At 72.4% G+C, this 55,550-nt stretch carries 53 protein-coding genes, 1 tRNA gene and 1 pseudogene (1 of these 55 running past the window's edge); 28 read left to right on the top strand and 27 right to left on the bottom strand.

Annotation, left to right across the window (positions count from 1 at the left end):
- On the bottom strand, positions 1–8 hold the 5' portion of the coding sequence (locus tag AC5WRT_RS16140) for a hypothetical protein (RefSeq protein WP_496100342.1). The gene continues 682 nt to the left of window position 1, outside the view; the window shows 8 of its 690 coding nt (coding positions 1–8); the start codon lies at positions 6–8; its stop codon lies off the left edge, out of view.
- A gap of 47 nt (positions 9–55) precedes the next feature.
- Here AC5WRT_RS16140 and AC5WRT_RS16135 point away from each other — a divergent pair, with 47 nt between their 5' ends.
- Positions 56–244 carry a DUF5703 family protein gene (locus tag AC5WRT_RS16135; protein WP_043407302.1) on the top strand — a complete coding sequence of 63 codons (189 nt, stop codon included), beginning with the start codon at positions 56–58 and terminating at the stop codon, positions 242–244.
- Positions 245–315: 71 nt separating this feature from the next.
- On the opposite strand, the gene AC5WRT_RS16130 is transcribed toward AC5WRT_RS16135, so the two are convergent.
- The 3 genes from AC5WRT_RS16130 to AC5WRT_RS16120 all read right to left on the bottom strand — a co-directional run bounded on the left by AC5WRT_RS16130 (position 316) and on the right by AC5WRT_RS16120 (position 2,966).
- Positions 316–1,056, bottom strand: coding sequence for a chaplin (locus AC5WRT_RS16130; RefSeq protein ID WP_496100341.1), 741 nt, complete (start codon positions 1,054–1,056; stop codon positions 316–318).
- Positions 1,057–1,229: 173 nt separating this feature from the next.
- Positions 1,230–1,463: a chaplin ChpH gene (gene chpH, locus AC5WRT_RS16125; protein WP_351804149.1), complete on the bottom strand. Its 234-nt coding sequence runs from the start codon at positions 1,461–1,463 to the stop codon at positions 1,230–1,232.
- Positions 1,464–1,640: 177 nt separating this feature from the next.
- Complete coding sequence (locus AC5WRT_RS16120) at positions 1,641–2,966, bottom strand: M20/M25/M40 family metallo-hydrolase (protein WP_496094699.1); 1,326 nt, start codon at positions 2,964–2,966, stop codon at positions 1,641–1,643.
- Between the two features lie 213 nt (positions 2,967–3,179).
- Here AC5WRT_RS16120 and AC5WRT_RS16115 point away from each other — a divergent pair.
- The 4 genes from AC5WRT_RS16115 (at position 3,180) to polX (ending at position 10,582) form a co-directional block, all read left to right on the top strand.
- Positions 3,180–3,267 (top strand) — tRNA-Leu (locus AC5WRT_RS16115).
- A gap of 266 nt (positions 3,268–3,533) precedes the next feature.
- Positions 3,534–7,394, top strand: coding sequence for a Pls/PosA family non-ribosomal peptide synthetase (locus AC5WRT_RS16110; RefSeq protein ID WP_496094698.1), 3,861 nt, complete (start codon positions 3,534–3,536; stop codon positions 7,392–7,394).
- Between the two features lie 74 nt (positions 7,395–7,468).
- Positions 7,469–8,806 (top strand): M1 family metallopeptidase, encoded by a 1,338-nt coding sequence (locus AC5WRT_RS16105; RefSeq protein WP_496094697.1) that lies wholly within the window; start codon positions 7,469–7,471, stop codon positions 8,804–8,806.
- A gap of 54 nt (positions 8,807–8,860) precedes the next feature.
- On the top strand, positions 8,861–10,582 hold the full coding sequence (gene polX, locus AC5WRT_RS16100) for a DNA polymerase/3'-5' exonuclease PolX (RefSeq protein ID WP_496100340.1): 1,722 nt from the start codon (positions 8,861–8,863) through the stop codon (positions 10,580–10,582).
- 6 nt (positions 10,583–10,588) lie between these two features.
- Here polX and AC5WRT_RS16095 read toward each other — a convergent pair whose 3' ends face one another.
- Entirely contained in the window at positions 10,589–10,903 is a 315-nt protein-coding gene (locus AC5WRT_RS16095) for a dsRBD fold-containing protein (RefSeq protein WP_496100339.1), read from the bottom strand.
- 89 nt (positions 10,904–10,992) lie between these two features.
- Here AC5WRT_RS16095 and AC5WRT_RS16090 point away from each other — a divergent pair, with 89 nt between their 5' ends.
- Positions 10,993–11,367, top strand: a complete 375-nt coding sequence (locus tag AC5WRT_RS16090) for a YchJ family protein (RefSeq protein WP_496094694.1) — start codon at positions 10,993–10,995, stop codon at positions 11,365–11,367.
- 14 nt (positions 11,368–11,381) lie between these two features.
- Here AC5WRT_RS16090 and AC5WRT_RS16085 read toward each other — a convergent pair whose 3' ends face one another.
- Positions 11,382–12,083 (bottom strand): FadR/GntR family transcriptional regulator, encoded by a 702-nt coding sequence (locus AC5WRT_RS16085; RefSeq protein ID WP_496094693.1) that lies wholly within the window; start codon positions 12,081–12,083, stop codon positions 11,382–11,384.
- 141 nt (positions 12,084–12,224) lie between these two features.
- Between AC5WRT_RS16085 and AC5WRT_RS16080 the strand changes: the two genes are divergently transcribed.
- Genes AC5WRT_RS16080 through AC5WRT_RS16065 form a run of 4 tightly spaced genes read left to right on the top strand, consistent with a single transcriptional unit; the run spans position 12,225 to position 15,999 of the window.
- Entirely contained in the window at positions 12,225–12,743 is a 519-nt protein-coding gene (locus AC5WRT_RS16080; protein WP_496094692.1) for a gluconokinase, read from the top strand.
- A gap of 46 nt (positions 12,744–12,789) precedes the next feature.
- Positions 12,790–14,187, top strand: a complete 1,398-nt coding sequence (locus AC5WRT_RS16075) for a GntT/GntP/DsdX family permease (protein ID WP_496094691.1) — start codon at positions 12,790–12,792, stop codon at positions 14,185–14,187.
- Between the two features lie 10 nt (positions 14,188–14,197).
- Positions 14,198–14,959: an SDR family oxidoreductase gene (locus AC5WRT_RS16070; RefSeq protein WP_496094690.1), complete on the top strand. Its 762-nt coding sequence runs from the start codon at positions 14,198–14,200 to the stop codon at positions 14,957–14,959.
- A 14-nt stretch (positions 14,960–14,973) separates the two neighbouring features.
- A complete protein-coding gene (locus AC5WRT_RS16065) occupies positions 14,974–15,999 on the top strand; it encodes an L-idonate 5-dehydrogenase (protein WP_496094689.1) in 1,026 nt (341 codons plus the stop codon).
- Here AC5WRT_RS16065 and AC5WRT_RS16060 read toward each other — a convergent pair.
- From AC5WRT_RS16060 to AC5WRT_RS16050, 3 genes are all read right to left on the bottom strand, one after another.
- Positions 15,996–16,622 (bottom strand): cytochrome b/b6 domain-containing protein, encoded by a 627-nt coding sequence (locus AC5WRT_RS16060; protein WP_496094688.1) that lies wholly within the window; start codon positions 16,620–16,622, stop codon positions 15,996–15,998. The genes AC5WRT_RS16065 and AC5WRT_RS16060 overlap by 4 nt on opposite strands.
- Positions 16,606–17,334 (bottom strand): molybdopterin-dependent oxidoreductase, encoded by a 729-nt coding sequence (locus AC5WRT_RS16055; RefSeq protein WP_496094687.1) that lies wholly within the window; start codon positions 17,332–17,334, stop codon positions 16,606–16,608. Before AC5WRT_RS16055 ends, AC5WRT_RS16060 begins: the two co-directional genes overlap by 17 nt.
- Before the next feature lie 101 nt (positions 17,335–17,435).
- A complete protein-coding gene (locus tag AC5WRT_RS16050) occupies positions 17,436–18,413 on the bottom strand; it encodes a hypothetical protein (protein WP_496094686.1) in 978 nt (325 codons plus the stop codon).
- Between the two features lie 328 nt (positions 18,414–18,741).
- Here AC5WRT_RS16050 and AC5WRT_RS16045 point away from each other — a divergent pair, with 328 nt between their 5' ends.
- On the top strand, positions 18,742–19,638 hold the full coding sequence (locus AC5WRT_RS16045) for a DMT family transporter (protein ID WP_496094685.1): 897 nt from the start codon (positions 18,742–18,744) through the stop codon (positions 19,636–19,638).
- 22 nt (positions 19,639–19,660) lie between these two features.
- Positions 19,661–20,176, top strand: coding sequence for an NUDIX hydrolase (locus AC5WRT_RS16040; protein ID WP_496094684.1), 516 nt, complete (start codon positions 19,661–19,663; stop codon positions 20,174–20,176).
- Between the two features lie 410 nt (positions 20,177–20,586).
- On the opposite strand, the gene AC5WRT_RS16035 is transcribed toward AC5WRT_RS16040, so the two are convergent.
- The gene (locus tag AC5WRT_RS16035; RefSeq protein ID WP_496100338.1) at positions 20,587–21,591 is read right to left on the bottom strand and encodes an NADP-dependent oxidoreductase; all 1,005 of its coding nucleotides are present in this window, start codon (positions 21,589–21,591) and stop codon (positions 20,587–20,589) included.
- 118 nt (positions 21,592–21,709) lie between these two features.
- Here AC5WRT_RS16035 and AC5WRT_RS16030 point away from each other — a divergent pair, with 118 nt between their 5' ends.
- From AC5WRT_RS16030 to AC5WRT_RS16015, 4 genes and pseudogenes are all read left to right on the top strand, one after another.
- On the top strand, positions 21,710–22,009 hold the full coding sequence (locus tag AC5WRT_RS16030) for a hypothetical protein (RefSeq protein WP_496094682.1): 300 nt from the start codon (positions 21,710–21,712) through the stop codon (positions 22,007–22,009).
- 175 nt (positions 22,010–22,184) lie between these two features.
- Positions 22,185–23,207: a phosphotransferase family protein gene (locus AC5WRT_RS16025; RefSeq protein WP_496094681.1), complete on the top strand. Its 1,023-nt coding sequence runs from the start codon at positions 22,185–22,187 to the stop codon at positions 23,205–23,207.
- Between the two features lie 6 nt (positions 23,208–23,213).
- Positions 23,214–24,428, top strand: a complete 1,215-nt coding sequence (locus AC5WRT_RS16020; protein WP_496094680.1) for an acyl-CoA dehydrogenase family protein — start codon at positions 23,214–23,216, stop codon at positions 24,426–24,428.
- Between the two features lie 268 nt (positions 24,429–24,696).
- A pseudogene (locus AC5WRT_RS16015) lies at positions 24,697–24,990 on the top strand (LysR substrate-binding domain-containing protein); the annotation flags it as partial.
- Here AC5WRT_RS16015 and AC5WRT_RS16010 read toward each other — a convergent pair.
- From AC5WRT_RS16010 to AC5WRT_RS16000, 3 genes are read right to left on the bottom strand one after another with little or no spacing between them, the layout of a single operon-like run.
- Positions 24,929–25,522 carry a TetR/AcrR family transcriptional regulator gene (locus AC5WRT_RS16010; RefSeq protein WP_496094679.1) on the bottom strand — a complete coding sequence of 198 codons (594 nt, stop codon included), beginning with the start codon at positions 25,520–25,522 and terminating at the stop codon, positions 24,929–24,931. The pseudogene AC5WRT_RS16015 and the gene AC5WRT_RS16010 overlap by 62 nt on opposite strands.
- 25 nt (positions 25,523–25,547) lie before the next feature.
- Entirely contained in the window at positions 25,548–27,227 is a 1,680-nt protein-coding gene (locus AC5WRT_RS16005; protein WP_496100337.1) for a class I adenylate-forming enzyme family protein, read from the bottom strand.
- A complete protein-coding gene (locus AC5WRT_RS16000) occupies positions 27,224–27,997 on the bottom strand; it encodes an SDR family oxidoreductase (RefSeq protein WP_496094677.1) in 774 nt (257 codons plus the stop codon). The genes AC5WRT_RS16005 and AC5WRT_RS16000 overlap by 4 nt, the downstream gene beginning before the upstream one ends.
- Before the next feature lie 104 nt (positions 27,998–28,101).
- Between AC5WRT_RS16000 and AC5WRT_RS15995 the strand changes: the two genes are divergently transcribed.
- Together AC5WRT_RS15995 and AC5WRT_RS15990 are read left to right on the top strand one after the other, a co-directional pair.
- Positions 28,102–29,322: an exo-beta-N-acetylmuramidase NamZ family protein gene (locus AC5WRT_RS15995; RefSeq protein ID WP_496094676.1), complete on the top strand. Its 1,221-nt coding sequence runs from the start codon at positions 28,102–28,104 to the stop codon at positions 29,320–29,322.
- An 83-nt stretch (positions 29,323–29,405) separates the two neighbouring features.
- Positions 29,406–30,710: a serine-threonine protein kinase gene (locus AC5WRT_RS15990; RefSeq protein ID WP_496094675.1), complete on the top strand. Its 1,305-nt coding sequence runs from the start codon at positions 29,406–29,408 to the stop codon at positions 30,708–30,710.
- A 402-nt stretch (positions 30,711–31,112) separates the two neighbouring features.
- On the opposite strand, the gene AC5WRT_RS15985 is transcribed toward AC5WRT_RS15990, so the two are convergent.
- Positions 31,113–33,899, bottom strand: coding sequence for a penicillin acylase family protein (locus AC5WRT_RS15985; protein WP_496094674.1), 2,787 nt, complete (start codon positions 33,897–33,899; stop codon positions 31,113–31,115).
- A 220-nt stretch (positions 33,900–34,119) separates the two neighbouring features.
- Here AC5WRT_RS15985 and AC5WRT_RS15980 point away from each other — a divergent pair, with 220 nt between their 5' ends.
- On the top strand, positions 34,120–34,722 hold the full coding sequence (locus AC5WRT_RS15980) for a hypothetical protein (RefSeq protein WP_496094673.1): 603 nt from the start codon (positions 34,120–34,122) through the stop codon (positions 34,720–34,722).
- Positions 34,723–34,836: 114 nt separating this feature from the next.
- Positions 34,837–35,565: a 3-keto-5-aminohexanoate cleavage protein gene (locus AC5WRT_RS15975; RefSeq protein WP_496094672.1), complete on the top strand. Its 729-nt coding sequence runs from the start codon at positions 34,837–34,839 to the stop codon at positions 35,563–35,565.
- On the opposite strand, the gene AC5WRT_RS15970 is transcribed toward AC5WRT_RS15975, so the two are convergent.
- Entirely contained in the window at positions 35,511–35,729 is a 219-nt protein-coding gene (locus tag AC5WRT_RS15970; RefSeq protein ID WP_496094671.1) for a hypothetical protein, read from the bottom strand. The two genes, AC5WRT_RS15975 and AC5WRT_RS15970, sit on opposite strands and share 55 nt — an antisense overlap.
- Before the next feature lie 59 nt (positions 35,730–35,788).
- Between AC5WRT_RS15970 and AC5WRT_RS15965 the strand changes: the two genes are divergently transcribed.
- The gene (locus tag AC5WRT_RS15965) at positions 35,789–36,856 is read left to right on the top strand and encodes an RNA ligase (ATP) (protein ID WP_496094670.1); all 1,068 of its coding nucleotides are present in this window, start codon (positions 35,789–35,791) and stop codon (positions 36,854–36,856) included.
- Between the two features lie 62 nt (positions 36,857–36,918).
- Here AC5WRT_RS15965 and soxR read toward each other — a convergent pair whose 3' ends face one another.
- Complete coding sequence (gene soxR, locus AC5WRT_RS15960; protein ID WP_496094669.1) at positions 36,919–37,377, bottom strand: redox-sensitive transcriptional activator SoxR; 459 nt, start codon at positions 37,375–37,377, stop codon at positions 36,919–36,921.
- 121 nt (positions 37,378–37,498) lie between these two features.
- Between soxR and AC5WRT_RS15955 the strand changes: the two genes are divergently transcribed.
- Positions 37,499–37,960, top strand: coding sequence for a MaoC family dehydratase (locus AC5WRT_RS15955; protein ID WP_496094668.1), 462 nt, complete (start codon positions 37,499–37,501; stop codon positions 37,958–37,960).
- Positions 37,961–37,969: 9 nt separating this feature from the next.
- Here the strand turns inward: AC5WRT_RS15955 and AC5WRT_RS15950 are convergent, their stop codons facing one another.
- From AC5WRT_RS15950 to AC5WRT_RS15940, 3 genes are all read right to left on the bottom strand, one after another.
- Positions 37,970–38,593, bottom strand: a complete 624-nt coding sequence (locus AC5WRT_RS15950; RefSeq protein ID WP_496094667.1) for a TetR/AcrR family transcriptional regulator — start codon at positions 38,591–38,593, stop codon at positions 37,970–37,972.
- 91 nt (positions 38,594–38,684) lie between these two features.
- Entirely contained in the window at positions 38,685–38,972 is a 288-nt protein-coding gene (locus AC5WRT_RS15945) for a YiaA/YiaB family inner membrane protein (protein WP_496094666.1), read from the bottom strand.
- A gap of 60 nt (positions 38,973–39,032) precedes the next feature.
- Complete coding sequence (locus tag AC5WRT_RS15940; protein WP_496094771.1) at positions 39,033–40,184, bottom strand: acyl-CoA dehydrogenase family protein; 1,152 nt, start codon at positions 40,182–40,184, stop codon at positions 39,033–39,035.
- 101 nt (positions 40,185–40,285) lie between these two features.
- On the opposite strand from AC5WRT_RS15940, the gene AC5WRT_RS15935 reads away from it, so the two are divergent.
- From AC5WRT_RS15935 to AC5WRT_RS15925, 3 genes are all read left to right on the top strand, one after another.
- Positions 40,286–40,933, top strand: a complete 648-nt coding sequence (locus AC5WRT_RS15935; RefSeq protein WP_496094665.1) for a TetR/AcrR family transcriptional regulator — start codon at positions 40,286–40,288, stop codon at positions 40,931–40,933.
- 40 nt (positions 40,934–40,973) lie between these two features.
- Positions 40,974–41,687 carry an ArsR/SmtB family transcription factor gene (locus AC5WRT_RS15930; RefSeq protein WP_496094664.1) on the top strand — a complete coding sequence of 238 codons (714 nt, stop codon included), beginning with the start codon at positions 40,974–40,976 and terminating at the stop codon, positions 41,685–41,687.
- A gap of 217 nt (positions 41,688–41,904) precedes the next feature.
- Positions 41,905–42,852 carry a DMT family transporter gene (locus tag AC5WRT_RS15925; protein ID WP_496094663.1) on the top strand — a complete coding sequence of 316 codons (948 nt, stop codon included), beginning with the start codon at positions 41,905–41,907 and terminating at the stop codon, positions 42,850–42,852.
- A gap of 4 nt (positions 42,853–42,856) precedes the next feature.
- Here AC5WRT_RS15925 and AC5WRT_RS15920 read toward each other — a convergent pair whose 3' ends face one another.
- The 8 genes from AC5WRT_RS15920 to AC5WRT_RS15885 all read right to left on the bottom strand — a co-directional run bounded on the left by AC5WRT_RS15920 (position 42,857) and on the right by AC5WRT_RS15885 (position 52,034).
- Positions 42,857–43,939 (bottom strand): Zn-dependent alcohol dehydrogenase, encoded by a 1,083-nt coding sequence (locus AC5WRT_RS15920; RefSeq protein WP_496094662.1) that lies wholly within the window; start codon positions 43,937–43,939, stop codon positions 42,857–42,859.
- Between the two features lie 15 nt (positions 43,940–43,954).
- Positions 43,955–45,343: an aldehyde dehydrogenase family protein gene (locus tag AC5WRT_RS15915; protein ID WP_496094661.1), complete on the bottom strand. Its 1,389-nt coding sequence runs from the start codon at positions 45,341–45,343 to the stop codon at positions 43,955–43,957.
- A 126-nt stretch (positions 45,344–45,469) separates the two neighbouring features.
- Complete coding sequence (locus tag AC5WRT_RS15910) at positions 45,470–46,810, bottom strand: ABC transporter ATP-binding protein (RefSeq protein WP_496094660.1); 1,341 nt, start codon at positions 46,808–46,810, stop codon at positions 45,470–45,472.
- 138 nt (positions 46,811–46,948) lie between these two features.
- Complete coding sequence (locus AC5WRT_RS15905; protein WP_496094659.1) at positions 46,949–47,620, bottom strand: class F sortase; 672 nt, start codon at positions 47,618–47,620, stop codon at positions 46,949–46,951.
- Positions 47,607–48,272 carry a hypothetical protein gene (locus AC5WRT_RS15900; RefSeq protein ID WP_496094658.1) on the bottom strand — a complete coding sequence of 222 codons (666 nt, stop codon included), beginning with the start codon at positions 48,270–48,272 and terminating at the stop codon, positions 47,607–47,609. Before AC5WRT_RS15900 ends, AC5WRT_RS15905 begins: the two co-directional genes overlap by 14 nt.
- Positions 48,273–48,443: 171 nt before the next feature.
- Positions 48,444–50,675: a molybdopterin oxidoreductase family protein gene (locus AC5WRT_RS15895; RefSeq protein ID WP_496094657.1), complete on the bottom strand. Its 2,232-nt coding sequence runs from the start codon at positions 50,673–50,675 to the stop codon at positions 48,444–48,446.
- 125 nt (positions 50,676–50,800) lie between these two features.
- Positions 50,801–51,418, bottom strand: a complete 618-nt coding sequence (locus AC5WRT_RS15890) for a TetR/AcrR family transcriptional regulator (protein ID WP_496094656.1) — start codon at positions 51,416–51,418, stop codon at positions 50,801–50,803.
- 64 nt (positions 51,419–51,482) lie between these two features.
- The gene (locus AC5WRT_RS15885) at positions 51,483–52,034 is read right to left on the bottom strand and encodes a hypothetical protein (RefSeq protein ID WP_496094655.1); all 552 of its coding nucleotides are present in this window, start codon (positions 52,032–52,034) and stop codon (positions 51,483–51,485) included.
- 232 nt (positions 52,035–52,266) lie between these two features.
- Here AC5WRT_RS15885 and hmgA point away from each other — a divergent pair, with 232 nt between their 5' ends.
- From hmgA to AC5WRT_RS15870, 3 genes are read left to right on the top strand one after another with little or no spacing between them, the layout of a single operon-like run.
- Complete coding sequence (hmgA, locus tag AC5WRT_RS15880) at positions 52,267–53,577, top strand: homogentisate 1,2-dioxygenase (protein ID WP_496094654.1); 1,311 nt, start codon at positions 52,267–52,269, stop codon at positions 53,575–53,577.
- Between the two features lie 45 nt (positions 53,578–53,622).
- Positions 53,623–54,372, top strand: coding sequence for a GntR family transcriptional regulator (locus tag AC5WRT_RS15875; RefSeq protein WP_496094653.1), 750 nt, complete (start codon positions 53,623–53,625; stop codon positions 54,370–54,372).
- 25 nt (positions 54,373–54,397) lie between these two features.
- Entirely contained in the window at positions 54,398–55,549 is a 1,152-nt protein-coding gene (locus AC5WRT_RS15870) for a type ISP restriction/modification enzyme (RefSeq protein ID WP_496100336.1), read from the top strand.
- Position 55,550: the final 1 nt, after the last annotated feature.

The following is a 55,550-nucleotide window of genomic DNA, read 5'->3' as shown; positions in this document are numbered from 1 at the left end:
TCAGACATAGTGCAGACGCTATCCGTACCGGGCCCCAGCCCGCACAATAGATGCGATGCCGGAATACGAATTTGTCGACGTGTACGTGCCTCGCGGGGTGTCCCGCAAGGAGGCCACGCGTCTGCTGACGGACCATGCCGAGTACGGACACTGGGAGTTGGACCGACTGAGCCTGCTGCGGGACGGCAGCCGCAAGGTGCGGTTGCGTCGGCGGATCATCCGCCAGGTGCGGGCCACGTGGTGAGGTCGGCCATGTGAACGGAAGCGGGGCCCCACCGTGCCGGCGGGGCCCCGCTTCCGTTTTCGGCGTGCCCGCTACGCCATGGCCCGGGCCTTGCGGTAGAGCATCGCGCCCGCGAGGAGCGCGCCCGCGCCGACGGGCAGCGCGAGGCCCAGCGGCACATCGCTGCCGGTGTGTGCGAGCTGGGCGCCGGTCATGGACTGGGCGGAGCGCCCGCCCGCCTGGCTGACCTGGGTCGACCCGTGGGGTCCGCCGGGCGGGGTCGCCGGGCTTCCCGGATGGATCGGTCGGCCCGGCTGGTGCGGGGTGTGGGGATGGCCCGGATGACCGGGGTGCCCCGGATGGCCGGGCTGTCCGGGCTGGCCGGGCTGGCCGGGCTGTCCGGGCGGGTTGCCGCCGCCGCGGCTTCCGTTGCCGCAGTCGTCGCCCGTGGCGGCGTTGCCGGCTCCGACGACGTTCACGGTGTTGCCGCAGACGTTCACCGGGGCGTCGATCGGCACCTGCACGGTGTTGCCGGAGCCCACACCGGGCGAGCCCGAGGCCCGGCCGCCCGCGTGCGAGCCGCCGGACCCGCCGTGATCGGCGCAGGTGTTGCCCACGGACGGGTTGAGCAGCCCGACGACGTTCACGGTGTTGCCGCAGACGTTCACCGGCACATGCACCGGCGCCTGCACCGTGTTGCCGGACAGTACGCCGGGTGAGCCGGCGGCGATGCCGGACGCGCCCGCGTCGGCGTGGGCGTAGCCGCTCGCGGCGGCGATCACACCGGTCGCGGCGGCCATGGTCATCAGGCCCTTTCGGGTGGCCTGTCGCATGCTGAGTTCCCCCTGCCTTCGTTTCCTGATGAGCGACCGGTCCGGAAGGAATCCGGAAGAAAGGGACCGGTCGAAAAGGCCGGTCGGCCTCGGGGCGCATGGCGCGCGCTCCGAGGCCGACGGCTCGTCAAGGACGCTCCCTCGGGCCGGACGGCCCCCTCAGGGAGCCGGCGTCAGTGGTTGACGCAGGTGTTGCCGAAGGCGGGGTTCAGGAGCCCGATCACGTTGACCGTGTTGCCGCAGACGTTCACCGGCACGTGCACGGGCACCTGGATGACGTTGCCGGACACGACGCCCGGGGAGTGCACGGCGGCACCCTGGGCACCGGAGTCGGCGACGGCGAGGCCCGCGCCCGCGAGAACCAGCCCACCGGTGGCAGCCGCAGCAGCGACGACCTTCTTGATCATTGTTCCTCCTTGTTGGCAATGCGATCCCAAGGTGCGGGATCGCATCACCTGTAACGAAGAAGGAGTAATGGAGCTACGAGCGTATGGTCGCATTCACCCTTCTCAGTCGCTCTCGTACGGCTGGCCGAATTCCGCCAGGTCGCAGCCTCACGAGAGTCCCGGCTCGGCGCAGTGGTCTCACGACGCGTCGATGAACCGGTCGAGGACTCGCACGCCGAACCGCAGCCCGTCCACCGGCACCCGCTCGTCGACCCCGTGGAACATGCCGGCGAAGTCCAGCTCCGGCGGCAGCTTCAGAGGGGCGAAGCCGAAGCCGCGGATGCCGAGGTCGTCGAAGGACTTGGCGTCGGTGCCGCCGGAGAGCATGTAGGGGATCGCCTTGGCGGTGGGGTCCTCGGCGAGCAGCGCGGACTGCATGGCCTCCACCAGCGCCCCGTCGAAGCCCGTCTCGACGGCCTTGTCGGCGTGCACGTCCTCGCGGCGGACGTTCGGCCCGAGCAACCGGTCGAGGTCGGCGAGGAACTCCTCCTCGTGGCCGGGCAGGAAGCGGCCGTCGATGTGGGCGGTGGCCTCGCCGGGGATGACGTTGACCTTGTAACCGGCGTTCAGCTGGGTCGGGTTGGCGGTGTTGCTCAGGGTGGCGCCGATCAGCTTGGCGATGCCGCCGAGCTTGGCCAGGGTGGACTCCATGTTCTCCGGGTCCAGCTCGGTGCCGAGCGCGTCGCCCAGCTCGTCGAGGAACGCCCGGGTGGTCTTGGTGACCCGCACCGGGAACGTGTGACGGCCGACCCGGGCGACGGCCTCGGACAGCTCGGTGATGGCGTTGTCCCGGTGGATCATCGAGCCGTGCCCGGCGGTGCCGGCCACGGTCAGCTTCATCCAGTGCATGCCCTTCTCGGCCGTCTGGATCAGATAGAGCCGGCGCTGCTCGTTCACGGTGAACGAGAAGCCACCGACCTCGCTGATCGCCTCGGTGACGCCCTCGAACAGCTCGGGGTGGTGGTCGACCAGGTGGCGGGCGCCGTAGGTGCCGCCGGCCTCCTCGTCCGCGAGGAAGGCGACGACGACGTCCCGCGGGGGCCGCCGCCCGCTGCGCAGCCGGTCACGTACGACCGCGAGCGTCATGGCGTCCATGTCCTTCATGTCGACGGCCCCGCGCCCCCACACGCAGCCGTCGGCGATCTCCCCGGAGAACGGGTCGTGGGTCCAGTCGACGGCGTTGGCCGGTACCACGTCCAGGTGTCCGTGGATGAGCAGCGCGGGCCGGGACGGGTCCTCCCCCTCGATGCGGGCCACCGTCGAGGCGCGTCCCGGGTGGGACTCGAAGATCTCCGGTTCCAGACCGACCTCGGCGAGCTTCTCGGCGACCCACTCGGCGGCCTGCCGCTCGCCGGGGCCCGAGTGGTCCCCGTAGTTGCTCGTGTCGAACCGGATCAGCTCGCGGCAGAGGTCCACGACCTCGTCCTCGCCGGTGACGTTCCTGGTCGTGTCCGTCTCGCTCACGTGCTTCCTCCCGCGCTGTCGCTGCTGGTGGTCGTCCACATCCTCCCTCCGTCCCGCCCGCGGCCCAAGACCGGTGTCCGCCCGTCACACGCCGTTCACGCACGGACGGCTCCGGAGGCGGGGTGATCAGCCACCTGCGAAAGCCTGGTAATGTTTCCTCCGTCGCCGCGAGGGAAACCCCGCCGAAAGGGTCCCGAGCACGACAGACACCTTGTCCGGGTGGCGGAATGGCAGACGCGCTAGCTTGAGGTGCTAGTGCCCTTTATCGGGCGTGGGGGTTCAAGTCCCCCCTCGGACACCAGACCAGTGAGGGCCCCTGCTCGGCAGGGGCCCTTCGCTTTGTCCGCGCACCGGCCGGTACGAGGCCCAACGGCCCCCATGTGTCCGGCCCTTGACGGTGTGTGGGGCATGTCTCGTCCGTCGCGAAGGTCGGCAGGTCAGCGGTCCGGCTCAGGCTCCGGGCGGTCACCCGGACGGCCCTCCCGGGCGGCTGCGCAAGGGAGCGGAGCCTAGCGTCGTACTAATATTTCCGGCTTGTCACCCGGCCGGACCCGACGTGAGGACCCGATGGCAGCCATAGACGAGAGCAGCGCTCTCGGCCTGCTCGACGAAGAGATCCACACGGAGTTCGGCGACCGGGCGCGCTTCTCCGCGGGCCCCGCCGCGCGGCCGCGCACGCTGGTCGACGTCTTCGAGGCGACCGTGCGCTCCCATCCGGAGGAGCCGGCGCTGGACGACGGCACGACGTGCCTGACCTACCGCGCGCTTGCCGGCGAGGTGGAGCGGCTGCGGCGGCAACTGGCCGGGGCGGGGGTCGGGCTCGGGGACCGGGTCGGGGTGCGCGTTCCGTCGGGGACGAACGAGCTGTACGTCGCGATCCTCGCTGTGCTCGCCGCCGGTGCCGCCTATGTGCCCGTGGACGCCGAGGACCCGGACGAGCGGGCCGAGCTGGTGTTCGGGGAGGCGGAGGTGCGGGCCGTCGTCGGGGCCGGGCACGCCATCGCCGTCCGGGGTGCCTCCGGTTCCCCCGCGGCGCGGCCCGGCGCCGGGCACGACGCATGGATCATCTTCACCTCCGGATCCACCGGCAGGCCCAAGGGGGTCGCCGTCACGCACCGCAGCGCCGCCGCGTTCGTGGACGCCGAGGCGGCGCTCTTCCTCACGGAGGAGCCGATCGGGCCCGGCGACCGGGTCATGGCAGGGCTCTCCGTGGCCTTCGACGCGTCCTGCGAGGAGATGTGGCTGGCCTGGCGGTACGGGGCCTGTCTGGTGCCGGTGCCCCGCTCGCAGGTCAGGAGCGGTGCCGATCTGGGGCCCTGGCTGGTGGAGCAGGAGATCACGGTGGTGTCCACCGTGCCGACGCTGGCCGCGCTGTGGGAGCCCGAGGCCCTCGACGACGTGCGTCTGCTGATCTTCGGCGGCGAGGCGTGCCCGCCGGAGCTGGCGCGGCGGCTGGTCACCGAGGGGCGCGAGGTGTGGAACACCTACGGGCCGACCGAGACGACCGTCGTGGCCTGCGCGGCGCTGCTGACCGGGGAGGAGCCGGTCCGGATCGGGCGGCCCCTCGCCGGGTGGGAGCTGGCGGTCGTCGACGAGGCCGGTGACCCGGTGCCCATGGGCGGCAGTGGGCAGCTCGTGATCGGTGGCGTCGGCCTCGCGCGGTATCTCGACGCCGAGAAGGACGCGGAGAAGTACGCGGCGCTACGGTCGCTGGACTGGGAGCGCGCGTACCGCAGCGGTGACCTGGTCAGAGCCGAGCCGGAGGGGCTGGTCTTCCTGGGCCGGGCCGACGAGCAGATCAAACTCGGCGGGCGGCGGATCGAGCTGGGCGAGGTGGACGCGGCGCTGCAGGCGCTGCCCGACGTGGCGGGGGCCGCGGCCGCCGTGCGTACCGCCCGCGGCGGCAACCAGCTCCTCGTCGGATACGTGGTCACCCAGGACGGCTGGAACCGTACGGCGGCCCTCGAGAGGCTGCGGGCCGCACTGCCGGCCGCGCTGGTTCCGCTGCTCGCGCCCGTCGCCGAGCTGCCGACCCGCACGTCCGGCAAGGTGGACCGGAACGCCCTGCCCTGGCCGCTGGAGGGCGTCGAGACCCCGAAGGCGGACCTGTACGGCACCGAGGCGTGGCTCGCCGAGCAGTGGACGCAGGTGCTGGGCGTCCCGGTGGCCGACGCCCACGACGACTTCTTCGCGATCGGCGGTGGCAGCCTGGCCGCCGCCCAGCTCACCACCCGGCTGCGCACCCGCTACCCGGGAGCCGCCGTCCTCGACGTCTACCAGCGGCCCACCCTGCGCAAACTGGCCCGGCGGCTGGAGGCCTCGGCCCAGGACGACGGCGGGGCGCGCGCGATCGCGCCGGTCCCGGTCCGCGCCCAGGCCGTCCAGCTCCTGCTGCTGGTCCCGCTGGTCACCCTGCTCGGACTGCGCTGGACGCTGGTCCTGGCCGCGGCGGGGAACCTGCTGCCGGACTACCGCTGGCTGCCGACCGCCCCCTGGTGGCTCCTCGCGGCCGGCGCGCTGCTGTTCTTCACCCCGCCCGGCCGGATCGCGCTCGCGGCGGGCGGAGCCCGGCTGCTGCTGCGGGGAGTGACGCCCGGGCGGTATCCGCGCGGCGGGGGTGTGCATCTGCGGCTGTGGACCGCCGAGCGGCTCGCCGAGTTCATCGGGGCCACGGCGCTCACCGGGTCCTGGCTGGAGCGGTACGCGCGGGCGCTGGGCGCCAAGGTCGCGCCCGAGGTGGATCTGCACTCGCTGCCGCCGGTCACCGGCATGCTCAAGCTGGGCCGGGGTGCGGCGGTGGAGTCCGAGGTCGATCTGTCCGGGTACTGGCTGGACGGCGACCGGCTGGTGATCGGTCCGGTCAAGGTGGGGGCGCACGCCGTCGTCGGGACGCGCAGCGTGCTGTTCCCGGGCGCCCGCGTCGGCAAGCGGGCCGAGGTGGCGCCCGGTTCGGCGGTGAGCGGGCAGATCCCGACCGGTCAGCGGTGGGCGGGGGCGCCCGCGGTCAAACTCGGCAAGGCCAAGCGCCACTGGCCGAAGGAGCGGCCGCGGCGGGGCAGGTGCTGGCGGGTGCTGTACGGCGTCACCGGGCTGGCGTTGAGCTGCCTGCCGCTGCTCGCGGGCGCGGCGGCACTGGTGGTCGCCCGGGTCTTCGTGGAGCCGGGCGGCTCGCTCGGCGGAGCCCTGCGCGGGGCCACGCTCGGACTGGTCCCGGCCACGCTCGCCTACGGGCTGGCGTACGCGCTGGTGATCCTGGCCGCCGTGCGCCTGCTCGGCCTGGGGCTGCGCGAGGGGACGTATCCGACGCACGGCCGGGTCGGCTGGCAGGCGTGGACCGTGACGCAGCTGATGGACCGCTCGCGCGAGACGCTGTTCCCGCTGTACGCGGGGCTGGTCACGCCGGTGTGGCTGCGGCTGCTCGGGATGCGGGTCGGACGCCGTGCCGAGGTGTCGACCGTGCTGGCGCTGCCGAGCCTGACCACGGTCGGCGACGGGGCGTTCCTGGCCGACGACACGCTGACAGCGCCGTACGAACTGGGCGGCGGCTGGATGCGGATCGGGCGCGCGGAGATCGGGCGGCGGGCCTTCCTCGGGAACTCCGGGATGACCGCGCCGGGCCGCAGCGTGCCGGACGGCGGTCTGGTGGGCGTGCTGTCGGCGGCTCCGAAGAAGGCGAAGAAGGGCACCTCGTATCTGGGGCTGCCGCCGGTGAAGCTGCCGCGCAGCGCGGCCGGCGGGGATCGCAGCCGTACGTACGAGCCGCCCGTGCGGCTGCTGTGGGCGCGAGGCCTGGTGGAGCTGTGCCGGATCGTGCCGGTGCTGTGCTCGGCGGCGCTGGCCGCGGCGACGGTGGCGGCGGTGTGTGCGCTGGGCGTGTGGGCGTGGGCACTGTCGGGCGCGGTGCTGCTCGGGGCGGGGACGGTCGCGGCGGTCGTCTCCGTCGTGGCGAAGTGGCTGCTGGTGGGGCGGCACCGGGCCGGGGAGCATCCGCTGTGGAGCGCGTTCGTGTGGCGCAACGAACTGGCGGACACGTTCGTCGAGGTGCTGGCGGTGCCGTGGCTGGCCGGGGCCGTGCCGGGGACGCCGGTGCTGACCGCGTGGTTGCGCGCACTCGGCGCGCGCGTCGGCCGGGGCGTGTGGGTGGAGAGCTACTGGCTGCCGGAGACGGACCTGGTGACCCTGGAGGACGGCGCCACGGTCAATCGCGGCTGTGTGCTGCAGACGCACCTCTTCCACGACCGGATCTTGCGGACGGATACTGTGGTCCTCCGTGAGGGCGCCACGCTGGGCCCTGGCGGGATCGTGCTGCCCGGCAGCACGGTCGGGGCCCGTACGACCCTGGGGCCCGCGTCGCTCGTCATGGCCGCGGAGTCCGTTCCGGACGACACCCGCTGGCTCGGCAATCCGATCGAGGCATGGCGTCCCTGAGCGCGGGCCGCGCGGGGCCGGCCGGCGAGGCACCGGCACCCAGGGGTGGCACAGCGCAGGGAGCGGACACAGCAGTGGCAGTTCAGCAGTCGGCCGGTCCGGACCCGTACTTCCCGGACAACGGTGATCCCCGGTACCGGGTGCACCGCTACGAGCTCGCGCTGGACTACCGTCCGGGCCCGAACCGGCTGTCCGGAACGGCGCGGATCAACGCCATCGCCGGCCCGGCGCCGCTCGGCGAATTCGTGCTCGACCTGGCCGACTTCAGGATCGGCAGGGTGCGGGTGGACGGCCGGCAGCCGCGCTTCACGCATCGCGGCGGACGACTGCGGATCCGCCCGGCCAAGCCCGTCCGGGCCGGCGCCGCGTTCACCGTGGAGGTCCAGTGGTCCGGCAACCCCGAGCCGGTGATCAGCCCGTGGGGCGGGCTCGGCTGGGAGGAGCTGGCGGACGGGGCGCTGGTGGCGAGCCAGCCGGTCGGGGCGCCGTCCTGGTACCCGTGCAACGACCGGCCCGCCGACAAGGCGTCCTATCTGATCTCGGTCACGACGCCGTCGGCGTACGCCGTGGTCTCGGGCGGACGCCTGCTGACCCGTACGGCGAAGGCCTCCACGACGACCTGGGTGTACGAGCAGTCCGCGCCCACGTCCAGCTATCTGGTCGGCCTGGTGATCGGCAGGTTGCAGACGGTGCTGCTGGGTGACCCGGGACCGGGCGGTGTGCCGCAGCACGGGCACATCCCGGCGCGGCTGCTGCCCGCCTTCTCCCGGGACTTCGCGCGGCAGCCGGCGATGATGGAGCTGTTCCAGGAGCTGTTCGGGCCGTACCCGTTCGACAGTTACGCGGTCGCGGTCACCGAGGAGGAGCTCGATGTGCCGGTCGAGGCACAGGGGCTGTCGCTGTTCGGCTCCAACCACGTGGACGGCGCCCGGGGTTCGGAGCGGTTGGTGGCGCACGAGCTGGCGCACCAGTGGTTCGGCAACTGCGTGACCATCGCCGACTGGCGGCACATCTGGCTGAACGAGGGCTTCGCCAAGTACGCGGAATGGCTGTGGTCCGAGCGCTCCGGCGGACGCACCTCCCAGCAACTGGCCGCCGCCGCCCACCGGTTGCTGGCCACGCTGCCTCAGGACCTGAGGCTGGCCGACCCGGGCCGCAAGGCGATGTTCGACGACCGCCTCTACGAGCGCGGCGGCCTGACCCTGCACGCGGTGCGCTGCGCGCTGGGTGACGAGGCGTTCTTCCGTATGCTGCGCGGCTGGGTGCGGCTGCGCCGGCACGGGTCGGTGACGACGGCGGCGTTCACCGAGCACGCGGCCCGGTACGCCGACGAGTCGCTGGAGGGGTTGTTCCAGGAGTGGGTGTACGGGGCGAGGCTGCCGCCGCTGCCGATGCCGCGGACCGCCGCTTAGGGGTGCGCGGTGCACGTTTTCCGGTCCGGGCGGAGGTTTTTCTAGACTTGAGGGGTGGCCCGGCCCAATGACGAGGTCGAGGCGCTCCTGCGGGAGTACGCGGACCTCATCGCGATCACGGGAGGCGACGCCTTCAAGGCGCGCGCCTACGAGAAGGCGGCGCGTGCCATCGGCGGGTATCCGGCCGACATCTCCAAGCTCGACGAGGACGGGCTGAGGGAGATCCCGAACGTGGGGAAGTCGATCGCCGACAAGGTGACCGAGTACCTGCGCACCGGGAAGATGGCTGTGGTCGAGGAGCGCCGGGCGGAGATCCCCGCCGGGGTGCGGGAGCTGATCACGATCCCCACCCTGGGCCCGAAGAAGGCCCTGCGGCTCTACGAGGACCTGCACATCTCGTCGGTGAACGAGCTGGCCGCGGCGGTCGAGGCGGACGCGCTGGCCGATTTGAAGGGCTTCGGCGAGAAGACGCAGGAGAACATCCGGCACGGCATCGAGCTGCTGCAGCAGGCGGGCGCCCGGGTGCCGCTGTCGCTGGCCCTGGACACCGCGGAGGAGATCGTCGCGGAGCTGTCCGAGGTGACCGGGTGCAGGCGCTGCGCGTACGCCGGCTCGCTGCGCCGGATGCGGGAGACCGTGGGGGATCTGGATCTCCTGGTCGCGGCTGAGCGGTCGGATCCGTTCATGGTCGCGCTGTGCGAGCTGCCGGCCACCGCGGAAGTGATCGCGCGAGGCTCGAAGAAGACCTCGGTCCGCACGGCCAAGGGGCTCCAGGTCGATCTGCGGGTGGTGCCGCCGCAGTCCTGGGGTGCCGCGCTGCAGTACTTCACGGGGTCGAAGGCGCACAACATCCGTACTCGCACCATCGCCGTGCACCAGGGGCTGAAGCTGTCCGAGTACGGCCTGTTCGACGTGCAGAGCAAGGAATCGCTGGCCTCGCGGACCGAGGAGGAGGTGTACGCCCGGCTCGGGCTGCCGTGGATCACACCGGCGCTGCGGGAGGACCGCGGGGAGATCGAGGCGGCCCTGAAGGGGGAGCTGCCCGACGTGGTGACGGAGAAGGACATCCGCGGTGACCTGCACACCCACACCGATCTGACCGATGGCCTGGCCTCGCTGGAGGAGATGGTGGCGGCGGCCGCCGAGCGCGGATACGCGTACTACGCGGTCACGGACCACGCGCCGAACCTGTACATGCAGCGCATGACCGACGAGAAGATCCTCGCCCAGCGGGAGCAGGTGCGAAAGCTGGACGGCGCGTACCACAGGATGCGGCTGCTGCACGGCACGGAGCTGAACATCGACCCGGACGGCGGGGTGGACTGGCCGGACGACTTCCTGGCCGGCTTCGACCTGTGCGTGGCCTCGCTGCACTCGCACTTCGACCTGGGCAGGAAGGCGATGACCCGGCGGCTGGTGCGGGCCTGCGAGCATCCGTGCGTGAACATCATCGGGCACCCGACGACCCGGCTGATCGGGAAGCGGCCCGGGGTCGACGCCGACTGGGACGAGGTGTTCGCGGCCTGCGCGCGCACCGGCACCGCGCTGGAGGTCAACGCCCAGCCGGACCGCCTGGACCTGCGCGACGAGGACATCCTGCGCGCGAGGGAGCACGGGGTGCGGTTCGCCGTGAACACCGACGCGCACTCCGTCCCCCACCTCGCGCAGCTGCGCTACGGCGTCGGCACCGCGCAGCGCGGCTGGCTCACCAAGGACGACGTGATCAACACCTGGCCGCCGACGAGGTTGCGCCGGTTCCTGCGCAAGGGCGGATGAGGAGCGTTACTCGCGGTCGAGCCACAGCGGCGACAGGTCCTCCTCGGTGTCGCCCGCTCCGACCGCCCTGATGTCACCGTCGGCGGCGCGCAGCAGCCTGCGGCCCATGGCGATCAGGGCGCGTCCGGCGGCGAGTTCGTCGCCTATCTCCGGCACATTCGGGTCGTACGGGTTCCGGCGGGCCTCCGCGTGGCTCTCCAGTACGTTGTCGCCGGTGTCCAGGACGATCCGGGCGGTGGTCTCCGGATCGTGCTCGGAGAGGTACAGGCTCAGCCGCCATTCCTTGACGGCCTGAGGACGGCTCATCGCGGGTCGGGTCATCGTCGTCCGCCTCCCTGGGCTGCACTGCCCTTCCACTGTGCACCCGGCCCGGGGCGGACGCCTCCGCTGGTGCGGGCAGAATGAGGCGCATGACCTCGCGTACCTGCCCCTGCGGACTCCCCCAGCCCTACGACGCCTGCTGCGGTCGGTTCCACACCGGGGCCGCGAGCGCGCCGACCGCCGAGTCGCTGATGCGCTCGCGGTACAGCGCGTTCGTCAAGGGGGACGCCGGGTATCTGCTGCGCACCTGGCATCCGCTGACCCGCCCGGAGCGGCTGGAGCTCGATCTGCGGACGCGGTGGACGGGGCTGGAGATCCTGGACACCACCGACGGGTCGGCCTTCCACGGCACGGGTACGGTGACCTTCCGTGCCTCCTACCGGGGCGGCTCGCTGCACGAGCGGAGCCGGTTCGAGCGGGTCGACGGGGCCTGGGCGTACCTGGACGGGGAATTCCTCGACTGAGGTGAACAGAACAACTAGGGCGCCAGGATGTCCAGTTCCTGGAGGGCACCCACGGTGATCTCCCTGGTCAGCTCTTCGGCGCGGGTCGCGTCGCCCGCGCGGACGGCCTCCGCCACCTGAACGTGCAGGGTGACCGCGGCCGGGTCCGGGTCCTCGAACATCACCTCGTGATGGGTGCGGCCGGCCAGGACCTCCGCGACGACGTCGCCGAGCCGGGCGAACATCTCGTTGCCCGAGGCGTTGAGGATGACCCGGTGGAAGGCGATGTCGTGGACCAGGTACTCCTCCAGCTTGTGGCCGCGTGAGTTGGCCACCATGCCGAGCGCGCACTCGGTGAGTTCGGCGCACTGCTCGGCCGTGGCGTGCTTGGCGGTGAGGCCGGCCGCGACCGGTTCGACCGCGCAGCGCAGCACGGTCAGCGAGCGCAGTTGGTGCGGGCGGTCGGCGCCCGCCAGACGCCAGCGGATGACCTGCGGGTCGTAGACGTTCCACTCGGACTTCGGGCGGACGGTGACACCCACGCGGCGGCGGGACTCCACCAGGTGCATGGATTCGAGCACCCGGACCGCCTCGCGCATCACGGAGCGCGACACCTCGAAGTGCTGTGCCAGTTCGTCGGTGCGCAGCACGCTGCCCGGCGGGTACTCGCCCGCGGTGATCGCGGGGCCGAGGGTGTCCAGTACACGGCCGTGCAGCCCCCGGCCCGGTGTGGTCATGCACTCAGCGTACGGCGTGGATCACCGACTGAAAAAGTCAGACTTATATGTCACAGACTCTTGAATTCGTCGTACCTAATGGGTTTCAGTGTGGCGACGCCGCCGTGGCGTCGGGTGTCGAGGAAGACAGCGAGGCAGTACATGCGAACCCCCCAGGTCGTCGTCGTGATGGGCGTCGCGGGGACGGGCAAGACCACGATCGGTCCCCTGCTCGCCGCGCGGCTGGGCGTCCCGTACGCCGAGGGCGACGACTTCCACCCGCAGGCCAACATCGACAAGATGTCGGCCGGGATCCCGCTCGACGACAGCGACCGGTGGCCCTGGCTGGACGCCATCGGCCAGTGGGCGCACGGGCGGGCGGGACTGGGCGGGGTGGTCAGCAGTTCGGCGTTGAAGCGGTCGTACCGCGACCGGCTCAGGGCCGTCGCCCCCGGAGTGGTGTTCGTGCACCTCACCGGCGACCGGAAGCTGATCGAGGAGCGCATGACGCAGCGGCAGGGACACTTCATGCCCACCGCGCTGCTGGATTCCCAGTTCGCCACGCTGGAGCCCCTGGGCCCGGACGAGGCGGGAGTCGCCGTGGACGTCGACGGCAGCCCCCAGGAGATCACCGAGCGTGCCGTGAAGGCGCTCGAGGCGCTTCCCGACACCACCGCGTAACACTCACCCCCGTCCCCCCGTCCCCCCGTAACCGCAAGGAACCCCCGTGACCAGACTCAGCGTCGAGATGCTGGCAGCGGACGCGCCTCCGCCGATCACCTCCGCCGGACACGCCCAGCTGGGCATCGCCGTCCTGGTGGGCATCGCCGTGATCGTCCTGCTCATCACCAAGTTCAAGCTCCATGCCTTCCTGGCGCTGACCTTCGGGTCGCTGGCGCTCGGGGCGGTCGCCGGAGCGCCGCTCGACAAGGCCATCACCAGCTTCACCACCGGACTCGGCTCCACGGTGGCGGGCGTGGGCGTCCTGATCGCGCTCGGGGCGATCCTGGGCAAGCTCCTCGCCGACTCCGGCGGCGCCGACCAGATCGTGGACACGATCCTCGCCAGAGCCGGCGGGCGGGCGATGCCGTGGGCGATGGTGCTGATCGCCTCCGTGATCGGCCTGCCGCTGTTCTTCGAGGTCGGGATCGTGCTGCTGATCCCGGTCGTGCTCATGGTCGCCAAGCGCGGCAACTACTCCCTGATGCGCATCGGCATCCCGGCGCTCGCCGGTCTGTCCGTGATGCACGGTCTGATCCCACCGCACCCCGGCCCGCTGGTCGCGATCGACGCGCTGAAGGCCAACCTGGGTGTGACGCTGGCGCTCGGCATCCTGGTCGCCATACCGTCGGTGATCATCGCCGGTCCGCTCTTCTCGAAGGTCGCGGCCCGCTGGGTGGACGTCCAGGCCCCCGACCGGATGCTGCCGCAGCGCCCCTCGGAGGAGCTCCAGGGCCGTCCCGGCTTCGGCGCGACCCTGTCGACGGTGCTGCTGCCCGTGGTGCTGATGCTGCTCAAGGCACTGGTGGACATCGTCGTCGACGACCCGGCGAACCACACCCAGCGTGTCTTCGACGTCATCGGCTCCCCGCTGATCGCCCTGCTCGCCGCCGTGATCGTCGGCTTCTTCACGCTGGGCCGGCCCGCAGGGTTCGGCAAGGAACGGCTGCAGCAGACCGTCGAGAAGGGCCTGATGCCGATCGCCGGCATCCTGCTGATCGTCGGCGCGGGCGGCGGCTTCAAGCAGACGCTGATCGACTCCGGCGTGGGCCAGATGATCCTGGACGTCTCCAAGCACTGGTCCATCCCGGCTGTGCTGCTGGCCTGGCTGATCGCGGTGGTGATCCGGCTGGCGACCGGCTCGGCGACAGTGGCGACCGTGTCCGCGGCCGGCCTGATCGCGCCGCTCGCGGCCGGCACGTCGACCACCCACACCGCCCTCCTCGTCCTGGCGATCGGCGCCGGCTCGCTCTTCTTCAGCTTCGTCAACGACGCCGGCTTCTGGCTCGTGAAGGAGTACTTCGGGCTGAGCGTCGGGCAGACCGTGAAGACCTGGTCGATCATGGAGACCATCCTCTCGGTGGTCGCCGGCGGTCTGGTCCTGGTCCTGTCACTGATCCTTTAGGGGTACGGGGATGAGTCACCCGCTCTTCGACATCGGCGGCCGTACGGCCCTGGTCACCGGGTCGAGCCGGGGCATCGGCCTCGCGCTGGCCCGGGGCCTGGCCGAGGCCGGCTGCACGGTGGTCCTCAACGGGCGCGACCCCGGCCGGCTGGCCGAGGCCGCCGCCGGCTTGCCCGGGGACCGGATCCGCACGGCCGTGTTCGACGTGACCGACGGGCCGTCCGTGGCCGCCGGGATCGCGGACGTCGAGGAGCGGGTGGGCCCGCTCGACATCCTCGTCAACAACGCGGGCATGCAACTGCGCGCGCCCCTGCTGGAGTTCACCGACGCCGACTGGCACCGGATCCTCGACACCAACCTCACCGGCGCGTTCCTCGTCGGCCGTGAGACCGCCCGGCGGATGACGGAACGCGGCCACGGCAAGATCGTCAACATCTGCTCGCTGCAGAGCGAGGTGGTCCGGCCCGGTATCGCGCCGTACGCGGCGACCAAGGGCGCGCTGAAGATGCTGACCAAGGGCATGTGCGCGGACTGGGGGCCGTACGGCGTGCAGGTCAACGGCCTCGGGCCCGGTTACATCGAGACCGAGCTGACCCGGCCGCTCGTGGAGGACGAGGAGTTCGGTGCCTGGGTCCGCCGGCGCACCCCGGCCGGACGCTGGGGCCGCACCGAGGACCTGGTGGGCGGCCTGCTCTTCCTCGCCTCGCCGGCATCGGACTTCGTGAGCGGCCAGGTCCTGTACGTCGACGGCGGCATGACGAGCGTCCTGTGAAGGGGGCGGCGCACGTGCTGGGTTGTGTGATCCACGGCGCGGGCGACCTGCGCGTGGCCGAGCTGCCGGTGCCCGCACCCGGGCCCGACGAGGCCCTGGTCGCCGTCCGCTACGGCGGTGTCTGCGGCTCCGATCTGCACTACTGGCGGCACGGCGGGGTCGGGGACTTCCGGCTCCGGGAGCCGATGCTGCTCGGGCACGAGGTGGTGGGCACGGTGGTGTCCTACGGTGCCGGGGCCACCGGTCCCGCGCCGGGTACGCCGGTCGCCGTGCACCCCGCCACCCCGTGCGGGCGCTGCCCGGAGTGCACCGGCGGGCGGGCGAACGTGTGCCGGGACACCCGGTATCTGGGCAGCGCGGCCCGCTTTCCGCATGTCCAGGGCGGATTCGCCGAGCGGATCGCCGTACCGGCCGGGCAGGTGCGGGCGCTGCCGGACGGACTCGGGCTGCGCCGGGCCGCGCTCGCCGAGCCGCTGTCGGTGGCGCTGCACGCGGTGCGGCGGGCCGGCGACGTGTCCGGCCGTCATGTGCTGGTCACCGGCGCAGGGCCGATCGGGTGCCTGGTGGTCGCGGCGGCGAAGGCGGCCGGCGCGGCACGGGTGACCGTGACCGACCCGGTGCCAGAGGCGCTGCAGTACGCCGCCGTCGCCGGGGCCGACACGTTGGTACGGGCCGACGATCCGGGTGCCACCGGGTGGCCCGAGGAGGTGGACGTCGCCGTCGAGGCGTCGGGGGCCGCGGCCGGGCTGGACACGTGTCTGCGGCTGGTGCGGCGCGCAGGTGTGGTCGTGCAGCTCGGGATGCTGCCGCCGGGGCAGTCGCCGTTCGCCGGAAATCTGCTGGTGAGCCGCGAGATCGACCTGCGCGGTGCGTTCCGGTTCGGCACCGGGTTCGACGACGCGCTGGAACTGCTGGCCGCGCGCGGGGAGTTCGACGGGCTGGTCAGCGCGGTGTTCCCGGTCCGTGCGGCCGGGGAGGCATTCGCGACGGCCGCGGACCGGAGCCGGTCCTGCAAGGTGCTGCTGGAGTTCGGTGACTAAGGCCGCCACAAAGGGTGTTCCCGCTTCGCCCAGTCCGCGCTCACCCGTCCCGTGCGCAGGCCCCGTCTCGCTTCCGGGTCGCCCAGGGCCATGCCGACATGGCCGGCCAGGACCACGCCGATGGTCAGGGCGAGCCAGTCGTGGACGAAGGTCGCCGAGGTGCGCCACATCAGCGGGGCGAGGTGGGTGAACCACATCAGCAGGCCGGTGCCGAGCATGACCAGGGTGGCGCCGGCGATCCACGCGGCGTAGATCTTCTGGCCGGCGTTGAACTTGCCCGCCGGACGCGAGGAGCGGCGCTTGTCGCGGGCCAGCACGGCACGCAGCCAGACCTTGTCGTGCGGGCCGAAACGGTTGAGGAAGCGCAGGTCGGTGCGGAAGGCGCGGGAGGCGAGGCCCAGCAGCACCGGGACGGGCAGGGCGAGTCCGGCGCACTCGTGGATGCGGACGACCAGTTCCCGGCGGCCCACCATGACCGCCAGTTGGGGGATGTAGAGGACGGCCGCGGTGACCACGCAGACGCCCATCAGCACGGCCGTGATGCGGTGGACCCAGCGTTCGGCCCGGCTGAAGCGGCGGATGCGGGCGCCGGGCGGTGCCGGGGTGTCAGCTCGTAGGCTCATCGGTGCGTCCGTTCGACCGGCCGACCCAGGCGTCGACGTCGTAGCCGAGGTTCTCCCAGTAGCCGGGCTGGACGTGGTCGGTGACCGTGATCCCGGAGAGCCACTTGGCCGACTTGTAGAAGTACATGGGGGCGACGTAGAGGCGGACCGGGCCGCCGTGGTCGTGGGAGATGTCCTTGTCCTGCATGCGCAGGGCGACCAGGACGTCCGGGCGGCGGCCCTGGTCGAGGGTGAGGCTCTCGGTGTAGGTGCCGTCGAAGCACGTGAAGTGGATCGCCTTCGCAGTGGGACGGACCCCGGCCGCGTCCAGCAGGTCGGAGAGGCGTACGCCTTCGAAGGGGGTCCCGGGGACCCTCCAGCCGGTGACGCACTGGACGTCCTTGACCAGCCGGGTCTGCGGCAGGGCGCGCAGATCGGCCAGGGTGTAGGTGTGCGGCCGGTCGACCAGACCGCCGACCTTCAGGTGGTAGTCGGCTGCGTCCAGGCGCGGCACCGAGGCGGCGACGGAGTAGTAGCGGAAGCCACCGCCGTTGGGCAGCAGGCCGGTCAGGCCCGTCGGGTCCTTGCCCGCGACGGAGCCGAGGAAGCCCTCCAGGCCGCGTTGCAGCGTGGGCGCGGCGACGACGCCGAGCGCGCCCAGGCCGAGTGTGCCGAGAAAGACGCGACGGCCGACGGGCCTGCCGTCCTGTTCCTCGGATCGTTCGGGGTTCACGTTCTCATTCGAGCACTCGGGGCTGTGGGGAGCCAGGGACCGGGGTCGGTGGTCAGACTTCTGTAATCACTTCTTACGTACGGGGCGCGGCGGCGTGCCGTTCAGTGTCCGAGCGCGCGGGCGCGGGCCGTGTGGAAGGCCGTCCGAGGGTCGCGGTGGGCATAGGACCAGGGCGCCCGGGTGGCGTGCCGGCCGATGCGCTGGAAGAGGGCGGCGGCCTCGGCGTGGCGGCCGGCGCAGGACAGGGCGAAGGCCAGGTGGTTGAGGTCGATGTGGCGGCGGGGGTGTTCGTCGTGCTCCCACTCCAGCCACCAGTCGAAGCAGGTGCGCAGGATGCGGCGGGCCCGGGGGCCGGACCAGTGGCCGGAGGCGGCGGGGTCGGCAGGGGCCGGACCGGTGGCGGCGAGGACCCGGTAGCGCTCGGCGTAGGCGACGAGGGGCAGGACGGCGAGCGGGGAGTCGGCCGGGGCCTGGGCGGCGGCCAGCTCGGCGCGGTCGTACACCTCGTGGGCCTCGGGTGCCCTGCCGCCGGAGGGGCGTTCGGACAGGCGGGCGAGGAGCAGATGGTGGGCGTGGTGGTGCTCGGGGTGGCGGCGGCGCAGCTCGGCGAAGGCGGCGAGCACCTCGCGCTCCGGCCCCAGGGTCCGGGCCAACCGGAGTAAGCCCAGCCAGGGGGTGGGGTCGGCGGGGGCGAGCGCGGCGGCGTCGGCGCAGGCCTCTCGGGCCCGGTCGGGGTCCTCCTTCCCGCACAGGGCGCGCCGGACCAGGGCGAGGGCGTAGAGGGCGGCGGCGTCGGCGGAGCCGGGCTCGGCGTGCAGCCAGTCGCGGGCCCAGGCCACGGCGTACGGTTCCCGGGCGAGCACGGTCAGGCGGTGGCCGCGGCGGTCCCAGTCGTCGCCGGTGTGCCGCAGCAGGGAGCGGGCGGCCTGGCGCCGGCCCTGGGTCAACGCGGCGCGGGCGGTGCGCAGCTCGGCGTCGTCGAGGGCGTGGTCGAAGGCGCCGGAACCGTCCGGGGCGGTGTCGCCGAAGTGGTCCGTGAGGGCCCGGCGGGTGCCGAGCAGGGAGGGGAGTGGGGGCACCGCGGAACTTCCTGTTTCTCGGGCTGCCATCGACCGATCACGCACAGCAAACCCGCAGCCAAGGTGTGCGTCAAGCCGAACAGGCTGATGGCAACTTCAACCAGCGCTGTCCACAAGGAACTTGGGTGACTCCCCGCAGGTGGGCACCGGTGCGGGTCAGGTGTTCCGGCGCACGTTGTGGCGTACGCCATGGCGCCGGGCCGCCCGGCCCCACACGATGGCGAGTCAACTGCTCTGTTCCGCGCACTTCCGGGCCAAGGCCGTACCGGGGGCGCTACAGTCGGCCACTACGCACCCGTGGTCCGGCCGGATGATCGAGGTACGCAGCGTGTCCGTTCTGGTTCTCCTTCTCGCCGTGAGTGCCGCCTGCTGTCTGGGCCTGGGGTTCGTCCTCCAGCAGAACGCCGCGCAGAAGGCGCCGTTGAGCGACTTCCTGACGTTCCGGCTGCTGCTCGACCTGATGCGGGTGCCGCGCTGGCTGGGCGGCCTGGGACTGATGATCGCCGGAATGGTGCTCGGCGCGGTCGCCCTCGGCAAGGGCGAGATCTCCCTGGTCGAACCGCTGCTCGCGACGAACCTGCTGTTCGCGCTGGCCCTGTCCCGGCACCAGACCAAGCAGCCCCTGGGCCGCCAGGGCTGGGCGGGGCTGCTGCTGCTCGCGGGCGGGGTGAGCGCGTTCATCCTGGCCGGCGAGCCGCGGGCCGGCCACGCCATCGCCGATCCGCTGCGGCACTGGCTGATCATCGGCGCGATGGTCGGCGCCGCCCTGGTGCTCACGACGTACGGCAAGCGGTCAAGGCTGAGCTGGGGCCCGGTGTTGCTGGCCACGGCCGCCGGGCTGCTGTACGGCGTGCAGGACGCGCTGACCCGGGTGAGCGGCACCCGCTTCTCCGAGGGCGGCCTCACCGTGCTGTTCGCCGGCTGGCAGCCGTACGGCGTCCTGGTGTGCGGGGCTACCGGGCTGCTTCTGGTGCAGAGCGCCTTCGAGACGGCACCGCTGCGCATGTCGCTGCCCGCGCTCACCGCGGCCGAGCCGCTCGCCGGGATCCTGTGCGGCGTCGGCTTCCTCGGTGACCGGCTGCGCACCGACACCGGGGCACTGGCCTGGGAGGCGGCCGGTCTCGCGGGCGTGGTCGCGGGCATCGTGCTGCTCGGGCTGCACCCGGCGATGCCGTGCGGGGCGGCGGAGGCGGAGCCCCCGGCCCGGGACCTGCAGCGGCGCTGAGCCCTCTGCTTGGATGGCCCGTATGAACCCCGCTGACGAGATCCTCGACATCGTCGACGAGAACGACCAGGTCGTCGCCCAGGCCCCGCGTGGCGAGGCATACGCCCGCGGGCTGCGCCACCGCTGTGTGTTCGTCCAGGCCCGGGACGCGGACGGCCGGCTGTTCGTACACCGGCGCACCGCCACCAAGCTGGTCTTCCCGGCGCTGTACGACATGTTCGTCGGCGGTGTCGTCGGGGCGGGCGAGTCCTACGACGAGGCCGCGCTGCGGGAGGCCGAGGAGGAGCTGGGGGTGAGCGGCCTGCCCCGGCCGACGCACCTCTTCACGTTCCTGTACGACGACGGCGCCGGGCACAGCTGGTGGTCGGCGGTGTACGAGGTGCGCTGCGAGCTGCCCGTGCACCCGCAGGCCGAGGAGGTCCAGTGGCACGGCTTCCTGCCCGAGGAGGAGGTCGAGCGGCGGCTCGGGGAATGGGAGTGGGTGCCGGACGGGCTCGCGGCGTACGAGAGGCTGAAGGCCTTCCGGGCGGCCCGGTGACCGCCCGGTGGGGCGGTCCGTGAGCGACGAACCGCTGGGTGCGCTGCGAGCGGGCGGTCCCGCGCGTGGCGACGGTCGTGGTCGGACCGTCGGGATGGGCGGGACGGAGCCCCCGGGGGCCGCAGCCGCACCTTGCCCGCCCGGCGCCGTACGGCCCGCCCGGCGCCGTACGGCCCTCTCGGCCGCCGTGCTCGCCGTCGAGGCCACCCTGCCCGGCGGCCCCACGGCCACCGGGGCGACCCTCTGCGGCCTGTGCTGCGCGCTGTTTTTGCGCTCCCGCGAGGGTGCCGCACCGCCGGATCCGGGCGCCTCGCGACCGGATCCGGCCCCGCGGCGCTCGCTCCCGGCACCCGACGGTGACGCCGTCCGCGGCGGCGCTCACGGTCCGGAAGGGCAGGGAGGTGCCGGGGTCAGAAGGTGCCTTCCTGGCTCATGCGGTACGGGGTGCTGCCCTCTTCCCTGGTCCAGACGTCGCCCTCGTCCCGCTCGGTGTCCACCGTGACGACGATCTTGCCGCGGGTGCGGCCCTCCTGGTTCCTGCGGTGCGCGTCCGCCGTCCGCTCCAGCGGGAAGGTCTCCTGGACGTGCACCGAGACCACGCCCCGGTCGGCCAGGTCGGCGAGCGCGGCCAGGTCCTGGGCGTCGGGGCGGACGAAGCAGTAGCGGCCGCCGAGGGCCGCCACCCGCGGGTCGGCGATCGACGCCAGCCGGCCCTCCGGCGCGAGCAGGGCGGCCAAGGCCGTCAGCGTGTCGCCGCCGACGGTGTCGAGGACCGCGTCCACGCCGTCCGGGGTGAGCGAGCGCACCCGTTCGGCCAGGCCCTCGCCGTAGGTGACCGGCTCGCCGCCGAGGCCGCGCACATAGGCGTGGTTGCGTTCGCTCGCCGTGCCGATGACCCGGGCGCCGAGGTGGGTGGCGATCTGCACGGCGAGGGAGCCGACCCCGCCGGCCGCCGCGTGCACCAGCACGGCGTCACCGTCTCGCACCTGGAGGGCCTTGACGAGCACCTGGTAGGCGGTGAGCCCGGCGAGTGGAAGGCCCGCGGCCTCCTCGAAGGACAGGGTGCGCGGCTTGCGGGCCAGAGTGCGCACCGGCGCGGCGACGTACTCGGCGAAGGTCCCGCGGGAGAGGAAGTCCTCGCGGCAGTAGCCGATGACGTCGTCACCGGCGGCGAACTCGGTCACCGCAGCGCCGGGCCGGACGACCACCCCGCTGACGTCCCAGCCGGGGATCACCGGGAAGACGGCGTCGAGGAAGGCGTCCAGACGGCCCTCGCGGCACTTCCAGTCGACCGGGTTGACGGCCGCCGCCCGGACCTTGACCAGCACCTGGTCGGGGCCGACCTTCGGGTCGCGCACCTCGCCGTACTCAAGCACCTCGGGCCCGCCGTAACGGCGGTAGCTGATGCCCTTCATGTCCTCGACCCTCCGGGGTACTCGAACGCCACGCAAGCGGTATGAGTGATATGTATCGTATGACCGATTCGCACCTAGCCTGTCCGTCGCCGACCCCGTACCCCCGAAGGTGAGCACCATGACCACCCCTCACCAGGAACACACCGAGCACGGCACGCACCGCCACGGCCCGGGCTGCGGACACGACGCCGTGCCGCACGGCGACCATCTGGACTACGCGCACGACGGGCATCTGCACCGCGAGCACGCGGGTCACTGGGACGAGTGCGAACCGTCCGGGCACGCCGTCCACCAGGATCACGAGCACGTGCACCGCGACGAGTGCGGGCACGTCCGGGTGCGTCACGGCGACCACGTCGACTATCTGCACGACGGCCACCGGCACGCCGCGCACGAGGGCCACTGGGACGACCACTGAGCCCTGAGGGCAGATGGGCAGAGGACCGACGGCTTTCCGGCAGCACGCCGGGAGGCCGTCGGCCTATGGTGGCTCCCGTCACGTTCGGCCTCATGACCGGTATACCCACTGGACGGCATACCGACCGGTCGGCATCATGAGTCGCGTCGTGTTCACCCGTTCGTAGGAGTGATGTATGAGCGCCGACCACCCGCCCGGACTCGACCTGGACCGGCTGCGCGCCCTGCTCGGCCGCGAGCGCCCCGGTCTGGTGACCGGCCCCCTGACCGGCCGGCTGATCGAGGGCGGACGGTCGAACCTCACCTACGCCGTCTCCGACGGGGCCTCCCGGTGGGTCGTGCGACGGCCCCCGCTCGGTCATGTCCTGGCCACCGCGCACGACATGCGGCGCGAGCACCGCGTGATCAACGCCCTGCACCCGACGAACGTGCCGGTCCCGCACCCGGTGCTGCTGTGCGAGGACGAGGAGGTGCTCGGGGCGCCGTTCTACGTCATGGAGTTCGTCGAGGGCACCCCGTACCGCACGGCCCCGCAGCTCGCCCCGCTGGGCGCCGAGCGCACCCGGAATGCGGTGCTGTCCCTGGTGGACACGCTGGTCGAACTGCACGCGGTGGACCCCACCGCGGTGGGCCTCGAGGACTTCGGCCGCCCGGAGGGCTTCCTGGACCGGCAGCTGCGCCGCTGGGGCAAGCAGCTGGACGCCTCGCGCAACCGCGAGCTGGCCGGTATCGACGAACTGCACGCGGTCCTGGGGCGGGAGCTGCCGCGCTCGCCCGCCCCCGCCGTCGTGCACGGCGACTACCGGCTCGACAACGTCCTCATCGGGGGCGACGACCGGATCAGGGCGATCCTTGACTGGGAGATGTCGACCCTCGGCGACCCGCTCACCGACCTGGGCCTGCTGGTGATGTACAGCCGGCCGCTGGGCATGCCCGACTCCCCGGTCTCCACCACCGCCGAGGCGCCCGGACACCCCTCTCCCGAGGAACTGGTCCAGCGGTACGCCGAGCGCTCGGGCCGGGACGTCTCGGCCGTCTCCTGGTACGAGGCGTTCGCCTGGTTCAAGCTCGCCGTGATCCTGGAGGGCATCCACTACCGGTACACGCTCGGCCAGACGGTCGGACGCGGCTTCGACCGGATCGGGGACCTCGTGCCCGTCTTCATCGACCACGGACTGACCACTCTTCAGGAAGGCTGAACAGTCATGGACTTCGCGTTCGACGCGCGCACCGAGGAGCTGCGCGCCAAGCTGCTCGCCTTCATGGACGAGTACGTCCACCCGGCCGAGCCGGTGGCGGAGGAGCAGCGGGCCGCGCTGGCCTCCCCCTGGGACACCCCGGCCGTGGTGGAGGAGCTGAAGGCCGAGGCCCGCCGGCAGGGCCTGTGGAACCTCTTCCTGCCCGACGCCGAGTACGGCGCGGGCCTCACCAACCTCCAGTACGCGCCGCTCGCCGAGATCACCGGCCGCTCCCCGCATCTGGCGCCGACCGCGACCAACTGCGCGGCCCCCGACACCGGAAACATGGAGGTGCTGGCGCAGTTCGGCGACGAGCGGCAGAAGAAGCAGTGGCTGGAGCCGCTGCTGTCGGGGGAGATCCGCTCGGCGTTCGCGATGACCGAGCCGGAGGTGGCCTCCTCGGACGCCACCAACATCACCACGCACATCGAGCGGGACGGCGACGAGTACGTCATCACGGGCCGCAAGTGGTACATCTCCGGGGCGATGAACCCGGACTGCAAGATCTTCATCGTGATGGGCAAGACCGACCCGGACGGCACCGACATCCGCCGCCAGCAGTCCATGGTCCTGGTCCCCCGCGACACGCCGGGTGTGACCGTCAAGCGCGCCATGCAGGTCTTCGGTTACGCGGACCACTCGCACGGCGGCCACGCCGAGGTGGTCTTCGACCACGCGCGCGTGCCCGTCGCCAACCTGATCGGCGAGGAGGGCGGCGGCTTCGCCATCGCCCAGGCCCGGCTCGGCCCCGGCCGGATCCATCACTGCATGCGGCTGATCGGCATGGCCGAGCGGGCGATCGAGCTGATGTGCCGCAGGGCGGTGTCCCGTACGGCGTTCGGCAAGGCGCTGGCCCAGCAGGGCGTGGTCCAGAACTGGATCGCCGACGCCCGGGTGACGGTGGAGCAGTTGCGGCTGCTGGTGCTGAAGACGGCCTGGCTGATGGACACCGTCGGCAACAAGGGCGCCCACACGGAGATCCAGGCCATCAAGATCGCCACCCCGCGTGCGGTGGTCGGCATCCTGGACCGGGCCATCCAGCTGCACGGCGCGGGCGGGGTGAGCCAGGACTTCCCGCTGGCCGAGCTGTACGCGAGCGCCCGCACCCTGATGCTGGCCGACGGCCCGGACGAGGTGCACCAGCGGTCGCTGGCCCGGCGGGAGTTGAAGAAGTACCTCTAGGGCGTGTTTCGAAAGTCCCGTCTGGTCCGCGACGCCTGGCACGGCACCTCGCCGCGTTGTCGGGATCGTCCCCGTACGCCCGGTACGAGGACGACCCTCCGCCCTGCGATGCACCGCACCAGACGCCGCGGACCCCGCCCTCCGGGCGGACGACGCCACTTTCGAAACACACCCTAGTGCCCCGGCAGGCGACGTTCGCCCCGTCGCGCAAACGTCGCCTGCCGGGCGCCAGTAACCGCCCGAGTAGTGGTGGTCCTCGCGGGCCAGGGCCCGGAGGAACGTCAGCAACCGGTGGACCCAGATCGGGCTGCTGGTGGACCTGGTGCGGGCCGGGATCGGGGTGGCGTTCGTGCCCCGGGCCATCGGGGAGCGGGCCGGGCTGCCGTGCGTGCGGACACGGCAGCCGGAGCCCGGCCGTACGGTCGTCCTGGCGGGCCGCGGCGAGCGGCCCCGCAACCCGGCGGCCGCGGCCCTCGTCCGTCACCTCACGGACGGCCGCGTCAGGGGCGCAGTGCCCGCAGCAGCAGGTCGGCGAGGTGATCGGCGACCTGCTGCGGGGTGAGGGGGCCGTCCGGGCGGTACCAGGTGGACAGGTGGTGGACGGAGCCGAAGTGGTAGTCCACCACCAGGTCGGCCGGAGTCGCCGTGGAGAAGACGCCCGTCTTCTGGCCCTCCTCGATCAGCGCCCGGAATCGTTCGTGGTACCGCCGGCGCTCGGCACGGACCTGCTTGTTCTTCTCCGGGCTGAGGTGGTGCATCGACCGGAAGAAGATCATCGCGTCGTCGAGGTTGTCGATCGTCGTGACGACCACGTCCGCCGCGGCGGCTCTGAGCCGTTCCTCCACCGGTGCCTCCATGCCGGCGAAGTGGTCCAGCCGTTCCTGCTGGATGCGCAGCACGCGCGCGTACACCTCGTGCAGGAGCTCGTCCTTGGAGCCGAAGTAGTGGTAGAGCGCCCCCTTGGTGACGCCGGCCGCCTCCACGATCTCCTGCACGGAGGTGCGGTCGTATCCCTGCTCGGCGAAGAGCCGGGTGGCGGCGGCCAGCAGCCGCTGCGGAACGGGCGTCCCGTCTCCGTCCGTCGTCCTGGGCACTGCCGCCACCTGCCTTTCTCGTCGCCTACTGACCGGCGTCGCTGTCGTCGTGCCCGCGGGAACGCAGTTCCCGACGGAGGATCTTCCCACTCGCCGTCTTGGGCAAGTCGGGGAGGATCTCCACCTGACGCGGGTATTTGTAGGCGGCCAGTCTCTCCTTGCAGTACAGCGCGAGTTCGTCCGGGGCCGCCTCCGCACCCGGACGCAGGCTGATGTACGCCTTCACCGTCTCGCCGCGGTAGCCGTCCGGGACACCGACGACGGCCGCCTCACGCACCGCCGGGTGGGTGTACAGCACGTCCTCGACCTCGCGGGGCCACACCTTGAAGCCGGACGCGTTGATCATGTCCTTCTTGCGGTCGACGACGTAGAGCCAGCCCTGCTCGTCCATGAAGCCGATGTCGCCGGTGCGCAGCTCGCCCTCCGGGAAGGACTCGGCCGTGGCCTCCGGGCGCCGCCAGTAGCCGGGGACCACCTGCGGCCCGCGTACGACGATCTCGCCCTGCTCCCCGAAGGGCACCTCCTCGCCCTGCTCGTCCACGATCCTGACGACCGTGTCGGCGCCGGGCAGGCCCACCGACAGGGCCCCGGAGACGGGGTCCACGGGCGCCTCGAGGCCGGGCGGGACCGAGGCGCAGGGCGCGGTGCACTCGGTGAGGCCGTAGCCGACCCGGATGTACGGCCCGAAGCGCTCGCGGAACTGTTCCACCAGGGCCGGGGGCACGGGTGCGCCGCCGGAGGAGATGTTCACGAAGGAGGCGAAGTGCTCCCGGGTGGCGTCCGGGCGGGCGGCCAGCGCCATGAACGCGGTGGACGGTCCGACCGTGTAGTGCGGGTGGTGCTCGGCGAAGGCCTCCAGGACCACTCCCGGCTCGAAGCGGTGGGTGAGCACCAGACTGCCGGCGCTGTTCAGGCAGGCACCGAACTGGCACACCATGCCGGTGATGTGGAACAGCGGCGCGAGCGCGTGATAGACGGGCGCCTCGGGCAGGGCGAGCCCGGTCCGCTGCCGCTCGGCGTTGTGCATGATGTTGCCGTGCGTGTTGGTGGCACCCTTGGGCTTGCCGCTCGTACCGGAGGTGTAGCTGATCAGCGCGATGTCGTCGGGGCGCGGGTCGCGGTCCGAGGGCGCCGTGCCGCCCTGTCGGGCGACGGCCACGAGGTCGTCGGCGTCCGGGGCCTGGGGCAGGCGCTCGAAGCCGAGCACGCGCGCGTCGTCACGGGTCTGGAAGTCACGCTCGGTCGCGGTGAGCACGATCCGCACCGGCGAGTCGGCGGCCGTCTTCCTGAGGTACGCCTCCCAGGCCCGGTCGGAGCAGATCAGCGCGGCCGCTTCGGCGTCGTGCAGAATGTGCCCCATCTCGCCCGACTTGTACATGGGGTTGACCGGGACGACGGTCGCGCCCGCCTTCCAGGCGCCGAGGACGGCGAGCACGAAGTGCGGGGAGTTCTGCAGCAGCACGGCCACCCGGTCGCCGCGCTCCAGCCCGCGCTCGGCGAGGTGGGCGGCGACGGAGTCGCTCAGCTCGTCCACCTCGCGGTAGCTCAGCCGCGCGTCGAAGTAGGCGAGGAAGGTGCGCTCGGGGGTCTCGGCGACGACACTGCGCAGGGCGTGCACCAGCGAGTCGGCGGGGTCGATCGGGGCGCGCTGGGTGTCGTCCAGGAGGGCGAGCCAGGGACGCGCCGCGTACCGGGAGGCGGTCACCGGGACTCCTCCCACGTGCGCTGGATGTGGTTCATGCCGGCCAGCCAGCGGTCGGGGGTGGTGGCTCGCGCCGCGTAGTACTCGGCGACCTCGGGGTGCGGCAGGATCAGGAAGCGGTCCTCCTCGATGCCCCGGAACAGGGCGTCGGCGACGGCGTCCGGTGCGATCGCGGTCGGCTGGAGCACCAGGTCCCCGGCGCTGCCGGTGGCGGCCAGCATGTCGGTGCGCACGCCCTGCGGGCAGATCGCGTGCACCTTCAGGCCCCGGTGGCGGTACGTCAGCGACAGCCACTCGGCGAAGGCGTAGGCGCCGTGCTTGGTGACGCTGTAGGAGGGCGCCCCGATCATGGTGAGCAGTCCGGCGGCCGACACCGTGGACACGAACCGCCCGGCGCCCCGCTCCACCCAGTCCGGCAGCAGCTCGTGGGCGGCACGGACGTGCGCCATGACGTTGACGTCCCAGGAGGCCGCCCAGGACGTCTCGTCGAGCGGGCCGTCCGTGCCGCCGTCCTCGAAGGCGACGCCGGCGTTGGCGCAGTAGACGTCGACGGTGCCGCCGAGCGCGTCACGGGCGTCGCCGACGATCGCGGAGGCGTCACCGGGCACGGCGATCCCACCGATCTCCTCGGCGACCGCCTTGGCCTTGTCGCCGTCCAGGTCGTTCACGACCACGCGGGCGCCCTCGGCGGCGAAGCGCCGGGCCAGCGCGGCCCCGATCCCTCCGCCGGCCCCCGTGACGACCACTCCCGCATCCTGCACGGCTTCCACCATCGGTCTCCTTCGACACGACTCAGCGCGGCGCGCATCGGCTCTGACCGAGCCAGACTAACCGGTCGGTATGTGTGAAGGAAGGCCCACTGCATCAACCTCTGGTCATGCATCTGTCCAGACGGAACCTCCTCGCATCGGCAACCGTGGCGGCCCTTCCCGCCGCGCCCGGCCACCGTGACGATCCGCACACGGGGTTCGAGAGACTCGCGGCCGACGGCTACTCCCTGTTGACGGGCGCACGGGTCGGCATCGTCACCAACCCCACCGGCGTCACCCGCGACGTCCGGCACGTCGTCGACGTCATGCACGCCGATCCCCGCGTGCGGCTGACCGCCGTCTTCGGCCCGGAGCACGGCTTCCGCGGCACCGCGCAGGCCGGCGGTTCCGAAGGCCGCTACGACGACCCGACGACCGGCCTGCCCGTCTACGACACGTACCTGAAGAGCGGACAGCAGCTCGCCGACGTCTTCACCGCCGCCGGCGTCGACACGGTCGTCTTCGACATCCAGGACGTCGGCGCCCGCTTCTACACCTACATCTGGACGCTGTACGACTGCATGGAGGCCGCGCAGCTCGCGGGCAAGCGGTTCGTCGTCCTCGACCGGCCCAACCCGGTGACCGGCCGTCAGGCCCTGGGCCCGGTCCTGCACAAGGAGTTCGCCACGTTCGTCGGCCGGCAGCCGATCGCCCAGGCCCACGGCATGACCGTCGCCGAGCTGGCGCGGCTGTTCAACGGGGAGTTCCTGAGCAGGCCGGTCGAGCTGGACACCGTCCTGATGACCGGGTGGAGGCGGTCGGACTGGTACGACACCGCCACGCTGCCGTGGGTGCCGCCGAGCCCGAACATGCCGACCCCGGACACGGCGCTCGTCTACTCCGGCACCTGCATGTTCGAAGGCACCAACCTCTCCGAGGGCCGGGGCACCACCAGGCCCTTCGAACTGCTCGGCGCCGACGGCGTCGACGGCCGCTGGGCCGACGCCGTCAACGAACTCGCGCTGCCCGGCGTGCGCTTCCGGGAGGCGTACTTCGCGCCCACCTTCTCCAAGTTCCAGGGCAGGACGGTCGGCGGCGTGCAGATCCATGTCCACGACCGGGCCGCCTACGACCCCGTGCGCACCGGGATCGCGCTCCTGGTGACCGCCAAGAAGGTCTGGGACGGCTTCGCCTGGCGGCCGGACGACTGGATCGACAAGCTCACCGGCTCCACCCGGGTGCGCACGATGATCGACGCGGGTGCCGGCCCGGACGAGGTGGTCGGCGCCTGGCAGGAGGAGCTCACCGCGTTCCGGCGGATCCGGAAGGAATATCTCCTCTACAGGTGAGCCGCACGGTATGGCCAACTTCGCCCCTGCGCAGGACGATACGCCCGTAACGCATCGTTTCCGGGGGGACGAGGGAGCCTGACATGGCGGATCCTGGGATGAGCGTGACTCCCTACTGGGAGCTGACCTTCGACGCGGACGGGGACGTGGACGGCCCCGAACGCGACCGGCTGGTGGCGCAGGTCACGGCGCGGGGCGTGCGTGACCTGATCGTCTTCGCCCACGGCTGGAACAACGACCGCTCGGGCGCGACCGCGCTGTACCGGAGCTTCTACGCGCCGGTCCCGGCGCTCGCGCCGCGGGCCCGGCTCGGGTATGTCGGGGTGATCTGGCCGTCGATGCGGTTCAGCGACGAGCCGATCCCGGACTTCCCGCGCTCCGTGGCCGCCACGGAGGCACAGGCGGCTCCCGGTCCCGCGCTGGACAAGGACACCCGGCGCGCCCTGCTCGCGACCTTCCCCGGCCGGGCACCCGTGATCGACCAACTGGCCCGGATGCTGGACGAACGACCCGCCGGCGACGGGGCGTTGACGGAGTTCGGGCGGCTGGCGGGGCTGCTGGTGGAGGACGGGCGGCGGCAGGGCGCGGCCGACACGGACGAGGACGGCGAGCCTGCCGTGTTCACCGGGGACCCGGCGACCGCGTGCGCCGAGTTCGCCGACGCGCTCGCGGCGGTCGGCACACCCGGCGCGCCGGCTGAGGGCTTCAGCCTCCCGAACCCGTGGGACGGCGCCAAGGAACTGCTGCGGCAGGCGACGTACTACACGATGAAACGGCGGGCCGGGACGGTCGGCGAGCACGGGCTCGGGCCGGTGGTCGGACAGTTGGCGCATGCGGCGCCCGGCGTGCGGGTGCATCTGGTCGGGCACAGCTTCGGTGGAAGGCTGGTGTCGTTCGCGCTGCTCGGGCTGCCCGACGGGGTGGGCGCGGTGAAGTCCGTGACCCTGCTCCAGGGCGCCTTCTCGCACTACGCCTTCGCGGACCGGCTGCCGCAGGCCCCGGACAGGGCGGGGGCGCTCAAGGACCGGCAGCGGCGGATCGACGGCCCGCTGGTGTGCTGCTACTCGCACTTCGACACGGCCCTGGGCACCTTCTATCCGCTGGCCTCCCGGCTGTCGGGGGACGACCGCTCGTGTCTGGGCAGCGAGATCGCGGCCGTGCTGGGACCGGAGTGGGGCGCGATGGGGCACGACGGGGTACAGGCGGTACCGGGGACCGCGCGGCTCGACCTCGTGGCGGCACTGGCCGGCGGCCTGCCCACCACGGGCTGCGCCAGCGTCGACGCCTCCTCGGTCGTCCGCCGCGGCGGCCCACCGTCCGGGGCGCACAGCGACATCGTGCACCCCGAACTGGCGCGGGTGGTGCTGGCGGCAGGGCGGATCATGTGAACCGACGCCGACGGACGGCGGCCCACCGCCGTCGGCTCACGCGTCGTGGGCCACGGGCGTCGGCCCACAAGTGCCGGCCCCCGGAGGGTGGCCGCGTCGGCCGGCTCCGGGCGCCGGCCGACGCACGTCGACCCGCGCACCCGGGCCAACCGGCGTCGGCCTGCCGGCACCGACCCACCGGCACCGGCACCGGCACCGGCACCGGCCAACGCGTGTTCGCCAAGACCGGCTTGCCGACAGCCGTTTGCCAACAACTGTTTGCCGACGTCCGTTCGTCAACGCCCGTTCGCCGACATCAACGCGCCTGCCAACACCGGTCGGCCAACGCCGGTCGGCCAACTCGGTGCGGCAAGGCCGATTCACCAAGGCCGGTCTGCCGGGCGCCGGTTCGTCCGCATCCGCTCACCGGTGCGACATGTACTCCACCACCTGCTGGAACGTCGGCCGGTTCTGCCAGCTGATCTTGCCGTGTCTGATGCCGCCCAGGGTGCGCTGGACGATCGAGTCGGCGCACCACTGGTCTCCGGCCGAGCACTGGTCGTCACCCGGGTACACCTGCGCGGCGGTCATCCCGGCCGCCTGGTCCAGGGTGCCGATCAGCACGTCACGACAGGAGCCGAGGCTGCCGCCGCCGCAGTACTCCTCGGCGAGGCCGCCCTGGACGTGCTCCCCGAGCACCGCCCGGATGTCCTTGTCGACATAGCTCCACCAGCCGTACTGGAAGGAGCTTCCCGCGTGCGAGCCGGTCGGGCCGTGCCCGGCGGACGGGGACTCGTCGATGGAAAGGTCGCTCGTCAAGGCGTTGTACAGATCGCTGCCGAGGCCCGGCTCGAACTCCGCCTTGACCAGCAGCGGCCACCAGGCGTCCAGGATGCGGATCGCGTCGGCGTCGGCGTAGGCGTGCGAACCGGCGGACGTCTCCGTACGCTTGGCGCCCGCGTTCACCCACGCCTGCAGCTTGCTCACCGCCGCGGCGGCCGTGGAGTCGGTCACCGTCGAGGAGCCGATCACCTTCAGCAGCTTCGGCAGTACGTCCTCGGCGCGCAGATCGGCGAGGGCTGCGTCGGCCATGGCCTGCACCAGTTCGGCGCGGGTCACCCCGCCGGCCGAGACCAGCTTCTTCACCCGGTCCTCCAGCAGGTTGCCCCGGTGCACGGACCCGTCGCCCCAGGACGCGGTCGTGTAGTCCTTGGCCTGCTTGTTGTTCCAGGAGACGTAGTAGTCCTGGTCGACGGAGTTGGGGTGGGCGGAGGGCGGGGTGTAGTCGGCGGTGTTGGTGGCCGGGTCCCAGTTCTGCCACTCGTACGCAGGTTGTGCCCACACCGGGAACTCCGCGTCGACGCCGGACGCCCGGACCGGGTTGTCACCGCTGTTGTAGTACGCGGTGTGCTGGGAGTCGGCGTAGAACCAGTTGAAGGTGTAGTTGATGTGCTGGGCCGCGGCCTGGAAGTCCTTCGGTCCCTTGACGAAGTCGGGGTCGTTCAACATCTGGAAGCCGATGATCGAGTCGGCCTCGTGCAGATAGGACGAGCGCAGGGTGGTGTAGGCGACCTTCTTGCCGCCGACGGTCGCGCGGTACTCCACCGGGCCGTACTTCGTCCGCCACACCCGCATGGTGTACGACCCCGCGGGAGTGCTGTCGGCGGTGGTCGGTGACCAGGCGTTCTTCTGCTCGACCTTGTCCATGGCCGTACAGGTGCCGTGGTACAGGTAGTGGTGGTCGTCCTGGCACAGCTCGACGGCGTAGGTGTCGATGATGTCCTGGCCGGAGGTGGTCGCGCTCCAGGAGTAGTCCTGGCCGCGGCCGAGTTCGACGTACATGCTCAGGCCGGCGAAGGAGGCGCCGCGGGCGCTGATGCCGGGGCCCTGGATCTCCTGGAGCATGAGGAGCTGCGGCGCGAAGTAGCCGGTCTGCGGCCCGAAGACGGCGACGGGATGGCCGCTGGCGGTGTACTTTCCGCTCACGACGAGCGCGTTGGACATGCCGCGCCTGGCCGAGCCGAGTGTGGTCCTCGCCGCTGTGGCCGAGGAGCTCCTGGCGGCGGCGGTGGCCGCGCTGCCCGTACGGTCGTAGACCAGCGGTTCCTGGGTGACCGAGCCCGGGTCGGGCAGTGCCTCGCCCTTGGCGTCGGCGGGTTTGCCGCCGTACGGGAAGCTCTGGCCGTCGTGGACGGTGAGGACGGCCTCGGGGTCGTTGCGCTCGCGGAAGGACTCCCAGACCCTGGTGCCCTCCTCGACGCCGTACTTCTGCTGGGCGGCGAGCAGGGAGAGGGCGTTGTCGACCTCGCCGCCTCCGCCGGAGCCGAACAGGGAGCCGATGACGGAGGCGAGCGCCACGAGGTCGGTGACCTTGAAGTGGTCGATGGTGCCGGCGTTGGTGATCGGGTCCTTGTGGCCGGTCAGGTCGTACTCACCGGGGAAGTAGCGGCCGCTGTCGGAGGCGTCGATGTAGGCGTTGACGCCGTCCAGGTAGGCCTTGACGTCGGCGAGGGCCTGCTGACCGCGGGCGCCGTTCCTGGCCACCGCGTTGTCGATCTGCGCCTGCAGGTCGGCCTCGGTGTAGGGCGCGTTGCGGTAGAACTGCTGCTCCAGGCCCTGGTTGGCGGCGGCGCCGCCCGCGAAGGAGGTCAGCTGGCCACGGCCCACGTGCCGGAAGACGTCCATCAGCCACAGCCGGTCCTCGGCCGCCGCGTAACCGGCGCCGTACTCGGTGCCGTACCGGGTCGTGCCCGTGATGTGCGGCACACCTGTCTTCTTGTCCCGGACGATCGTCACGTCACTGCGTCCGCCCGGCTTCTCGGTGGAGGCGACCTGGTCGGACGGGACGCCGAAGGAGGCGTCGTCGAAGAAGTTGTTGATCGTGGCGTCCGTGAGGCCCTTGTAGCCGGTGGCCAGGCCTGCGTACGGGCCGAGCTGGTCCTCGGCGTGCGAGGGCTGGGTGCCGAAGGCCTGGTTGAGCAGGATCTGGGCGAGGGTGGCGTTGCCGTTCTCGCCGGGCGGCAGGATGTCCGAGCACCGGCCGCCGCAGTAGTCGTTCGAGTTGGCGGCGGTGGCGGCGGCGGCCTGCTGGGTGAGTGGGGAGAGAAGTCCGGCGACGAGAACGCATATGGACGCCGTCTTCAGGAACCCGGAGAAGCGGCGGGACGTTCTCAGTCTGTCAAGGGTGGTTCGTGGGGTTCGCCGTGGCATGGCAGCTCCTAGCGACAGAGGTGGCCGAACGTTACCGCCGGTATCCCCGGGTGTGAAGATGAGCATGCGTCACTTTCCGGAGTCCGCAAGCAGAACGCACGAGAAGACCACACGAAGAGATGGAGCCGAATCGCCTGTCGATACGTCTATTCGGCGACGTCCGTGCGACGACGCCGAAGTGACCGAAGTACAGGTGCAGGTGTGACGGAGGTGCAGGGCGATGGCAGGTTTCCGGAGTCTGGCGAGACAAGTACGAGATCCGCGCTGCGATCTGGCGCTGCGGCGGTACTCACTGCGCAAGTGCCTTGAGAAGTTCGCCCCTTACGGGCATCGGGCGACCTGGGACCATCTGTGCTCCCGGGCGGGCTTCGGCCCCGAGGACCGCTCCCCCGACCCGGCGCGGCTCGTGGCCGCACTGGAGGAGCTGGAGGAGGCCCGGTCCGTGTGGCTCGCCTACGAGACCGACTTCACCGAGCGGCGCAGGAAGGAGAAGCACGACGGGCTGCGCCGGCCGGGCAGCGTGGACGACTGGCACCGGCTCACCTGGGGCGGCTTCGGGGTCGCCTGGTGCGACGACCCGCGGGTCCACCCGGACGAGCCCTTGGCGGAGGTGCTGCGCCGGCTGATCGCCGCGCTGAACCGCGAACCGGGCTCCTCCTGCCCGGTGTGCGGCGGCGACCGTCTGGTCTGGCGGTACGACCTGGACCACGAGCCGTCCTGCGGCCCGGTCTGCACCGACTGCGGCATCCTCGTGCCGCGTCCCGTACTCACGCCGCGGGCGCTGGAGTTCGCCCGCCGGGGGGCGTTGCTGATGTCGGCCTGAGCGCAGGTCGCCGATCGACGGGGGGCTTTCTCAAGGGGGGCGTGCAGGGGGTGCCGCGCCCCCTGCGGTGCCGGCGGCCCGGCCGTTGTCAGTGCCGGCCGGCACCATCGGAGCATGGTGCAGGTGTGTCTGAACGGAAGCCGTTCGGCGGCCGAGGGCGCGGTGCTGCCACTGTCGCCGGAGGACATGGCCCGCTCGGCGGCGGAGGCCGTCGCGGCCGGGGCCACGGAGGTACACGTCCATCCGAAGACGCCGTGCGGGCAGGACAGCCTCTCACCGCGCGTCCTCGCCGCGGCCCTGGAGGCGATACGGGCCCGGGTGCGGGTGCCGGTCGGGGTGACCACGGGCGCCTGGGCGGAGCCCGACCCCGCGGCCCGGCTCGCCCGGGTGCGCAGTTGGCCGGTGCTGCCCGACTTCGCGTCGGTCAACTGGCACGAGCCGGGGGCCGAAGCGGTCGCCGCACAACTCCTCGCCCTGGGCGTGGGCGTGGAGGCGGGCATCTGGTCTGGCACCGACGGAGCGGCCCGGTTCGCGGCCTCGGCCCTCGGACCGAGCGTGCTGCGTGTGCTGGCCGAGGCGACCGACCCGGACCCGGCGACCGCGGAGGACTCGGCGCGGTCGCTGCTCGCCGTGCTGGGCTCGGCCCACGGCCGCCCGGTGCTGCTGCACGGTGAGGAGGGCGGCACCTGGCCGGTGCTGCGGCTGGCCGGCAGACTGGGCCTGGCCACCCGGATCGGCCTGGAGGACACCCTGTTCCTGCCGGACGGCCGGCGGGCGTCCGGCAACGCTCAACTGGTCACCGAGGGGCTGGCCCAGTACGCGTCGTCCCAGCGCTCCTCGTAGGACAGCCCGACGAGCCGGGCGCGGACCGCCGGCTCCTTCTCGCCCCGGGCGCTCGGCCGCTCGGGGGTCCGCCGGACGCGCCACGTCCGGAGTTCGGCGACGCCGGCGGCGTCGCCGCCGGCCGGGAAGGCCGACGCTACCAGCGGCGAATCCGCTCGCTCCACCCGTTTCCCGTGCGGACAGTGGAGGTGATGAAACCGACCTCATGACCACGGGGAGTCCCATGTCCACGCTGCGGGTCACCGCCGAAGTGCTGACCGTCCACGAGCATCCGAACGCCGACGCGCTGGAACTGGCCCAGGTGGGTCTGTACCAGGCCGTCGTCGCCAAGGGCGCGTACCGCACCGGTGAGGTCGCCGTCTACATCCCCGAGCAGGCGGTGCTCCCGCCCGAGCTGATCGAGGAGCTGGGGCTGACCGGGCGGCTGGCGGGCGGCGAGGCCAACCGGGTCAAGGCGGTACGGCTGCGCGGCGAACTGTCGCAGGGAATCGTGTGCCGGCCCGAGGCACTGGCGGACGTGGACCTGGCCGGGGCGGCGGCCGTGGGGACCGACTTCGCGGAGCGGCTGGGCATCACCAAGTGGGTGCCGCCGATACCGCCGACCATGAACGGCGAGGTGGAGTCCGCTCCGGACCTGCTGCCGTGGGTCGACATCGAGAACATCCGGCGTCACCCGGGCATCTTCACGCCGGGCGAGCCGGTCGTGCTGACGGAGAAGCTGCACGGCTCGGCCTGCCTGCTGACGTATGTCGCCGACGGGGGACGGGTGTACGTGTCCTCCAAGGGCTTCGGCGCCAAGTCGCTCGCCCTGAGGGAGGATCCGCGGAACCTGTACTGGCGGGCGGTGCGCGGGCACGGCGTCGCCGCGGTGGCGGCAAGGCTCTGCGAGCGGCTGGGCGCCGCGCGGGTGGGCATCTTCGGGGAGGTGTACGGCACGGGGGTGCAGGACCTGTCGTACGGCGCCGACGGGCGGCGGGACACGCTGGGGTACGCGGCGTTCGACATCTCGGCCGAGGTGGACGGCACCGTGCGCTGGCTGGACGCGGAGCGGCTGCTGGAGGGGGAGCTGCCGGTGGTGCCCCGGCTGTACGCGGGGCCGTACGACGTCGAGCGGGTGCTGGAGTTCGCGAGCGGCCGGGAGACGGTGTCCGGGCGGGGGCTGCATCTGCGGGAGGGCGTAGTGATCCGGCCCGCAGTGGAGCGGTACAGCGCGGTGACCGGGGGCCGGGCGATCGCCAAGGCGGTGAGCCCGGCGTACCTGACGCGGAAGGGCGGGACCGAGTACGAGTGAGGTCGGCCGGGGGGTGGGGCAGGGGTGGGGAGGCGCCCCCGGCGCCTCCCCGTGGCCGGGCCTCAGCGCCCCTCGGCCAGCAGCCGGGACCCGGTCAGCCGCTCGCCGAACACATCGTCCGGGTTGGACAGGACGCAGGTCTCCAGGGACAGGCATCCGCAGCCGATGCAGTCGGTCAGGTGGTCGCGCAGACGGTTCAGCTGCCTGATGCGTTCGTCGAGTTCCGACCGCCACTTCTCGGACAGCCGCGCCCAGTCCTCCCGCGTCGGCGTCCGTTCCTCCGGCAGTTCCGCCAGCGCGTCGCGGATCGTGGCCAGCGGAATGCCGACCCGCTGGGCCGCCCGGACGAAGGCGACCCTGCGCAGGGTGTCGCGGGTGTACCGGCGCTGGTTCCCGGATGTGCGGCGACTGCGGATCAGGCCTTTGGACTCGTAGAAGTGCAGGGCGGAGACAGCGGCGCCGCTTCGCGCGGACAACTGGCCGACGGTCAGCTCGTGGATCTTCTCGGGAATCTGCGGCACTCCACCGAGCCTAGGCCCTGCCGGCAGCGTGCCCGTCGCGGTCCGTTGACAGGGGCCCCGCCTCCGACCATGCTAAGCAGTTGCTTAGAGCATGTGCGAGACGCGAGCGAGAGGCCGGGACATGGCAGAACCGAGGACCTTCACCTCCCCCGACGAGCTGAAGGCGGCGGTCGGCGAGCAGCTGGGGTACACCGACTGGCTGGAGGTCGACCAGAAGCGCGTCGACCTGTTCGCCGAGGCGACCGGGGACCACCAGTGGATCCACGTGGACCCGGAGAAGGCCGCCGCGGGACCGTTCGGGACCACCATCGCCCACGGCTACCTGACCCTCTCGCTGCTGCCGCTCTTCGGCCCGCAGCTCATCCGGGTCGAGGGCGTGAAGATGGGCGTGAACTACGGCACCAACAAGGTCCGCTTCCCCTCCCCCGTCCCCGTCGGCTCCCGGCTGCGCGCCACCGCGAGGATCACCGGTGTGGAGGACGTCACCGGCGGCGTCCAGGTGAGCGTCGCCTTCACCGTCGAGCGCGAGGGCGGCGACAAGCCGGTGTGCGTGGCGGAGTCGGTGTCCCGGTACTACCTGTAGCCGCCGCGGCTACTTGACCCCGACCATCCGGAGCACGAGGTCGGCGTAGAGCGCGCCGACCTCCTCGGGGGTGCGCGGGCCGTCGACGGTGAACCAGCGGGCCACGTCGATGCACAGCGACAGCACGGCCAGCGTGGTGCCCTGGACGTCCAGCACGTCGAACTCGCCCGAGGCGACGCCGTCCTCGATGATCCCGCGCACCTCGGCGTCGACCTGCCGGCGCAGTGCGACGATCTCGGCGCGGGCCTCGGGGCCGAGCGCGTCGAGCTCGTACTGCACGACCCGCGCGGTGGTGCGCCGCCCCGCGTGCCAGCGGACGAAGGAGCTGACCGCGTCGGCCAGCCGCTCGGTGGCGGTGCCCTCCCTCCGCGCGGCCGTGCGCAGGATGTCGAGGGCCTTGTCGTGACCGATCCGGCTGATCCGGTGGAGCAGCTCTTCCTTGGTCTTGTAGTGGATGTAGAGCGCGGCCGGGCTCATGCCGGCGCGGCCCGCGATGTCGCGAGTCGTCGTCGCGTGGTAGCCGCGCTCGGCGAAAGCCTCCACGGCGGCGACGAGCAGCCGTCGGGCCGCGTCCGGGGTGACCTCTTCCCACGGCTCGACTTCGCCGCCGGTCGTCTCCTCCGCCGTACTCATCGCTCGCTCACCCCTCTCGGTGACAGGAGCACCACCATACCGCCGACGGTGAGCGAGCGCTTAGCGTGCCTGCCCGGATCTCCTCGCCCGCTCAGACCTTCTCGAAGGGGTCGTGCTCGGCGAGGAGCTTCTCCAGGCGCGCCTGGTCGACGCGGCTGACGAGCTGCCCGGCCTCCTGGCGGTCCCGGATCACCTTGGCGAGGGTGAAGGCGGAGGTGACGAGGTAGAGGACGGCGATGGCCAGGAAGGCCCGGACCCAGGCGTTGGCGTTCAGCTGGTAGATACCGATGGCGGTGGCCGCCATGGCGACCGCGAAGGAGGCGACGGCCTGGCCGTGGAACGCGGCCGTGCTCTGCTGCTTGACCGGTGTGTCACTCATGGGAAGAGCATCGGCGGACGTGGTCCGGACCACATCCGCACGGATACTCAGATCGGCTACTCAGAACGCGGAGACCCCGGTCAGGGCGCGGCCGATGAGCAGCTTCTGGATCTGGCTGGTTCCCTCGTAGAGGGTCATCACGCGGGCGTCGCGCAGGAGTTTGCCGGCCGGGTACTCGTCGATGTAGCCGTAGCCGCCGAAGACCTGCAGGGCGTTGTTGGCGGCACGGACGGCGGCCTCGGAGGCGAACAGCTTGGCCTTGGAGGCCTCCACGGTGAACGGCTGCCCGCGGTCGATCAGATCGGCGACCCGCCAGGTGAGCAGCCGGGCGGCGTCCACGTCGACGGCGATGTCGCTGATCAGCTCCTGCACCAGCTGGTGGCGTGCGATGGACTTGCCGAACTGCTCGCGCTCGCCGGCGTAGCGCACGGCCACGTCCAGCGCGGCCTGGGCGATGCCGACGCAGCCCGCGGCCACCGACATCCGGCCCTTGGCGAGCGCGGACATGGCCACGGAGAAGCCCTTGCCCTCGCCGCCGAGCATCGCGGACGCCGGCACCCGGACGTCCTCCAGGACGAGTTCGGCGGTGGCCTGGCCGCGCAGACCCAGCTTGCCGTGGATGGTGCGGCGGGTCAGGCCGGGAGTGTCGGTGGGCACGAGGAAGGCGGAGACGCCCTTGTGGCCGGGGGCGTCGGTGGAGCGGGCGAAGAGGAGGACGACGTCGGCCCAGGTGCCGTTGGTGATGAACATCTTGGTGCCGTTGACGACGTAGTCGTCGCCGTCGCGTACGGCGCGGGTGGCGAGGCTGCCCGCGTCGGAGCCGGTGCCTGGCTCGGTCAGGCCGAAGCAGCCGACGTACTCGCCGGCCGTCAGCCCCGGCAGCCAGCGCCGCTTCTGCTCCTCGCTCCCCCAGGCGGCGATCGTCTTGGCGACGAGCCCGAGGGACACGGACACGATCCCGCGCACCGACGAGTCGCCGCGGCCCAGTTCCTCGGTGACCAGGCAGTACGCGAGATGGCCGCCGCCGGAGCCGCCGTACTCCTCGTCGACGGTCAGCCCGAGGAAGCCGACCTCGCCGAGCTTCTTCACGACACCCCGGTCGACCTCCTCGGCACGGTCCCACTCCACGACGTGCGGGGCGATCTCGCGCCGCACGAAGTCCCGGGCGAGCTGCCGTACGGCGGCCTGCTCCTCGCTCAGCTCCAGGTTCACCACACGATCACCCCACACAGAAAGATCTGGCGACAGATCTTGAAAGACGTACATTTAAATTAGCACTGCTAGTTTCCGGTCGCAGCCCTACTATGTGCGCCATGGCCCGACCGCGCAAGCCCCTCCTCAGCACCGACCGGATCGTCGCGACGGCCCGGGACCTCGTGGACCGGGAGGGGCTGGCGGCCGTCTCCACCCGCCGACTCGCCGCCGAGCTGGGGGTCAGCGGGCCCTCGCTCTACAACCACTTCCGCACCAAGGACGAGATCCTGGAGGCGGTCGCCGACTCGGTCAGCTCGCTGGTGGACCTGTCGATGTTCGAGGACGGCCGCGACTGGCGCACCGCGCTGCACGACTGGGCCGTCTCCTACCGGGCCGCCCTGCGCGACCACCCGAACATCGTCCCGGTCCTGGCGCGCGGCCCCGGCCGCCGCCCGGCCGCGCTGCGGCTGGCCGACGCCGTGTACGGCGGGATGGTCGACGCGGGCTGGCCGCCGGCCCAGGCGACCTCCATCGGCGCGCTGATGCGGTACTTCATCATGGGCTCCGCGCTCGGTTCGTTCGCCGGGGGCTTCGTGGACGACGCGAGCGCGTACGACCCCGCCGACTACCCCCATCTCGGCCAGGCCCACCTGCTCGCCGAACAGCAGGAGAAGATCGACGAGCGGGCCTTCGAGACGGGTCTGTCGGCGCTGCTGGACGGGCTGGCACAGCAGTACGACCGGGTACGGCAGAGCGTGCGGCGATGATGCGGCGGGGGCCGAACCGTCCCTGGCGCATGCTGGACGCATGACCGCCAAGGATCCCCAGGCAGCGGGCCTCGCCTCACTGGCCTCCCTGATCGCCGACGACACCCGGGCCACCTGCCTGCTCGCGCTGCTCGACGGGCGGGCCTGGACCGCAGGCGAGCTGGCCCGGCACGCCGGGGTGACCGCGTCGACGCTCAGCGAGCACCTGGGCAAGCTGGTCGCGGGCGGCCTGCTCGCGGAGGAGCGGCAGGGGCGGCACCGGTACGTGCGGCTCGCCGACGCGCGTGTGGCGCAACTGGTGGAGGACCTGGCCGCGCAGGTGCGGGTGCCCACGGCGACGCCACGACCCCGTTCGCTGCGGGATTCGAGCGCCAGGTCCGCGATGGCCCGGGGCCGTACCTGTTACGACCATCTCGCGGGGCGGCTCGGGATCGCGGTCACCGATGCGCTGACCCTGCGGGGGCTGCTGCGGCAGGACACGGGGTTCGCCCTGACGGACGCGGGGGTGGAGTGGTTCCGTGCGCTGGGCATCGCGCTCGAGGTCTCGGGCCGGCGTCCGCTGGCCCGTGCGTGCCTCGACTGGACCGAGCGGCGGCCGCATCTCGCGGGGGCGGCGGGGGCGGCGCTGTGCCGGCACACGCTGGATGCGGGGTGGTGCGTGCGGATCGGGTCGGAGCGGGCGGTGAAGGTGACGCCGTCGGGGGAGCGGGAGCTGTCCGCGCGGCTGGGCGTTTCTCCGGAGTCGCTGCGGTGAGACGCAGCAACGAGGGTCGGGGCCGCGGTGGCCTGCCGGTGCGTGTGCGCGGTGGCCGGTCGCGCAGTTCCCCGCGCCCCTCGCCCGGCGGTGCAGTGCCGGCCCCTTCCGGGCGCAGCGGCACCCCGCCGGCGCCGGGCCCCCGCCCAGCGGCAGCGTGGGGCACCCGTCCGATTTCCGCCAGCCAGGAACCGACCTCCTACCCAGCCTCGGGAGCATGATGAACGCCGACCCACGCCGACGCCTTCTTCCCGCCGGCGCCGCAGTCGTCACCGTCGTCCTGTGGGCGTCGGCCTTCGTGGCGATCCGGAGTGCGGGACAGGAGTACTCCCCCGGTGCGCTGGCCCTCGGGCGGCTGGCGTCGGGGGCGCTCGTGCTCGGCGCCATATGGGCCGCACGCCGGGAGGGACTGCCGCCCAGGGAGGCCTGGCGCGGGATCCTGCTGTCCGGGTTGCTGTGGTTCGGGTTCTACATGGTCGTCCTGAACTGGGGCGAGCAGCAGGTGGACGCCGGCACCGCGGCCCTCGTGGTGAACGTCGGCCCGCTGCTGATCGCCCTGCTCGGCGCCCGGCTGCTCGGCGATCCGATGCCGCCGCGGCTGCTGGCGGGCATGGGCGTGTCGTTCGCGGGCGCGGTGACCGTGGGCCTGTCGATGTCGGGCGGTGGCGGGGCCTCCGTGCTCGGGGTGGTGCTGTGCCTGCTCGCCGCCGTGGCGTACGCCGCCGGAGTCGTCTCGCAGAAGCCGGCTCTGGAGCGGGCGAGCGCACTCCAGGTGACGACGTTCGGATGTCTGGTCGGGGCGGTGTTGTGTCTGCCGTTCGCCGGGCAGCTCGCGCACCAGGCCGCGCACGCGCCCGTGTCGGCCACCCTCGGCATGGTCTATCTCGGCGTCTTCCCCACCGCTCTGGCCTTCACGACCTGGGCCTACGCCCTGGCCCGCACCACCGCCAGCCGGATGGGTGCGACGACGTACGCCGTGCCCGCCCTGGTGGTGCTGATGTCCTGGCTGGTGCTCAAAGAGGTGCCGGGCGCACTGACGCTGGGCGGCGGTGTGCTGTGCCTCGCGGGAGTGGCGGTGTCGCGGTCCAGGACCCGTGGGGGCCGTACGGTCCGGGTCGCGGCCGGTGAGAAGCCGCGACCCGAGACCTCCGAGAAGGTCGGCTGAGGCCTCAGAAGACCACCAGCGCGCGGCCGCCCTTGCCCGCGATCATGTTCTCGAAGGCGGCCGGGATGCCGTCGAGGGCGATGCGTTCGGTGACGAGCGCGGAGAGGTCAATGCGGCCCTCCCGCACGTGCTCGGCGAGCACCGGCAGATCGCGCGCCGGGTCGCTGTTGCCGTAGACGCAGCCGGACAGGGTGCGGCCCCAGTGGAAGATCTCCAGGGCGTTGAAGGTGACCTCCTGCTCCTTGCCGCCGATGCCGACGACCGTCGTGCGTCCGCCCCGGCGGGTGGAGTCCCAGGCCGCGCGGATGGACACCGCGCGGCCCACGCACTCGATGGAGACGTCGGCGCCCTGCTTGCCGGTGAGGGCGCGGATCTGGCGGGGTGTGTTCTCCGAGGCGAGGACGTAGTCGGTGGCGCCGGCCGCGCGGGCCAGCTTCTCCTTCTCCGGGGAGACGTCGACGGCGATGATCCGGGACGCGCCGGCGATGCGGGCCGACTGGAGGGTGGCGAGGCCGACTCCGCCCACGCCGAACACGGCCACCGTCTCGCCCTCGCGGACCCTCGCCGAGTGGTGGACGGCGCCGTAGCCGGTGAGGACGGCGCAGCCGAGGAGAGCGGCGTCGGCGAGGGGGACGCCCTGCGGCAGGGGCAGCACGCAGGACGCGGCGACGACCGTCTCCTCGGCGAAGGCGGCGACGTTCAGGCCGGGGTGCAGGTCGGTGCCGTCTGCGGTGCGGGCGTAGACGTCGGCGGCGCCGTTCAGGGCGTTGGCGCACAGCCACACCTCGCCGAGCACGCAGGCGTGACAACCACCGCAGGAGGGAGCCCAGTTGAGGACGACAGGATCTCCCTCGGCGACATGGGTGACGCCCTGGCCCACGGCCACGACCGTGCCCGCGCCCTCGTGGCCGAGGACGGCGGGCACCGGGACGCGCATGGTGCCGTTGGACAGGGACAGGTCGGAGTGGCAGACCCCGGCGGCGGCGAGGCGGACCCGGACCTGTCCCGGGCCCGGGTCGGGCAGGTCGATGCCGGTGATCTCCAGGGGTGCCCCGATGGCGGGCAGGACGGCGGCTCGTACGGCCATGGCTGGCGGGCTTCCTTAGAACTGGAGGGACTTGGTCTGGAGGTACTCGGTGAGTCCGTGCGCGCCGAGTTCGCGGCCGACCCCGGACTGCTTGTATCCGCCGAAGGGGGCGAGGGGGTTGAACCGGCCGCCGTTGATGTCGACCTGGCCGGTGTCCATGCGCCGGGCGAAGGCCACGGCTTCGGACTCCTCGCCGGCCCAGACGGCGCCCGCGAGGCCGTAGACCGTGCCGTTGGCGATGCGCAGCGCGTCCTCCTCGTCGTCGTACCTCAGGATCGACAGGACGGGGCCGAAGATCTCCTCCTGCGCGATCGTCATCTCGGGGGTCACGTCGGCGAAGACGGTCGGGCTGACGTAGTAGCCCTTCTCGCGCGGGGATCCGGAGCCGCCCGCGACCAGGCGGGCGCCCTCGGCGATGCCCTTGTCGATGTAACCGCGCACCCGCTGCTGCTGCTTGGCGTTCACCAGCGGCCCGATGCGGTCGCCGTACTTGGCGGCGGCCGCGGCGGCCAGCTCGACGGCCTCGGCGTACTGGTCGCGGTGGACCAGCATGCGGGTCCAGGCGCTGCACGTCTGGCCGGAGTTGGACATCACGTTGGCGACCCCGACGTTCACCGCCTTGGCCAGGTCGGCGCTCGGCAGGATGACGTTGGCGGACTTGCCGCCGAGTTCGAGGGCCACCTTCTTGACGGCTCCGCCCGCCACCGCGCCGATGCGCCGGCCGACGGCCGTTGAGCCCGTGAAGGAGACCAGGTCGACGTCCGGGTGCTCGGCGAGGGCCTGGCCGGCGACCGGGCCGAGGCCGGTGACGAGGTTGAACGCACCGGCGGGCAGGCCGGCCCCGTGGACGGCCTCGGCGAAGAGCTGGGCGGTGAGCGGGGTGTCCTCGGCGGGTTTGAGAACGACCGTGCAGCCGGCGGCGAGCGCGGGGGCCACCTTGGCGACGATCTGGTGGAGCGGGTAGTTCCAGGGCGTGATCGCGCCGACCACGCCGACGGGCTCGTGCAGGACGGTGGAGTTGCCGACCTTCTCCTCGAAGGAGTGGGTCGCGGCCAGTTCGGCGTAGGAGCCGGCGACCGCGATCGGCACCGCGGCGTGCACGGCCTGGGAGAACTGGAGCGGGGAGCCCAGTTCGGCGGTGACCGTCTCGGCGATCTCGTCCCTACGGGCCACCAGCGCGTCGCGCAGGGCGGTCAGGCGGGCGGCGCGCTCGGCCGGGGGTGCGGCCGCCCAGCCGGGCAGGGCGGCGCGCGCGGCGCGCACGGCGGTGTCGACGTCCAGGGCGCCGCCGGCCGGCACGCGGGCGATGACCTGCTCGTCGGCGGGGTTCACGACCTCGATGACGTCCGTGCTGTCGGCGGGGCGCCAGGCGCCGTCGATGTAGAGGCCGTCGTGTGCCTTCATGCTGCTTTCCTCCCGGCGGGTCTGCGTCGTCCGGCACACAAACTAGCGGCGTTAGTTTTTTGGCGCCAGACGTACCAGGACATCATCGCCGGGGCGGCCGGCCATCACGCACCCCTGGGCCGGGGCTCACTCGTCCAGGCCGGGCAGCCGGTCGGGGGACGGGCAGATGCGGTCTCCCTGCTGGTCGAAGACGAAGAGATGGGCGAGGTCCACCAGGAGCGGGACCTGCATGCCGTGGTGCAGCCGGAGGTCGGGGGTGGTGCGGACCACCAGGTCGCCGGGGAGCCGGCCCTCCGGCGGCGCCTGCTCGGCCTCGGCGTCCCCGGGATGGTCGAGCGTCACCACCGGCCCGGCCCGCAGCGAACCGGCCCGCTCCAGCAGCCGGTCCAGCACGTTCGGGGCCTCCCTGCGGCGCCGTCGCGCGGGCCGGGCGGCGGGGCGCGGGGCCTCCAGTTCGGGTACGACGGCGGGCCGGGAGCCGGTGTCGAAGTGGACGAGCATCTCGTGGCCCTGGAACTCCACGTGCTCCACGAGACCGGTGAGCGCGACCTCGCCCGGCCGGGCGGCACTGTGCTTGGCGATGCGGACCGCCTCCGAGCGCAGTCCCACGATCACCTCACGGCCCTGCTGCACGCGCAGCAACTGGTGGTCCAGAGAAAGGGGTTCGGGCAGTCGCAGGGCCTGCTTGCCCAGGCTGATGGTCATGGCGCCGTCCAGCGGGGCCCGCACCAGGCCGCGCAGCAGATTGATGCGCGGGGTGCCGATGAAGGCGGCGACGAAGACGTTGCGGGGCAGTGCGTAGACCGCGCGCGGGGTGCCGACCTGCTGGAGCACTCCCCCGCGCAGTACGGCGACCCGGTCGCCGAGCGACATCGCCTCGGTCTGGTCGTGGGTGACGTACACCGTGGTGACCCCCAACTCCCGGGTGAGCCGGGATATCTCGGCGCGCAGGTGGTTGCGCAGCTTGGCGTCGAGGTTGGACAGCGGCTCGTCCATCAGGAAGGCGGACGGACGACGGGCGATGGCCCGGCCCATCGCCACCCGCTGCCTCTCCCCACCGGAGAGCTGGCTCGGGAACCGGTCGAGCAGTTCCTCGATGCCCAGCATGCGGGCGGTGGCGCCGACACGCGGGCGGGGGTCGGCGCCGGGGTCCTCGATGCGCAGCGGGAAGCCGATGTTGTCGCCGCTGGTCATGTTCGGATAGAGGGCGAAGTTCTGGAAGACCATGGCCATGCCCCGCGCGGAGGGCAGCCACTGGTTGGCGTACTCGCCGTCGAGCAGCAGCTCGCCCTCGTCGATGTCCTCGAGGCCGGCGATCATCCGCAGCACGGTGGACTTGCCGCAGCCGGACGGTCCGAGCAGGACCAGGAACTCGCCGGGCGCGATGTCCAGCGAGATCCCGTCGACCACGCGTGGGCCGCGTGCGTAGGCCTTGCTCACGTCGTGCAGTGCGATGGCGCGTGTCATGGCTGCCGCCCCCGGGGGCTGTCCGGAGCTTCGCCGCTCCGTGGTCCGAAGGCCCCGCGCGGGTCGAACGGGGTCTGTGGGTCACGGAAGTTAACGGAATGTGCCCGGCGGGGGGAAGAGTCGTGCGTCGTGATCGCGTCACTTGGTCGCCGTCAGGTGGGCGAAGACCACCACGTTGCTGGTGTAGCCCGTCCGCCGGGTGTAGAGGCCGCCGCAGGTCAGCACCCGGAGTTCGGGGCGCCGGGTGCGGCCGTAGACCTCTTTGTCGGGAAAGCCCGACTTGTCGAAGACCTTCACCCGGTCCACGGTGTAGACGGCGGTACGGCCGTCGGCGCGGCCGACCTCGACGGGTTTGCCGGGTTTGACGAAGGCGAGGGCCGCGAAGACGGCGGGGCCGGTGGTGGTGTCGCGGTGGCCGACGGCGATCGCGGTGCCGGACTCCCCCGGTGTGGCGCCGCCCTCGTACCAGCCGACCAGCCTGGGCTGGTCGACGGGCGGTGTCTCCAGGCGCCCTTCCCGGTCCAGCCGGACGCCCGCGACCGGCGCCGCGATCCCCAGCGAGGGGATGCGGAAGGAGGTCGGCCGGGACCGGGGCAGCGGACGGGGCCGGGCCGTGGGGCGCCCGTCGGACTGCGTGGATCCCGGCCCGACGGCCGCCGGTCCGTCGGGACCGCCGGCCTCGGCGGCCCCGCCGTGTCCCCCGCACCGACTCCCGACCGTCACCAGGACGGTCACCAGCAGGGCCGTCCTGGCGAGGCGGTAGGCGCGGGTCCGGTACCAGGGCCTTCTCCTGCGTCTACGCGGCGCCATGGGGCCGCCGGCGGCTGCGCCGGAAGTACACGGCACCGCCGACCGCGGTGAGGCCCACGGCGCCCGCGGCGGCCACCGGCGTGTACGCCGCGGCCGTGTCGATCAGGCCGCCGCCGCCCGCGTGCACGCCGCCGCGCGGGTCGCTGTGGTCGCCCCGGGCCCAGGTCGCGTCGTCGCGGTGGTCGTCCGCGATCTGACCGCCCGGTCCGGGCCGCTCCTCGTGCCTCCTTCCACGGCAGCTGACGTGGAAGATCTTCTCCTTGGTGGCAGTGCCCACGATCCAGCTGAGCGTGTACTGCCCGTCCGCCAGCCCGATCGTGTCCGTGTGACCGGAGCCCCCGCCGAGCTGGATGGTGCCGGCGGTGGTGGCCGCGGTGGGCAGCGGAGGCTGCGGGGTGATGGTGTAGGCGATGGTGGTGAGCGTGTCGAAGTTGACGGCGTCCAGCTTGAACTTGCACACCACTGCGGCGTCGGCGTCGGCGGCGGCGTCGTGGCGCTCACCCACGGGCTGGATCCTGATGTCGCCGTTCTCCCCCTGGGCCGCCGCGGTCGGTGCCACGACCCACGACACGCCCGCCGCGGCGAGGGCGGCGAGAAGGACGGTGGCGCCCGCGCGGGGGCCGAAGGCACGTGGTGAGGTCAGGGTGGGCATGCACATTCCTCCGCGTCAGACGATTTTCATATAAATCGTTCTTTCGCCTGGACTGTGCTTGATGCGCAGGCGATCTGACGACCCGACACCCGGCGCGTCGTCAGAGATCGCTCGTGCGGCGCAACCGCGGACGCCTCGCCCCTGCGCGAGCAACAGGCGCGGGAATCCACGTCACAGGTCTGCGGCGACCTGGACGGGGACGCCGTTGAGGACCGCGTTGCCGGAGAGCGGGTCGAGCAGGCTGCCGTCGAGGAGTTGGTTGACGTTGACTCCGGGGTTCTTCGAGGCGTGGCTCGTCCGGCTCCCGGGGCGGTCGTGGCCCCAGCCGTGCGGGAGGCTCACCACTCCGCGCCGTACGGCGTCGGTGACCTCGGCCGGCGCCACCACCTCTCCCCCGGCGCCCTTGACGCGGACGTGCGCCCCGTCCCGGACGCCGAGCCGGGCCGCGTCCTCGGGGTGGATGTGCAGGGTGCAGCGGTTGGAGCCGCCCGTGAGGGCGGGCACGTTGTGCATCCAGCTGTTGTTGGAGCGCAGATGACGGCGGCCGACGAGCACGAGCCCCGCGGGCCGTTCACGCAGGGCCTCGCGCAGCCGGGGCAGGTCGGCCGCGATCGGCCCGGGCAGCAGCTCCACCTTGCCGCTCACGGTCTTCAGCGGCTGCGGCAGGCGCGGGCGCAGCGGGCCGAGGTCGATGCCGTGCGGATGGGCGAGCAGTGTGGCGAGGGTCAGGCCGTCCGACCGTACGCCGAAGCCGTCTCCGTACGGGCCGAGGCGCAGCATCATGTCCAGCCGCCGCTCGGGACCGCTCTCGCCGGTGAGCTGCCCCGCGAGCTCCTTCGGGTCGCGGCCGTACACCGGCGAGTGCTTCTCCTGCACAGCCTTGCCGAGGGTCTGGTCGATCACCATGGCGTCGACGGCGTCCGGGTCGGCGCCGTGCATGCCGGTGGCCGCGAGGACCAGCCGGGCGAGGATCTCGCTCTCGGCCATCCGGCCCGGTTCCAGCGGGACGGCGGGGCGGGTGTAGCGGACCTGGTTGCGCACGGCGAGGGTGTTGAAGGCGAAGTCGTGGTGCGGGCTCTGCGACGGCGGGGGCGGGGGCAGCACGACGGCGGCATGGCGGGAGGTCTCGTTCAGGTAGGGGTCGACGCTGACCATGAAGTCCAGCGAGTCCAGGGCCTTGGCGAGGCGGTCACCGTCGGGCGCGGACAGCACCGGGTTGGCGGCCACGACGATCAGGGCGCGGATCGGTTCCCCTTCTTCTGTCGCGGTGTCGATCTCCTCGGCGAGCGCGGAGAGCGGCAACTCGCCCTTCGCTTCAGGCAGTCGACGCACCCTGGAGCGCCAGCGGCCGAGCGCGAAGCCCCGGCCGGGACCCGCGGGGCGGGGCGTCCTGTCGGTGGCGGCCTGCGGGAAGAGGGCGCCGCCGGGCCGGTCCAGGTTGCCGGTGAGGACGTTGAGGACGTCCACCAGCCAGCTGGCCAGGGTGCCGTGCGGCACGGTGCAGCTGCCGATGCGGGCGTAGACGGCGGCGGCGGGGGCGGCGGCGAGTTCGCGGGCGAGGGTGCGGACGGTCCGCGCGTCGATGTCGCACGCCCCGGCCACGGCGTCGGGGGTGAAGTCCTCCACGGCTTCCTTGAGTTCGTGGAGGCCTTGGACGTGCGGGGCGAGGTGGGCGAGGTCGACCAGGTCCTCCGCGAAGAGGGTGTGCGCCATCGCGGCGAGCAGCAGGGCGTCCGTGCCGGGGCGGATCGCCAGGTGCCGGTCGGCGAGCTGCGCGGTGCGGGTGCGGCGCGGGTCCACCACGGTGAGGTGGCCGCCGCGGGCCTTGAGCGCCTTGAGCTTGCCGGGGAAGTCGGGGGCGGTGCACAGACTGCCGTTGGACTCCAGCGGGTTGGCGCCGATGAGGAGCAGATGGTCGGTGTGGTCCAGGTCGGGCACCGGGATGGCGTTGGCGTCGCCGAAGAGGAGCCCGCTGGAGACGTGCTTGGGCATCTGGTCGACCGTGGAGGCGGTGAACAGGCTGCGGGTGCGCAGGCCGGCGAGGAGCACCGGCGGGTAGAGGGCGCCGGCCATGGTGTGCACGTTGGGGTTGCCCAGGACCACGCCGACGGAGTCCGGGCCGTACCCCTCCACGACCGGGCGCAGACCGGCGGCGACCGCGTCGAAGGCCTCCTCCCAGGTGGCCTCGCGCAGCTCGCCGTCCCTGCGCACGAGCGGGGTGCGCAGCCGGTCGGGGTCGGAGTCGACGGCCCCGAAGGAGGCGCCCTTGGGACAGATGAACCCCTTGCTGAAGACGTCCTCGCGGTCACCGCGGGCGCCGGTGACCCGAGTGCCCTCGATGGTGAGTGTCAGCCCGCAGGTGGCCTCGCACAGGGGGCAGATTCGCAGGGCGGTGCGGGACACGGGTCCTCCCGGGGGGGTCGGCGGCGGTGCCGGGCGAGCACGGACGGGCTCGGGCCATCGAGGTGAGCATACCGACCGGTATGCACGGAGGGGAGTCCTTTCCCGTACGCCTTGCGGCCGGGCACTCAGTCGAGCACGCGCCCCAGATACGCCCGCAACAGCTCGCGGGTCTCGGCGATGACCGCCTCGTCGCCGTCGGGATCGGTACGGAAGGCCAGCTGGACGAGGGTGTCCGCGCACTCCACGGCGACCAGGAAGACGCGGCGCAGGTGGTCGTCGGGGGTACGGCCGAGGTAGCCGGAGAGAAGATCCGTGAGGCGGTCGGCGACGCGGGTGTTGGGCTCGCCGCGGCGGGCGCCGACCGGTATCTGGTTGCCGAAGTCGACCAGGGAGAAGCCGGGGGCGGTGCGCTTCATGGCCAGGTACTCGTCCAGGACGACGTCCATCGCGGCCCGCCAGTCCCCCTTGTCCGCCCTCCTCAGCCGCTCGGTGACCCGCTCGCTGTACCGCTCCAGGTTGCGCTGCGCGAGGGCGTCGGCCATCTGCCGCTTGTTGCCGAAGAACCGGTAGACGGAGCCGATGGGCACACCGGCGCGCTGGGCGACCGCGCGGGTGCTCAGGGCGTCGTAGCCGACCTCGTCGAGGAGTTCGGCGCAGGCGTCCAGGATCCTGGTCAGCCGTTCGGCACTGCGCCGCTGGACGGGCGCGCGGCGGAGCGATGTCGCGTGGGGCACGGACTTCATGATGCCTCCCCGCCCGGGTGCGGTGAACCTCACCCTCCAGTACGGGGAAGAGTGGCCGGTGCACTCATTTCCGGGCGGCCGCGGTCGCCGTACCGGCCGAGGGCCCCGACGACTCCGTGTCCGACACGGTTATGTCCGCAGTGCTTTGCACCGGCTTGCCGTGCACGGCCCAGACGGTTCCGTCGTCGGCGTACAAGCGCGCGGTGACGTGGTGGGTGCCGTGCGGGACGAGGCCGTCGGGCAGGTGGTAGCCGTGAGAGCGCAGCCGGGCGATCCGGCGGCCGTCGACGAAGAGGGAGACGAGCCCGCGCCCGCGGACCGCCGTCGTCCCGGCGCCGGGCGCGGAGCAGCGGAAGTGACGGAACGTCAGCCCGACGTCCCAGCCCCCGGCCGGGTCCGGGGTCACCTCGACGGCGACCTCCGGTGCGTCCTTCCGGTCGACCTCCCGCAGATGACGGCCGGTCTCGTCGGTGTCGTCGAGAACCTTGCCAACCGGGGAGGGGGAGATCGTGCCGCCGTCGTGGTGACCCGACGCGCAGCCCGCCGCGCCGAGCGGCAGCAGGACGGCCGCCGCGAGCGCGGCGAGCGTCCTGTGGGTCCACGACGTCCTGGGCATGCCGGGAGAGTAGGACAACGCGCCGGTCCGCCGAATCCCTCTGAGGTCGGGTTCCGCCCACCCCTCGAGGTCCGCCTGACGGAGTACGCGCACCCCTTCGCGGGCGGAGCACGGACCGCTCGCGGATGGACACCGCGTCCTGGTCGCCGGGGGAGGGGCGCCGCCCTCTTGCGCCCGCCACCCTCCTATTCCTACGGTGTTACATAGGAATCAGGAGCGCAAGGGAGCGATCATGAGCGGGGACGCGCGGAAGACCGCGGCGGGGCTGTCGTACCTGACCGGATTCGGCAACGAACACGCCTCGGAAGCGGTGCCCGGCGCGCTGCCCGAGGGACGCAACTCGCCGCAGCGCGGGCCGCTCGGGCTGTACGCGGAACAGCTGAGCGGTACGGCGTTCACCGAGCCGCGGGCCCACAACCGCCGCTCCTGGCTGTACCGCATCCGCCCCTCGGCCGCGCACCCGGCGTTCACCCGCACCGACAACGGCGCGATCCGCACGGCCCCCTTCACCGAGGCCGTGCCCGACCCCAACCGGCTGCGCTGGAACCCGCTCCCCGAGCCGCCGGCCGGCACCGACTTCCTCGCCGGGCTGTGGACGCTCGGCGGCAACGGCGACGCCGCCCAGCGCACCGGCATGGCCGTGCACCTGTACCACGCCAACGCCTCGATGCAACGCGTCTTCTCCGACGCCGACGGCGAACTGCTGATCGTGCCGGAGCGCGGCGGGCTGCTGCTGCACACCGAGTTCGGCCGGCTGGCCGTGGAGCCGGCTCATGTGGCGCTCATTCCCCGTGGGGTGCGCTTCCGTGTGGAGCTGCTGGACGAGTCGGCCCGGGGTTACGTGTGCGAGAACTACGGGGCGGCCTTCCGGCTTCCCGACCTCGGCCCGATCGGCGCCAACGGCCTCGCCAACGCGCGGGACTTCCAGGCTCCGGTCGCGGCCTACGAGGACGTGACCGGCCCGGTGGAGGTGGTGAACAAGTTCTGCGGCAACCTCTGGACGGCGACCTACGACCACTCCCCGCTCGACGTGGTCGCCTGGCACGGCAACCATGTGCCGTACGTCTACGACCTGCGCCGTTTCAATGTGATCGGCACCATCTCCTACGACCACCCGGACCCGTCCGTCTTCACCGTCCTGACCTCCCCCTCGGACACCCCGGGCCTGGCCGGGGTCGACTTCGTCGTGTTCGCCCCGCGCTGGCTGGTGGGCGAGGACACCTTCCGGCCGCCGTACTTCCACCGCAACGTGATGAGCGAATACATGGGCCTGATCGAGGGCGCGTACGACGCCAAGGCGGAGGGCTTCGTGCCGGGCGGCGGGTCCCTGCACAACATGATGTCGGCGCACGGCCCGGACCGGGAGACCTTCGACCGGGCCAGCACGGCGGAGCTGAAGCCGCAGAAGGTCGACGACGGTCTGGCCTTCATGTTCGAGACCCGATGGCCGGTGACCCTCACCCCGCACGCGGCCGCCGCGGACCACCTCCAGCAGCGCTACGACGACGTCTGGATGGGGCTCGAGAGCCATTTCCGCGCCTGACGCCGCTGTTGCGCCTCACGTTCGTCGACCGGTACGGATAGCCGAGTGACCTCCTTCGCCCCGGATTCCATCGTCCTGAACCGCAAGCTGCCGCTGTGGTACCAGGTGTCGCAGTCCCTGCGCGCCTCGATACTCGGCCGCTCCCCCGAGGACCCGTTGCGGCTGCCCACGGAGGAGCAACTGGCGGAGCACTACGGCGTGAGCGTGCTGACCATGCGGCAGGCGCTGAAGGAGCTGGAGGACGAGGGCCTGATCAGCAGGCACCGGCGGCGCGGCACGTTCATCGAGCCCGACGTCCGGCGGGGCGCGCCCGTCCGGCTGCTGGGCTCGGTGGACGCCATCGTGGCCCAGCAGTCGGGGATGACGACCGAACTGCTGGACCACGGCAACGTGCCCGTGCCTGCCGGTCTCACCGAGTACTTCCCGGACCTCACGGAGGTGGCCGCGTACCACCGGCTGCGCAGCGACGAGAAGACCGGCGAGCCGACCAACCACGCCGTCAACCACGTCCGCCCCGAACTCGCCGCACGGATCCACCCCGAGGACCTGATCCGCTGGCCGATGACGAAGGTGCTGCGGGACGTGGTCGGGGCGGACATCAGCCGCATCACGGACACGGTGGAGGCCCGGCTCGCCGATCCGGAGACGGCCCGGCTCCTCCAGGTGCCGCTGCTGAGCCCGATCCTGCACTACACCGGCGTGACGTACGACAGCGTCGGGCGGGTGCTGGACGTGGCGGTGATCCACTACCGGGGGGACCGGTTCTCGTTCACCGTGACCCTGGACGCGACCTGATACGGGGTCCCGGTCAGGCCGTACGATGCCCTGCGTGACGCACGACGACGCTCCGCTGCTGGCGGACCTCATGCCGTGGTCCGTCGCACCGCTGCGGCCGGGCCGCGCCTGGCCGACGGCGCCCGACCCCGCCTGTCTGAAGGCCCGCTGGGACGCGCTGCTGAAGGCCGAAGGCCCGGACCGGGAAGTCCTGTTCGAGCCGACCCGGGCCCGCACCCTCGACTCCGCGGTGGGTCAGCTCCCCGGCCAGTCCACCGGCACCGGTCGGCTGGCCAGGGCCGGGGGCCCCTGCGCCGAGCCCGTCCGCGTCCTCGCGGCACCCTTCGACGAGCAGTGGCTGATCCCGGACCAGCGGCTGATCGACGCCGCGCGGCCGGAGTTGTGGCGGGTGACGGACGCCCACCAGGTCTTCACGGTGGAGACGGGCGGCGAGGATCCCCTGCTGGCGACCTCCCTGCTCCCCACCCTCCGCACCGGTCGCATCCGCCCCCTGTACCGGCGCCCCGGCGGCGCGGAACCCAACCTCGCGCCCGGTCTGACGGCCCACCTCTCCGACCGCCTGGGCGAGCCCGCATCTCCGGTCGACGTCCTCGCCTGGATCCTGGCGACCGCCACCCCCGACCTGACCGTTCCGCTCACCGACGACCCCGCCCTGTGGACGGCCGGCGTCGATCTCGGCCGCCGCATGCTGTGGCTGATGCGCCGCGACGGCGAACGCCCCAAGCTGCCCGGAGGCCGCCGCCCCTACGTCCGCGCGCCCCTGCCGGCCCGGCCCCTCACCCTGCACTACGACCCGGACGAGGAGGCCCTCCACCTCGACGAGGGCCGTATCTCGCCCGTCCCGCCGGAGGCGTGGGAGTACGAGGTGGCCGGGGCGCGCGTCCTGGAGTCCTGGTTCGCGGCCCGTACGACCGCGCCCGCGCCCGGCACCCTGTCCGCGATCCGCCCGGCGAGCTGGCCGCAGACCTGGACGTCGGAACTGCTGGAACTGGTCACGGTCCTCGCCCTGCTGGCCGAACTCCGCCCGCTGCGGACGGAGTTGAAGGTGGCGTCCGCGATCACCGCGGCCGGTCTGCGCCGGGCGGGCGTCCTGCCGGTGCCGGAGGCGTCACGCCGCCCGGCCTCGGTCCTGGACCATCGCGAGGAGGGCCCGGAGGGCCAGTTCGCGCTGATCTAGG

The sequence above is a fragment of the Streptomyces sp. NTD91 genome (genome assembly GCF_059510455.1).
Note: the sequence above shows the minus strand (reverse complement) of the source record. Positions and strands in the feature narration are given on the sequence as shown.

Bases quoted from the DNA above. Each gene is read 5' to 3' on its own strand.
- AC5WRT_RS16135 (WP_043407302.1), top strand. From the start codon at position 56: ATGCCGGAATACGAATTTGTCGACGTGTACGTGCCTCGCGGGGTGTCC.
- AC5WRT_RS16130 (WP_496100341.1), bottom strand. From the start codon at position 1,056: ATGCGACAGGCCACCCGAAAGGGCCTGATGACCATGGCCGCCGCGACC.
- chpH (WP_351804149.1), bottom strand. From the start codon at position 1,463: ATGATCAAGAAGGTCGTCGCTGCTGCGGCTGCCACCGGTGGGCTGGTT.
- AC5WRT_RS16110 (WP_496094698.1), top strand. From the start codon at position 3,534: ATGGCAGCCATAGACGAGAGCAGCGCTCTCGGCCTGCTCGACGAAGAG.
- AC5WRT_RS16095 (WP_496100339.1), bottom strand. From the start codon at position 10,903: ATGACCCGACCCGCGATGAGCCGTCCTCAGGCCGTCAAGGAATGGCGG.
- AC5WRT_RS16090 (WP_496094694.1), top strand. From the start codon at position 10,993: ATGACCTCGCGTACCTGCCCCTGCGGACTCCCCCAGCCCTACGACGCC.
- AC5WRT_RS16085 (WP_496094693.1), bottom strand. From the start codon at position 12,083: ATGACCACACCGGGCCGGGGGCTGCACGGCCGTGTACTGGACACCCTC.
- AC5WRT_RS16080 (WP_496094692.1), top strand. From the start codon at position 12,225: ATGCGAACCCCCCAGGTCGTCGTCGTGATGGGCGTCGCGGGGACGGGC.
- AC5WRT_RS16070 (WP_496094690.1), top strand. From the start codon at position 14,198: ATGAGTCACCCGCTCTTCGACATCGGCGGCCGTACGGCCCTGGTCACC.
- AC5WRT_RS16060 (WP_496094688.1), bottom strand. From the start codon at position 16,622: ATGAGCCTACGAGCTGACACCCCGGCACCGCCCGGCGCCCGCATCCGC.
- AC5WRT_RS16040 (WP_496094684.1), top strand. From the start codon at position 19,661: ATGAACCCCGCTGACGAGATCCTCGACATCGTCGACGAGAACGACCAG.
- AC5WRT_RS16035 (WP_496100338.1), bottom strand. From the start codon at position 21,591: ATGAAGGGCATCAGCTACCGCCGTTACGGCGGGCCCGAGGTGCTTGAG.
- AC5WRT_RS16030 (WP_496094682.1), top strand. From the start codon at position 21,710: ATGACCACCCCTCACCAGGAACACACCGAGCACGGCACGCACCGCCAC.
- AC5WRT_RS16025 (WP_496094681.1), top strand. From the start codon at position 22,185: ATGAGCGCCGACCACCCGCCCGGACTCGACCTGGACCGGCTGCGCGCC.
- AC5WRT_RS16020 (WP_496094680.1), top strand. From the start codon at position 23,214: ATGGACTTCGCGTTCGACGCGCGCACCGAGGAGCTGCGCGCCAAGCTG.
- AC5WRT_RS16000 (WP_496094677.1), bottom strand. From the start codon at position 27,997: ATGGTGGAAGCCGTGCAGGATGCGGGAGTGGTCGTCACGGGGGCCGGC.
- AC5WRT_RS15995 (WP_496094676.1), top strand. From the start codon at position 28,102: ATGCATCTGTCCAGACGGAACCTCCTCGCATCGGCAACCGTGGCGGCC.
- AC5WRT_RS15990 (WP_496094675.1), top strand. From the start codon at position 29,406: ATGGCGGATCCTGGGATGAGCGTGACTCCCTACTGGGAGCTGACCTTC.
- AC5WRT_RS15985 (WP_496094674.1), bottom strand. From the start codon at position 33,899: ATGCCACGGCGAACCCCACGAACCACCCTTGACAGACTGAGAACGTCC.
- AC5WRT_RS15980 (WP_496094673.1), top strand. From the start codon at position 34,120: ATGGCAGGTTTCCGGAGTCTGGCGAGACAAGTACGAGATCCGCGCTGC.
- AC5WRT_RS15975 (WP_496094672.1), top strand. From the start codon at position 34,837: ATGGTGCAGGTGTGTCTGAACGGAAGCCGTTCGGCGGCCGAGGGCGCG.
- AC5WRT_RS15965 (WP_496094670.1), top strand. From the start codon at position 35,789: ATGTCCACGCTGCGGGTCACCGCCGAAGTGCTGACCGTCCACGAGCAT.
- AC5WRT_RS15955 (WP_496094668.1), top strand. From the start codon at position 37,499: ATGGCAGAACCGAGGACCTTCACCTCCCCCGACGAGCTGAAGGCGGCG.
- AC5WRT_RS15950 (WP_496094667.1), bottom strand. From the start codon at position 38,593: ATGAGTACGGCGGAGGAGACGACCGGCGGCGAAGTCGAGCCGTGGGAA.
- AC5WRT_RS15945 (WP_496094666.1), bottom strand. From the start codon at position 38,972: ATGAGTGACACACCGGTCAAGCAGCAGAGCACGGCCGCGTTCCACGGC.
- AC5WRT_RS15935 (WP_496094665.1), top strand. From the start codon at position 40,286: ATGGCCCGACCGCGCAAGCCCCTCCTCAGCACCGACCGGATCGTCGCG.
- AC5WRT_RS15930 (WP_496094664.1), top strand. From the start codon at position 40,974: ATGACCGCCAAGGATCCCCAGGCAGCGGGCCTCGCCTCACTGGCCTCC.
- AC5WRT_RS15925 (WP_496094663.1), top strand. From the start codon at position 41,905: ATGATGAACGCCGACCCACGCCGACGCCTTCTTCCCGCCGGCGCCGCA.
- AC5WRT_RS15920 (WP_496094662.1), bottom strand. From the start codon at position 43,939: ATGGCCGTACGAGCCGCCGTCCTGCCCGCCATCGGGGCACCCCTGGAG.
- AC5WRT_RS15915 (WP_496094661.1), bottom strand. From the start codon at position 45,343: ATGAAGGCACACGACGGCCTCTACATCGACGGCGCCTGGCGCCCCGCC.
- AC5WRT_RS15910 (WP_496094660.1), bottom strand. From the start codon at position 46,810: ATGACACGCGCCATCGCACTGCACGACGTGAGCAAGGCCTACGCACGC.
- AC5WRT_RS15905 (WP_496094659.1), bottom strand. From the start codon at position 47,620: ATGGCGCCGCGTAGACGCAGGAGAAGGCCCTGGTACCGGACCCGCGCC.
- AC5WRT_RS15900 (WP_496094658.1), bottom strand. From the start codon at position 48,272: ATGCCCACCCTGACCTCACCACGTGCCTTCGGCCCCCGCGCGGGCGCC.
- AC5WRT_RS15890 (WP_496094656.1), bottom strand. From the start codon at position 51,418: ATGAAGTCCGTGCCCCACGCGACATCGCTCCGCCGCGCGCCCGTCCAG.
- AC5WRT_RS15885 (WP_496094655.1), bottom strand. From the start codon at position 52,034: ATGCCCAGGACGTCGTGGACCCACAGGACGCTCGCCGCGCTCGCGGCG.
- hmgA (WP_496094654.1), top strand. From the start codon at position 52,267: ATGAGCGGGGACGCGCGGAAGACCGCGGCGGGGCTGTCGTACCTGACC.
- AC5WRT_RS15870 (WP_496100336.1), top strand. From the start codon at position 54,398: ATGCCCTGCGTGACGCACGACGACGCTCCGCTGCTGGCGGACCTCATG.